Source organism: Colwellia sp. 75C3 (assembly GCF_002836255.1).
Classification (GTDB): Bacteria; Pseudomonadota; Gammaproteobacteria; order Enterobacterales; family Alteromonadaceae; genus Colwellia.
The window spans coordinates 57,672-115,342 of record NZ_PJAU01000047.1 but is presented as its reverse complement, the minus strand read 5'-3'; the positions used below and the strand labels follow the sequence as shown (position 1 = coordinate 115,342).

At 38.2% G+C, this 57,671-nt stretch carries 40 protein-coding genes and 1 pseudogene (2 of these 41 cut by a window edge); 20 read left to right on the top strand and 21 right to left on the bottom strand.

The features are described 5' to 3' along the window. The 9 genes from cobA to CXF85_RS09775 form a co-directional block, all read left to right on the top strand. On the top strand, window positions 1-492 hold the 3' portion of the coding sequence (gene cobA, locus CXF85_RS09820; protein ID WP_101228350.1) for a uroporphyrinogen-III C-methyltransferase. 396 nt of this gene lie to the left of the window's left edge; the window shows 492 of its 888 coding nt (coding positions 397-888); its start codon lies off the left edge, out of view; its stop codon occupies window positions 490-492. A gap of 366 nt (window positions 493-858) precedes the next feature. Further along, on the top strand, window positions 859-2,487 hold the full coding sequence (locus CXF85_RS09815; RefSeq protein WP_101228349.1) for a nitrite reductase: 1,629 nt from the start codon (window positions 859-861) through the stop codon (window positions 2,485-2,487). Between the two features lie 360 nt (window positions 2,488-2,847). Continuing rightward, window positions 2,848-3,330, top strand: coding sequence for a GNAT family N-acetyltransferase (locus CXF85_RS09810; RefSeq protein ID WP_101228348.1), 483 nt, complete (start codon window positions 2,848-2,850; stop codon window positions 3,328-3,330). Window positions 3,331-3,755: 425 nt separating this feature from the next. After that, window positions 3,756-4,613: a hypothetical protein gene (locus CXF85_RS09800; protein ID WP_101228347.1), complete on the top strand. Its 858-nt coding sequence runs from the start codon at window positions 3,756-3,758 to the stop codon at window positions 4,611-4,613. A 194-nt stretch (window positions 4,614-4,807) separates the two neighbouring features. After that, window positions 4,808-5,797 carry a tetratricopeptide repeat protein gene (locus tag CXF85_RS09795; protein ID WP_101228346.1) on the top strand — a complete coding sequence of 330 codons (990 nt, stop codon included), beginning with the start codon at window positions 4,808-4,810 and terminating at the stop codon, window positions 5,795-5,797. A 326-nt stretch (window positions 5,798-6,123) separates the two neighbouring features. Continuing rightward, window positions 6,124-6,579 (top strand): hypothetical protein, encoded by a 456-nt coding sequence (locus CXF85_RS09790; RefSeq protein ID WP_101228345.1) that lies wholly within the window; start codon window positions 6,124-6,126, stop codon window positions 6,577-6,579. Between the two features lie 56 nt (window positions 6,580-6,635). Further along, window positions 6,636-7,025 carry a VOC family protein gene (locus CXF85_RS09785; protein ID WP_101228344.1) on the top strand — a complete coding sequence of 130 codons (390 nt, stop codon included), beginning with the start codon at window positions 6,636-6,638 and terminating at the stop codon, window positions 7,023-7,025. 35 nt (window positions 7,026-7,060) lie between these two features. After that, on the top strand, window positions 7,061-7,612 hold the full coding sequence (locus CXF85_RS09780; RefSeq protein ID WP_157829062.1) for an NAD(P)H-dependent oxidoreductase: 552 nt from the start codon (window positions 7,061-7,063) through the stop codon (window positions 7,610-7,612). A gap of 156 nt (window positions 7,613-7,768) precedes the next feature. Next, the gene (locus tag CXF85_RS09775; RefSeq protein ID WP_157829061.1) at window positions 7,769-7,984 is read left to right on the top strand and encodes a transporter suffix domain-containing protein; all 216 of its coding nucleotides are present in this window, start codon (window positions 7,769-7,771) and stop codon (window positions 7,982-7,984) included. 75 nt (window positions 7,985-8,059) lie between these two features. Here the strand turns inward: CXF85_RS09775 and CXF85_RS09770 are convergent, their stop codons facing one another. Further along, complete coding sequence (locus CXF85_RS09770; RefSeq protein WP_101228341.1) at window positions 8,060-10,558, bottom strand: Ig-like domain-containing protein; 2,499 nt, start codon at window positions 10,556-10,558, stop codon at window positions 8,060-8,062. Window positions 10,559-10,910: 352 nt separating this feature from the next. Between CXF85_RS09770 and CXF85_RS09765 the strand changes: the two genes are divergently transcribed. After that, entirely contained in the window at window positions 10,911-11,123 is a 213-nt protein-coding gene (locus CXF85_RS09765) for a hypothetical protein (RefSeq protein WP_101228340.1), read from the top strand. A 217-nt stretch (window positions 11,124-11,340) separates the two neighbouring features. On the opposite strand, the pseudogene CXF85_RS09760 reads toward CXF85_RS09765, so the two are convergent. Both CXF85_RS09760 and CXF85_RS09755 read right to left on the bottom strand, forming a co-directional pair. Continuing rightward, window positions 11,341-13,028: pseudogene (locus CXF85_RS09760) on the bottom strand (DUF885 domain-containing protein). A gap of 155 nt (window positions 13,029-13,183) precedes the next feature. Further along, window positions 13,184-14,074, bottom strand: a complete 891-nt coding sequence (locus CXF85_RS09755) for a DMT family transporter (protein ID WP_198555577.1) — start codon at window positions 14,072-14,074, stop codon at window positions 13,184-13,186. 477 nt (window positions 14,075-14,551) lie between these two features. On the opposite strand from CXF85_RS09755, the gene CXF85_RS09750 reads away from it, so the two are divergent. The 7 genes from CXF85_RS09750 to CXF85_RS09715 all read left to right on the top strand — a co-directional run bounded on the left by CXF85_RS09750 (window position 14,552) and on the right by CXF85_RS09715 (window position 29,127). Further along, a complete protein-coding gene (locus tag CXF85_RS09750; RefSeq protein WP_101228339.1) occupies window positions 14,552-15,175 on the top strand; it encodes an HD-GYP domain-containing protein in 624 nt (207 codons plus the stop codon). 805 nt (window positions 15,176-15,980) lie between these two features. Beyond that, window positions 15,981-16,424 (top strand): bacteriohemerythrin, encoded by a 444-nt coding sequence (locus CXF85_RS09740; protein WP_232771144.1) that lies wholly within the window; start codon window positions 15,981-15,983, stop codon window positions 16,422-16,424. 686 nt (window positions 16,425-17,110) lie between these two features. Continuing rightward, window positions 17,111-20,791 carry a PKD domain-containing protein gene (locus CXF85_RS23295; protein WP_101228336.1) on the top strand — a complete coding sequence of 1,227 codons (3,681 nt, stop codon included), beginning with the start codon at window positions 17,111-17,113 and terminating at the stop codon, window positions 20,789-20,791. 128 nt (window positions 20,792-20,919) lie between these two features. After that, window positions 20,920-21,486, top strand: coding sequence for a PEP-CTERM sorting domain-containing protein (locus CXF85_RS09730; RefSeq protein WP_101228335.1), 567 nt, complete (start codon window positions 20,920-20,922; stop codon window positions 21,484-21,486). Between the two features lie 331 nt (window positions 21,487-21,817). Then, a complete protein-coding gene (locus CXF85_RS09725; RefSeq protein ID WP_101228334.1) occupies window positions 21,818-23,116 on the top strand; it encodes an EAL domain-containing response regulator in 1,299 nt (432 codons plus the stop codon). Between the two features lie 9 nt (window positions 23,117-23,125). After that, the gene (locus CXF85_RS09720; protein ID WP_101228333.1) at window positions 23,126-24,754 is read left to right on the top strand and encodes a response regulator; all 1,629 of its coding nucleotides are present in this window, start codon (window positions 23,126-23,128) and stop codon (window positions 24,752-24,754) included. Next, window positions 24,751-29,127 carry an ATP-binding protein gene (locus CXF85_RS09715; RefSeq protein ID WP_101228332.1) on the top strand — a complete coding sequence of 1,459 codons (4,377 nt, stop codon included), beginning with the start codon at window positions 24,751-24,753 and terminating at the stop codon, window positions 29,125-29,127. The genes CXF85_RS09720 and CXF85_RS09715 overlap by 4 nt, the downstream gene beginning before the upstream one ends. Before the next feature lie 82 nt (window positions 29,128-29,209). Here CXF85_RS09715 and CXF85_RS09710 read toward each other — a convergent pair whose 3' ends face one another. The 3 genes from CXF85_RS09710 to CXF85_RS09700 are packed head-to-tail and all read right to left on the bottom strand — an operon-like array spanning window position 29,210 to window position 33,478. Next, window positions 29,210-31,207 carry a RecQ family ATP-dependent DNA helicase gene (locus tag CXF85_RS09710; protein WP_101228331.1) on the bottom strand — a complete coding sequence of 666 codons (1,998 nt, stop codon included), beginning with the start codon at window positions 31,205-31,207 and terminating at the stop codon, window positions 29,210-29,212. A gap of 21 nt (window positions 31,208-31,228) precedes the next feature. Beyond that, window positions 31,229-32,758 carry a protein adenylyltransferase SelO gene (locus CXF85_RS09705; protein ID WP_101228330.1) on the bottom strand — a complete coding sequence of 510 codons (1,530 nt, stop codon included), beginning with the start codon at window positions 32,756-32,758 and terminating at the stop codon, window positions 31,229-31,231. Then, on the bottom strand, window positions 32,759-33,478 hold the full coding sequence (locus CXF85_RS09700; protein ID WP_101228329.1) for a glutathione S-transferase family protein: 720 nt from the start codon (window positions 33,476-33,478) through the stop codon (window positions 32,759-32,761). Window positions 33,479-33,861: 383 nt separating this feature from the next. Between CXF85_RS09700 and CXF85_RS09695 the strand changes: the two genes are divergently transcribed. Further along, window positions 33,862-35,970 (top strand): TonB-dependent receptor plug domain-containing protein, encoded by a 2,109-nt coding sequence (locus CXF85_RS09695; protein ID WP_101228328.1) that lies wholly within the window; start codon window positions 33,862-33,864, stop codon window positions 35,968-35,970. Between the two features lie 50 nt (window positions 35,971-36,020). On the opposite strand, the gene CXF85_RS09690 is transcribed toward CXF85_RS09695, so the two are convergent. From CXF85_RS09690 to guaB, 4 genes are all read right to left on the bottom strand, one after another. Further along, window positions 36,021-36,374, bottom strand: a complete 354-nt coding sequence (locus CXF85_RS09690) for a RidA family protein (RefSeq protein WP_101228327.1) — start codon at window positions 36,372-36,374, stop codon at window positions 36,021-36,023. A 3-nt stretch (window positions 36,375-36,377) separates the two neighbouring features. Beyond that, complete coding sequence (locus CXF85_RS09685; RefSeq protein ID WP_101228449.1) at window positions 36,378-37,043, bottom strand: DUF2959 domain-containing protein; 666 nt, start codon at window positions 37,041-37,043, stop codon at window positions 36,378-36,380. A 322-nt stretch (window positions 37,044-37,365) separates the two neighbouring features. Then, window positions 37,366-38,943 carry a glutamine-hydrolyzing GMP synthase gene (guaA, locus tag CXF85_RS09680; protein ID WP_101228326.1) on the bottom strand — a complete coding sequence of 526 codons (1,578 nt, stop codon included), beginning with the start codon at window positions 38,941-38,943 and terminating at the stop codon, window positions 37,366-37,368. 363 nt (window positions 38,944-39,306) lie between these two features. Next, window positions 39,307-40,779, bottom strand: coding sequence for an IMP dehydrogenase (gene guaB, locus CXF85_RS09675; protein ID WP_101228325.1), 1,473 nt, complete (start codon window positions 40,777-40,779; stop codon window positions 39,307-39,309). 364 nt (window positions 40,780-41,143) lie between these two features. Here guaB and xseA point away from each other — a divergent pair, with 364 nt between their 5' ends. Both xseA and CXF85_RS09665 read left to right on the top strand, forming a co-directional pair. Next, complete coding sequence (gene xseA / locus CXF85_RS09670) at window positions 41,144-42,478, top strand: exodeoxyribonuclease VII large subunit (RefSeq protein ID WP_101228324.1); 1,335 nt, start codon at window positions 41,144-41,146, stop codon at window positions 42,476-42,478. Window positions 42,479-42,586: 108 nt separating this feature from the next. Further along, window positions 42,587-44,020 carry a sensor domain-containing diguanylate cyclase gene (locus CXF85_RS09665; RefSeq protein WP_101228323.1) on the top strand — a complete coding sequence of 478 codons (1,434 nt, stop codon included), beginning with the start codon at window positions 42,587-42,589 and terminating at the stop codon, window positions 44,018-44,020. Here CXF85_RS09665 and CXF85_RS09660 read toward each other — a convergent pair. The 11 genes from CXF85_RS09660 to CXF85_RS09610 form a co-directional block, all read right to left on the bottom strand. Further along, a complete protein-coding gene (locus CXF85_RS09660; RefSeq protein WP_101228322.1) occupies window positions 44,012-44,686 on the bottom strand; it encodes a PilZ domain-containing protein in 675 nt (224 codons plus the stop codon). The genes CXF85_RS09665 and CXF85_RS09660 overlap by 9 nt on opposite strands. A 132-nt stretch (window positions 44,687-44,818) precedes the next feature. Further along, a complete protein-coding gene (gene der / locus CXF85_RS09655; RefSeq protein ID WP_101228321.1) occupies window positions 44,819-46,297 on the bottom strand; it encodes a ribosome biogenesis GTPase Der in 1,479 nt (492 codons plus the stop codon). Between the two features lie 230 nt (window positions 46,298-46,527). Beyond that, window positions 46,528-47,772 carry an outer membrane protein assembly factor BamB gene (bamB, locus tag CXF85_RS09650; RefSeq protein WP_101228320.1) on the bottom strand — a complete coding sequence of 415 codons (1,245 nt, stop codon included), beginning with the start codon at window positions 47,770-47,772 and terminating at the stop codon, window positions 46,528-46,530. Window positions 47,773-47,823: 51 nt separating this feature from the next. Continuing rightward, on the bottom strand, window positions 47,824-48,510 hold the full coding sequence (locus CXF85_RS09645) for a YfgM family protein (RefSeq protein WP_101228319.1): 687 nt from the start codon (window positions 48,508-48,510) through the stop codon (window positions 47,824-47,826). Window positions 48,511-48,533: 23 nt separating this feature from the next. Then, the gene (gene hisS, locus CXF85_RS09640; protein WP_101228318.1) at window positions 48,534-49,814 is read right to left on the bottom strand and encodes a histidine--tRNA ligase; all 1,281 of its coding nucleotides are present in this window, start codon (window positions 49,812-49,814) and stop codon (window positions 48,534-48,536) included. 169 nt (window positions 49,815-49,983) lie between these two features. Next, window positions 49,984-51,114 (bottom strand): flavodoxin-dependent (E)-4-hydroxy-3-methylbut-2-enyl-diphosphate synthase, encoded by a 1,131-nt coding sequence (gene ispG, locus CXF85_RS09635; RefSeq protein ID WP_101228317.1) that lies wholly within the window; start codon window positions 51,112-51,114, stop codon window positions 49,984-49,986. Window positions 51,115-51,184: 70 nt separating this feature from the next. Further along, window positions 51,185-52,201 (bottom strand): RodZ domain-containing protein, encoded by a 1,017-nt coding sequence (locus tag CXF85_RS09630; protein ID WP_101228316.1) that lies wholly within the window; start codon window positions 52,199-52,201, stop codon window positions 51,185-51,187. After that, window positions 52,194-54,188: a type IV pilus biogenesis/stability protein PilW gene (pilW, locus tag CXF85_RS09625; protein WP_101228315.1), complete on the bottom strand. Its 1,995-nt coding sequence runs from the start codon at window positions 54,186-54,188 to the stop codon at window positions 52,194-52,196. The genes CXF85_RS09630 and pilW overlap by 8 nt, the downstream gene beginning before the upstream one ends. 54 nt (window positions 54,189-54,242) lie before the next feature. Continuing rightward, window positions 54,243-55,403, bottom strand: a complete 1,161-nt coding sequence (locus tag CXF85_RS09620; RefSeq protein ID WP_101228314.1) for a bifunctional tRNA (adenosine(37)-C2)-methyltransferase TrmG/ribosomal RNA large subunit methyltransferase RlmN — start codon at window positions 55,401-55,403, stop codon at window positions 54,243-54,245. A 291-nt stretch (window positions 55,404-55,694) separates the two neighbouring features. Further along, window positions 55,695-56,126, bottom strand: coding sequence for a nucleoside-diphosphate kinase (gene ndk, locus CXF85_RS09615; RefSeq protein ID WP_101228313.1), 432 nt, complete (start codon window positions 56,124-56,126; stop codon window positions 55,695-55,697). Window positions 56,127-56,348: 222 nt separating this feature from the next. Further along, a protein-coding gene (locus CXF85_RS09610; RefSeq protein WP_101228312.1) for an NAD-dependent malic enzyme crosses the window boundary here: on the bottom strand, window positions 56,349-57,671 show its 3' portion. It continues 366 nt past the right edge of the window; the window shows 1,323 of its 1,689 coding nt (coding positions 367-1,689); its start codon lies beyond the right edge, outside the window; the stop codon is at window positions 56,349-56,351.

Sequence of the window (57,671 nt, the reverse complement as noted above, 5' to 3'; positions counted from 1 at the left end):
GAGTACATGCTACAAAATGGCGTAAGTTGTCATATTTGCCCAGGTATTACTGCCGCATCGGGTTGTACTACTTATGCAGGTATTCCGTTAACACATCGTGGTGTTGCGCAAGGTTGTACCTTCATTACCGGCCATATTCAAAACAATGGTCAGCTTAACTTACCATGGCAGAGTTTATGTTGCCCAACCCAAACGGTTGTGTTTTACATGGGCATTAATACCTTATCAAAAATTGCAGAAAAATTAGTAGAGCATGGCCGAGATATTAATACGCCAGCAGCCTTAATTCGCAAAGGCACACAACCTGAACAAAAAACCTATCGTGGCACTATCGGTAACTTGGCTGAGCTTGTTGAAAAACACAACATTACCCCACCAACACTTATCGTTATTGGTGATGTAGTAAACCAGCTCACTGAACAACAATTAAAAACACCCGGTTTTTTAGACGCAAATGACTATGTTCAATCAGTCTCTGAAAAAATAGCGTAAATAAAACAACAGGATCCTCGATTAAGACACGACGAGCATGACGACTGGAAGGCTTGGAACTTAGCTTAATGCTACCAGCCCAATAACCGTCATCTCCGAAATGTCTGATCGGAACGTAGAGTGGATGCTACTTATTAGACAATGCAGGACGCACATTGTCCTGATCCATTGGCTTAACAGCTGGATGTTCGATTAAAACACCACGAGCATGACGACTAGAAGGTTGGAACTTAGATTAAGCTACCAGCCCAACAACCGTCATTCCCGAGTTCACTGATCGGGAATCCATTTGTTTTAAAACTGGATGCTCTATTAAGACATCACGAGCATAACGACTAGAAAATGACAAATTCAAAAGGTTCTACCATGACTAAACTCCCTTTTCTTATCTCACTTTGTGTGGCGATTTTATCTAGTTCCTTTTACACCAATATTGCCACTGCAGCGCCAACCAAAAAGACCACGATGTCTGCCACTGAAAAAGCTGCAGCCAAGAAGCTCTATCAAGACAATTGCCAAAGCTGTCATGGCGTTGACCGATTAGGCGCTATGGGTCCGGCGTTATTACCAGAAAATCTTGCTCGTTTCCGTAAAAACAAAGCGATTAAGGTTATCAATAATGGTCGTGCTGCCACTCAAATGCCTAGTTTTAGTCAAACCCTAAGCAAAAACGAAATCGCCAGCTTAGCTAATTACATTTATACGCCATCAAAAGCCTCGCTTAGTTGGACTCTCGCCGATATTAACGCGTCAAAAGTACAACATTTTGATCAAAGAAAATTACCCAATGAAGCCCAATTTGATGCTGACTTAATGAATTTATTCATTGTTGTTGAATTGGGTGACCACAGCGCGACCTTATTAAACGGCGACACCTTTGAGCCATTAGATCGTTTTAAAACGCGCTTCGCTTTACACGGCGGGCCAAAGTATTCACCTGACGGCCGTTTTGTATTTTTTGCCTCTCGTGATGGTTGGATCAGCAAATACGATATTTATAACCGCAAAACCGTCAGTGAAGTTCGCGCGGCAATTAATACCCGTAACATCGCCATATCAAATGATGGCAACTATTTAATTGTCGGAAACTACTTACCTAACAATGTAGTAATACTCAAGACTACTGACTTATCGCCTCTTAAAGTAATTGATGCTATCGATAGCGACGGCAATAGCTCACGTGTTAGCGCTGTATATAATGCACCACCACGCTTTAGCTTTATCGTCGCGCTAAAAGACGTCAAAGAAGTATGGGAAATACCTTACAGTGATGAAGGTGGCGTTGATGTCTATAAAGGCTGGGCACATGACTATAGAGTTGAAGCCAAAGCGGAAGGTTGGAAAGCTGACTTATCTAACAAAAATGAGCAATTCCCTATTCGTCGCATTAAAACTGATGATTACTTAAATGACTTTTTCTTCGACCCAGATTACATCAACTTAATTGGTACTGCCCGTAACAGTCACAATGGCCAAGTGATAAATCTAGACACTAAGAAAAAGATAGCTTCAATTGGTTTAACCGGCATGCCACACTTAGGATCCGGTATTACCTGGAACTATCAAGGTAAGGAAGTGTTTGCTTCACCTAATATCAAGGAAGGTAAAATTACCGTTATTGATATGGAAAATTGGAACATCATTAAAGAGATTAAAACCGAAGGACCAGGCTTCTTTATGCGCAGCCACAGTAAATCACGTTATGCTTGGACCGATGTATTCTTTGGCCCGAACAACGACAAAGTACATGTTATTGATAAGAGCACGTTAGAAATAGTGAAAACCTTATCACCATCACCAGGTAAAAATGCCGCTCATGTCGAGTTTACCAAAGACGGAAAATACGTACTGTTAAGCGTGTGGGATATGGACGGTGAGTTAATTGTCTACGATGCTGACACATTAGAAATAGTAAAACGTATGCCAATGAAAAAACCGTCAGGTAAATACAATGTTTTTAACAAAATTAGTTATGAGAAAGGTACAAGTCACTAAATGCTATTGATGTTTTTTTACCAAGTATGGATAACTCAACCATACCCATAATACTTCAAGATGCTAGTTTCAGGATGCCTGTGCGATTCATGATCGAGGCGCCTCTTTTTATTAAGGGTTACTCCCTTAAAAAGAGAGGCAACGAAAAGCATTATTCGTTCAGACATCCCCGTAGGGCTGGTTTAGAATCGCTTTATACTACGTTATTGATTTTGACAAGGGAATAACCATTATCTTCAATCAATGCCTTGTCTAAAGACATTTCTAATTCCAGCTGAATCCTGCATCTTAAAGTAACATGGGTATCTGACTAACTGATATAGTAATAAAAAGACAATTACATTGGTTAGGAAAAATTTAATGAGTTATGAAATTAAGCCCATCAAAGCACATCAGGACCTACAGGTTTGCGAAATAATTAAAAAAGTTGGTGCAGAGTTTGGCGCCGTAGGTGAAGGCTTTGGCCCTTCTGATGCTGAAGTTAATGCAATGAGCGAGCATTATAAAAATGAAGATGCTAGCTGTTACTTAGTTGCGACTATCGAAGAGAAAATAGTTGGTGGCTGTGGTATTGCTGCTTTTAATGATAGTGATGAAATATGTGAGTTACGTAAGTTATTCCTACTGCCAGAAAGTCGAGGGTTAGGCCTTGGCAAAAAACTTACTGATCACTGTTTAGCTTTTGCTAAAGCTCAAGGCTACAAACAATGCTACTTAGATACATTAACTAGCATGACATCAGCAATTTCTCTCTATGAAAATCTCGGTTTCATCCATCTAGATAACCCCTTAGCAGGTACTATCCACAGCGGTTGTGATGTGTGGATGTTAAAACAGCTGTAATCTATTCACTACAGCACAGCTATTTATACCTTGTAAGTAATGTCGTTCTAATCGTTACTGTCTTGAAATAAGTTTACTCTTAGCTAGTTCTTAATTACCCTAGTTTATACCCGTTCCACTTGAAGATGCAGAATTCAGCTGGAATTATAAACGCCTTTAAGTAAGGCATTGATTGAAAATAATAGTTATTCTATTGTCGAAATCAATAACGTAACATAAAGCGTTTATAAACCAGCCCTTTGGGGAAGCCGGAGTAAACCATATTCATCGTTACATTTATTTTTAAGGGAATAACCCTTAACAAAAAATGTGCCTTGAATATGATTCGCTCAGGTTTCCTGAAACGAGCATTTTCAAGTAGAGCGGGTATATAAAATTAAAGCTCACTCATGGGCTAATTCGCAATAAATAAAGGCTATCCATTAATGTTATCAACTTTTTTTAAAACAAAACCTGTCATTGATGAATCAAGCAAAGAATGGATTTTTGATACTTTTTCTTGGTGTCTCGACCAACTTGATAGCGATTTTTTCAAAAAAAATAGTGAGTTAATATTACCTAATAATACTTTTTATCCGGGTAGCTCAAGCAGCGCCGAAGAAATGTCCGCTGCGATCTTTGCCAATACCCTCAAGTACGCGGGTATGAGCCAATGGCCGATAAAGCTTGAACCTGCTGAGAGTTTTGTGCAAAAACCTATGCCTCAGCTAACATTTGCATCATCGCTGCGTGGAGAAAGCGCAAAGGTCAGCTCAGTATCAGGTAGTCAGATAAGTTATAAAGTTGAAGGGGAAGCTATAGCTGGGAGCTTAGATGCGAGCATAGGCATTGCTTTTCATTCAAGTCAGCTTAATCAACCGCAAGATATGATTGCCTATTTAGTGCAAAGACAAGCAGGTATTTTAGTTAATCAACATGGCGCAATTTCCTCAGGTATAAGTGCACCAGGTGGCCAAGAAGTCTTTGCGCAAACTATAGATTTAGTTGCTTGCTTTATGGGCTTTGGTGTCATTTTTTCCAATACCGCTTACCAATTTAAAGGCGGTTGTGGCTCGTGTAATAACCAAAACCTTAACCGTCAAGCAGCGTTACCTGAATTAGAAACAGTTTATGCATTAGCATTATTTTGTGTCATGAAAGGCGTTGAAATTAAACAGGTAAAGAAAGAACTAAAGTCTCATTTATATAAACCCTTTCGCCAAGCGCACAAAGAGATTTCATTGTATTTACAACAATCTACTAATCCTAACCATGCACAACTAATCGCAGCTAATAGTAAATAGATATCTATTTTGTCTCGTTTTTACTTGAATCGACTTTCCACAGGTTTTTTTGTCAATAAAACCTGTTAGCCTGTATATTCACTTTTATAAACTATGCGTATTAAGCAAGTTTATAAAAGTGATGCCAAGTGGCTTATGTGCCTAATACGAATAGTCACTAGTACTAAAAAAGCATTCACCTACAGGAGTTATTTATGTCTTTAAGAGCAGTTTGTAACGGTTTAATTATTTTGGCGGGAGTTAGCTTAACACTGACTTCTTTTATCACTCATGCTGAAGTTAAGGCTGAAGTGTCTGCCCAAGACAAACTGTTAGTCTTAACAAATAATTACCAGAAAATTTGTACATCACAAGCCTGTCAGGATCAACTAATACAATTAAAGAAATATGGTCGCTGGGGCGATGCTAAATCACAACTTGTTGTAGGTAGTAGCTATTTGTATGGCGACGGTGTTGAACAAGATATCGATAAGGCAATAAGTTGGCTGAAGCGTACAGCTTATAATGAATCTTCAAATGCTGCTAAGTACTCCCTGCACGCTTTTCATATCATGGCACAGCTATATCAGAAAGGCATTGGTGTCGAACAAGACCTAAGCCTAGCAAATAAATATTTGGATAAATTAGCTGAGAAAAATTACGGACCTGTATTGTTTAATAGAGCATTCATCGAATTTGAACAAAGTAACTTAGCAAAAGGCATAACCTTACTAGAGCAAGCCAGTGAGAGTTACTTTGCAGAGGCAAGTTATTACCTCGCAAGAATGTATCAACAAGGAGACTTCATTGATAAAGATATCAAAAAGTCTGCCCTTTATTATGAAAAAGTAGTCAGGGGTGATTATAAAGATAGCCGGCAGCGACTAGAAAAAATAATTTCTGAGTTGGAAGAAAACTCAAGAAAACTCACTGCTAGTACGTTAACAGAAGAGCAAACATTGATTAACAAGCTAAATGCTACCCTTGATATTGAAGTTATTACCGTTAATTCTTACTCAATGAAGATAAAAGATCCTATGACAAATCTAATAGTCCGTTTAAAGCAAAACAGTGCTAAATTTGCACCATCAACGGGAAGTAGAATTAGAGGCCGTACTTGTGGTCAAACATCGTATCCTTGCAAAGGCATGTCTTCAGAAGATATTGACGATGCAAGAAATGAAAGCCGCACTCCTGACTATTAACTAAGGCCAGTCAACAGGCACTATTTTAAGGCCTTACATTGGTGTATATGATTGAATAAATCACTTTGATGTACACCGTTATCCTCAACAATGCTAAAGACTGAATATCCAATAATACTTAGTGAGCTGTCTAGATCAAAAAAAGATAAACCTGTCACTTACCTCACTTTCACCTCGCTTTAAGTCATTCAAAATAACAATAAAAAAAGAACTGATTTTATCGTGTGTAACTCCATAACGTTTCATGTAAATTAGCCATTCAAATAGCTAATGTAATGGCTAAAGCATCTGCTCAATAATTCTCTACACACTGACATGGAGTTAACGTGAAACCACAATTTGGCATACTATTTTTAGTTTTCGCTGCATTAATAGCGATGGGCACAGCTGCTGCGCACCTATCTTGTATTTATTTTGGTCCCCAATGTTATGCCGCACAAATGGCGCCAGCACTCATTGTAGAATCGGCTATGAATGGTACGTATTTAGCACCAATAGGTACTCTATTCGCCTCTGGTATTTTTGTTGTGCTAGGTCTTTATGCCTTAGCTGGCGCGGGATTTACCAGTAACACACTAGATAAACTGCCAATGGTAAACTATGCCATTTATACTATAGCGACCTTATGTATTATTCGCGGTGTTTTGCCGTTACAATTATGGTTTCGCCATCCCGAAAAAGTGAATGATGTTGTTTTTTACGTAGGTATTGTCTGGCTTATTGCAGGGCTGTTGTATTTATTTGGCTATCAAATATGTCTTAAACAACGTTTAACAAAATAACAGCTATTACTGATTGTTTACCTACTATCGTTACTCACAATTAGGAGTGAATATTTATGATCCATCCTTTTCATTTATCCTTTGTCGTGCCCGATAAAGAGCTAGCGCGTTCTTTTTATATAGATACTTTAGGTTGCTCGTTAGGTCGAGATAATGAAACTTGGTTTGATATACTTTTTTTTGGTCATCAACTCACTATTCATCAAGCTTCTGAAAAGTTACCTGCCTTTCAAATAAATCATTTTGGTCCTATTTTGAACAAAAATGAGTGGTCAGCTGTAGTACAGAAATGTGAAGATAATGCCATAGAGATTATTTTACCTGCGACAATAAGAAATACAGAAAAAGAAGGTGAATCGGGTAAGTTTATAGTTAAAGACCCAAGTGGCAATGTTCTTGAATTTAAATATTATGCAGATTTTACTAAAACCTTGGCTAAACAATAAGAGCTGTTAAGTCGTTATGCCTAATGGAGATGTCATTGAATATTCTAGTTGTAAGTAGTAGCCAAAGAGATGAGTCTAAAAGTTTTGATGTCGCAAAATATGTGCAAAAAAACATATTGAATGATATGCAAGGTGTTAACTCATCCGTGTTGGATTTATCACGTTACCCTTTTTTATTAGACCATTATGGTGTCGCTAGAGAGGGTTCAGGTAGAGACGACTCAACAACTTTAGCTAGCAATAAAGATGAGGTGTTAAGTCAATTATACGCCTGTGATGCGGTGGTTTTTATAGCGCCTGAATGGGGCGGTATGATCCCCCCTGCCCTTGTTAATTTATTACTATTAACCGCTAATGGCTCTGCCAACGGTTTACCGCTAGGTCACAAACCGGCTTTTGCCATCGGTGTTTCAGCCTCTAGTGGTGGTAGTAATCCTATTTCATTATTGAAAGGTTATGCCGCCAAAAACAGTCACCTTACCTGGTTACCGTTACATGCCATTATTCAAAATGTAGATGATTTTTGGCGCAAGCTTGGGATCCAACACTTGATAATAGATTCTCACAGGTACAATCACGTTTATTAGTCGGTTTAAAGAGTTTAACTATCTACGCCAAGCAATTAACGGGTGTGAGAGAAGAGTTGGTAACGTTGTCAAAAGTACATCCCTTTGGTCAGTAATTTACAATCGTACTTTAGCCAATATAAATTAGAATGAAATATGCATAATGAAGGAATTATTTTGAAAAAAATAACTGGCTATATCTGCTTAGTTCTATCTTTTGTGGCTTGGAGCGTTATTATTGCACTACCATTTATGGATATTTCCAACAGTGAAATGGTAACAACAAGCACTGGGCTGATTATTTCTGGTGAGGTTTTATTTATCGCTGCTATTGCCTTATTAGGCAAGGAAGCTTGGCTGAAAATAAAAGCTATTTTTAAAAGTAAAAAATAGCTTTTATATGAAAAATTACCGGCAAAAAAAAGGCGCTTGAATGAGCGCCTTTGTCCTCTTTAACTTACTACATTATTAATGTGCAGGTATTTCTCTTTGTTTTTTTGTTACTTTTTTTGTTACTTTAGTTGGCTGAGTTTTGGCTCCTTCAACTATCGGTGTAAAGAGGCCGACATCAATAGTGGTTTGCCACTCATCTTCCCAGCGGCTTAAATCATCAAGCATGATGGTATTAATACGAGGGCGAATATATTGTCCTATCTCGTTATCCTCAATATCACCATCTCCATCTCTATCCCAACCAGAAACTGAATGTTCAAAAACTAACGCTCGACCTTGCTCATCTACCGAGATAACTTCCCAAGTACGATGTCTATCATTCCATTCATCAACTCTATACATATTTACTTGACGGCCACTAGTATCCCAAATCCAACGGTTATCACCTAAGTAAAAATGATCAACATCAAATTCATCCCAGCTATTTTCGCCAGCCATACCGCTAATCCCTCTATTTAATGTTCCATCTGCGGCAAAGTGATAGCCCCAAACATCTAAAAAGTTAAGTTTATCACCGTCCCAAACATCGTCTATACTGCCATTTATATAAGCTAAATGTACTTGAGGTAGCTCGGTAGCTAAGTTTTTTGTAAAGGCAGCAGAGCTATCATCAAACTGTGCTATTTGTCTTGCGACAACAAATTCTAATTCGTTATCAAGCCATTTTTCTATTTTTGTAAGATGTCCCTTACCTTCTGAGCTAAATGGTGTAAATTTATAGGTTACATTTTTATTCGTTAACGCTAATACACCTTCGTTAAGTGAAGCCGTGAACTCTTGCTTAGCAAACTGAGCAACCGCTACTGTGCCTTTAATAGTCACCAAATCACTCATTACTTCAGTCATTTCTTCTAGGTTATTATAATCAGTAACCGTCGCATCGAAATTTAGCACCCAGTCACCGGCAAGATCATCAATAGTTTTACCTATAAATGCGCTGTTTGGTGTATGTACTAAAATCTGATTTCGAGAAAACGTTTCTGTTGTTCTTGGCGTTGCATCTTTCCAGTCAACACCAGCAGGTAATGTTAATTCAGTAAAAGACTCACCGCTGACATTCACTTGATAACTGGTTGGTGTACTTGCCAGTAAAACAGAACGTTCTGTGCTATTACCCGAAATCATTTCCAATTGGACAAAGTTATCCATTAAGCCAGCATCTGTAGCTGTAACTAATTCATCAACTACTGATTGTGCAATATTATGATTGGTTACTAAATCACCATATGGGTATTTACTATAAACGGTGTTTTCATAAAATCCATCTAAATAAACAACATTAAGGCCACCTCCAACAACTGCCCAAGTAAAATTACTTACTCCAGCCATACTATTACTGTTGTTTCGGAAACTATAACTTTTACCCGTACCGTCAACTGAAAAATTAAGACCGGTACCACTATATTCATTCCAACCTTCTTTGGCGCCATATAAATCGATCATGACTTTTCCAGCAATGCTGTCTGTATTAAATTGCTCAACAACATTTGGATCAGAGATAGTTTCTTCTACTGCGGCTTCCAAAGCGACTTCAAACGCTTCAGTTGGTTCACCATTTTCATCAACAAGTTCACTTTCGACTAAGTATTCTTCAATCGCGTCACTGGTTGTTGACGTTTCACCTTCCACCGCTTCAGTATCTAAAATAGATAAGACGGTTTCACCTTCAGGTATTTCAAAGTCAGTATTGTCAACGAGTAATTTAATAAAACCAGCGGTTTCAATAAGTTCTTCAGTGCTAATCTCACCGGCCAACTCGTTAAATTCTTCTTCGTTAGCAATCTCACCACTCTCACTTCGATCTTTTACCAATAAGTACGTTGCCGTAGATACGTGGGTAACATTGGTTGTATTATTTTCATCATTAGTTAACTGACGATTATCATCAACTGATGCTAGTAGCGTACTGGTTTTACCCGCTACAGCAATTAATTCTACATTTTCTTGACCGTTGGCGGGATTACCTTTGGCATTAATGAAAATAAGTGCTGACATATCATTAATAGTAATTGGTAAGGTATAGTTGCCCTGTGCATCCGCTTCAACTTCAAATACGTCGTCGCCAATGGTAATTGATACTAATGCGTTGGCAATAGGGGAGTCTGTAACCAGGCCTGATAGTGTCATGGTATGGTTTACAGTTACTTCAATGCTAGCCTCTGCGGTTAATTCACCATCAGAAACTTCATAAGTGATAGTTTCTGATGTCGCAACATCTGCTTGAGGTGTATAAACTATTTGATTATTAACAATTTCTACCGTACCACTTTGAGGCTGATTAATAATAGATGAAATAGTTAGTTGATCATCATCTTCATCTGTATCATTCGCTAATACATCAATCGTTGTTATTTCATTATTTTGCACTAAAGCCGTATCACTCATTGCTTTGGGAGCACTATTAACTACTGGTATTATAGCTGCTATATCTTCAACCACAGTGGAAGTGGAGTCACTACCACAGCCAGATAAAATCGCTGCCGCTAGTAGTGAGATTGTAATGTTTTTATTCATTTGCATTCCTTTACATAATGTTTATATACATATTTAAAATGGTATTTATATAACTCGACGTTCACTAGTTTAGGTAAAGTTTCAATATATGAAAGTTTTAATTTAATATTATTGATAATTCACTATATCCATTCACTTATGATCGGTGATAGCTATTTAGTGTAATAAATTGAGAACAGAGTAGAGAAATCAATAATGGACTAGCCATTATTGGCTTGATGATTATTGTCACTTATACCTAATGGCTAAATCGTCTGCCTTGATTGTGTTTAATTACCCCTAGCATAGGTTTTGGGCTGTTGATGGTTGTCGGTACTCATGTAGTCTTAACGTTGGAATATTTATCGCTAGTTTGCCTGGTAACGCTGATGGCAGTGTTGGCCGTAAAACCTGTCAACTAGCTGTTGGCATTGAACTCAACAATCAGGTTTACACATTATTTATGCTGACGAGCAACTCATTAATTTTGCTGTATTTGTTAATGGCTATACTGGAGACACTAAGCCTTATTGCCTTAATTCATTTACCGCTATCAATTTTTACTGGTTGGCGCTTTCAAACATAAATCAAGTATTGGTAGTTTTCCGAAAAATGTATCCGAAAACGTAGCGGCGACCATAACAACGCTATTTTTATTAGGACTATCAATACTTGTAGGTTAGGGCAATCTAAACCTCATATCTCCTCATAAACCGCCTGCCTAACTGATATTAAATCAATATAGAACAGGCATAAAAAAACGGAGCTAAACTCCGCTTTTTTTTATAAGTACTGACTGTTAATTACTTATTTTTACCTGCTATATATTGATCAACTAAACGCGTTAAGATATCTAATGGAACCGCGCCATTTTTTAGAATCACATCATGAAAGTCTCGTAAATCAAACTTATCACCCAGGCTAGATTTAGCTTTCTCTCGTAACTCTAACATTTTCATCATGCCCACTTTATACGAAGTGGCTTGTCCTGGCATAACGATGTAACGCTCAATTTCTGAAACAACATCACTTTTAACCATAGCAGTATTAGCTACCATATAGTCAATTGCTTCTTGTCGAGTCCAGCGTTTATGATGAATGCCGGTATCAACAACTAAGCGTACCGCACGAAATAACTCAGCCTATAAACGACCTACATTGTCAAAAGGGTCATCTTGAAAACCTAAATCCCACGCTAGACGTTCAGTATATAATGCCCAACCTTCAGTATAAGCCGTGAAAGGTGACATGCGACGAAACAGTGGCATACCTTCTAATTCCATTGCTATGGCAATTTGAAAATGATGACCTGGAATACCTTCGTGATATGCAAGGGTTCTCATACTGTACTTGGGTGTTGCTTTGATATCGTATAAGTTAGCAAAGAACATGCCCGGTCTACTTCCGTCAATTGAAGGCTGTTGGTAATAAGCACCAGGCGCTGTTTTTTCTTTAAACTCAGGGATTCTACGCACCTTCATACTCGCCTCAGGACGAATACGGAAAGCTGAATCTAAACCAACATTGATTTCATCAAGAATGGTTTGATAATCCACTAATATTTGTTCTCTACCCTCTTTGGTATCTGGGTAGTAGAATTCATCTTTAGCGGCTAAAGTTTCAATCGCAGCGGTGAATCCTTGACTAATATCATAATTCTCTTTTTCTAAAATAGTCAATATTTCTAGTTGAATTCGATCAACTTCGCTTAGACCAGTGTCATGAATATAATCAGCACTATAGTCTGTGGTAGTAAAAAATTTAAGTGATTGCGCATAGACTTTATCACCATCAGGTAGCTTCCATAAGCCGTCATCTGTGGTGGCTTTATCGGCGACTCTTTCAAAGTAATCTATAAACAATTGATAGGCAGGATGTACAGAGGCAATAATCTCCTCTTTGGCTAAATTTAATAGTCTGGTTTGATCTGCAGTAGAAACGCCTTCTGCTTCAGATAATTTTTTTTGTAATGATGAATACAGAATGTTTTCTTCAACAGGTTTGCTCACAAACGCTGTCATTTCTTCAAGTACACGGTCAATAACAAAACGTGGAGGAAGAATACCTTTTTCTTCACGTAGTTTTAAACCTTCAAGACTTTGAGAAAATTTAACTTTTACTTTATTAAGTCGAGCAAATACAGGGTAATTTCTTTGGATAATAACTGCGATTCATCTAAGCCACTATCATCATAGGATAGTAATGTTTGATGTACCGTTTTCATCTCAGCAAAAAGAGCATCAGTCTTTTCTGGCCGATTATCATCAAGTTTAGCATTATGCCCCGTAATACCTATGGACTCCAAAAAACCTAGAGATGTCAGCATTTCTGGGCTATCAAAGGCTTGTTTTACTACTGTTCTATCAAGAAATGCTCGTAGCATGAAGGGTTTTTCGGCATACCATTCATGCGATGCAAATGCACCGCCTAGTAATATTAGCGTTAATAGGGACAGTCCTATCCATTTAAAAAATCTATTTAACCATTTGATTTACTCTGTTATTATTTTTATACAGGGGATTTATCCTAAACGCCAATAGTAAGGGACTTCAAACACTAATGATATAAATTTACAATTTTTTAACTAAATCCGACGGAACGCTAGCTAGCAAATTTACAAAGTGTTGTCACAACGGGTGGTACTTGCTATCGCTTCCAAAATACATTTATTAATGCACCAACCATAATTAAGCCCCCGCCGATAATAGTGGTAGCCATAGGTACTTCACTAAAGTATGCCCAACCAATAAACACTGAAAACAATACTTGCACATAAGCATAAGCCGTTGCTTTATTAGCATCAGCGCTGTGCAGTGCTTTGGTTAATCCTACCTGCCCTACTTGGGTGAATATCCCCACTAAAATGAGTAAACCTGTCGCCGCTAAACTCGGCATAACAAAGTCACTACCTAGCATGATCATAGAAATGGGAAAGGCAACCAGTGGGAAATAAAAGATAATGACTGAGCTGTCATCAGTTTTAGTCAGTTTTTTGATAATAATATAAGCCACTGCACTACCAAATGCCCCCAATACGCCTGCACCTATACTAATCCACGGATACTGAACGACACTGTCTAATTGTAAATTCGGCTGAACTAAATTAGGTTGAATAATGATGAATAAACCAAGCAAACTGATAACGATACAAGCGATGGTTGAGCGTTGTATGGTTTCTTTCAAAAAATACAATGCCAGCACAGCGGTAAACACAGGATGCAAATATTGTAATACCGTAGCTTCTGCCAAAGGCAACGTTGTTACCGCATAATAAACAAACATCAGCGCAAACGATCCGACAGTACCACGTGCAATCAGTAATATTTTATTATGTCCCCATAGAGAGATTTTTTTACGCTTAATGTCAGCATAACTAATAATGCCCGAGACGATTGCCCTTGCAGCAACAATTTCAAGTACTGGAATACCTAAACCGCTAACCTCTTTTACACAGGCCGCCATTAAGGCAAAACCTAACGCCGAGATCAACATATACCAAACACTCATTGGCATTGAATTTTTTACACTAGTGAACATCGATTAGTTACTCTGATTGAAAAGCGGAAGGAGAGCCAAAGGTACAGTAACCATTCTACCCTATTAAAGATGCCTACCTATAGTAAGCCAAGCGTTATTATTCTGTCAGTATCCACTTAGCCCACACTAACGCACAGTAAAAAAATAACAAATACCGTGAATTCAATATATTTCATTGATTGAGAATATGTTTAACCGAACTAATGATTCATCAGTGTAGTATTTATTTGATGATGGCAGCAGGTTATGCCACTGTTTAATTCATCGCTTAAAAGTGATGTGCTAGTAGAAATATAAATGTGTGTTCAATTATCCCATTTAAAGGATGTTTTCTACTCAAGAGAAGAGTTTGTAAATACTGTTTGTTCTATCCACAGCGAAGCGAATACAAGAGACTTGATGTATAGTTATGTGGAATAAAGAATAAACGAATAAATACACCTACTCTATCAACATAATAAGAAAGGGAAATTCGTTATGAATAAACACGAACTATATCAATTGGTTGCTGTTATTAGTGCGGCTATTGAAGTACGCGACTATTATACCTCAAAACATCAGAGTCGAGTTTCCCACCTTGCTCGCTGTATTGCACAAGAGCTTGCCTTACCTAAAGATAAAATTGAAAATACTAGAATCGCTGCCACGCTCCATGATATTGGTAAGTTAGGAGTTCCTACCGCTATTCTTGCCAAGGTAGGAGAACTCAGAAAAGAGGAGTTCGCCTTAATAAAACAGCACTCAGTAATCGGTGAAGGTATTTTAAATAACGTTGATTTTGAAGGGCCAATAGCAACTATTGTTCGACAACATCATGAGAGGCTCGATGGCTCAGGGTATCCTGATGGCTTAACGGGTGATCAAATACTAATAGAATCAAAAATAGTTGCCGTTGCTGATGTAGTAGAGTCAATGAGTTCGTCCAGAGCTTATCGCCAAGCAAAAGGATTGTCTGCCGCTATTGATGAGATTGTTAAAAATAGAGGCCTGCTGTATGAACCCGATGTTGTCGATGCTTGTTGTAGGCTTTATCAAAAACATAAAGCTGATTTATTTGATATGGATAAACCAATCACTGACTTAAAATGCGAACTCGCTTAACGGTTTGCTTATACCAATTCCGTTAAATTATTGACCACTTGTACTGGCTAAAATTCTCCATGACGGCGTTGCTTTCAATCCCAATAGCCAGCTATTGGTCAATCAAGGGCCTTGCCTTGAAATATTTTTACTTCGTACAACAAGATCAGAAACTTATCGGAATTGGTATTACATAAAAAATCCACTGTCTGAGTATTTGTGTTTAAAGCTTTTAAGAGTGAATGATGAAACTTTGATTGTGTCATTTCTAATAGAACAATCAGCGAATAAACAGGTATCGTAGCCATCACCTCCAATAAGCCGACTTCATTTGAATAAAAAAGTCGACTAAATATGGCGATCATTACGATAGCCTAAAATGAAAATTCAACAGTAAAGGCTATTGAGACCGTTAATAAAAATCCAATGTAGTGCATTACGTTCCGCAATAATCATTGAAAACCATTACGCATATTTTCTTGGCGAGGCAGAATAAAAATATTAACTCCGGCTACATAAGGAAAGCGCGCCTGTTTAGTTATTCCGTTTAGGTAAAAATAATCCTCAAATAATAAATAACTAAAAAACAATGTGATAGATCAATAAAAGCATCAGTTAAATGCAAAGTTCCCTTGTTAAAGAGTAGAGTAGTCGCTCTATTTAATTCCATACAATAAACAAGGTTACTATAGTGATTGTTAATAATCGTACCAAGTCCGTTAGTTTTATCATTATTTCTACACTTATATTGCTGTCGGTAATTCTCAGTTTTTTGACGAATCCCGTTAGCCCAACCCCTTGGGTGTTGGTGATAGCATTGTGCCTCATGCCACTTATACGACAGAGCCATATTAAGCAAATTAAGTGGAGTAAGGAATACAACATAGGTATTGAATATATTGACCAAGACCATAAGAAATTACTGCACCTATTAAACCAATTTAGCATCGCTTACGATTATGCCCAGTGTGAAGAGTTTGAACGTGAAGCCTTAGAAGATTTAGTGAGCTGGACTAAGTATCACTTTAAGCGTGAAGAAAAACTAATGGAAGATTATCGTTATCCTGGTTTAGTTGCGCACAAAGAAGAACACCAAGCGATGATGGAGCAAGTGGAAGAGTATGTAAGTATCTATAATAGAGAAGGTCATGATTCACTTAAACAAGTGACTAACTTGCTTACTTTTTGGTTAATTAATCATATCCAAGAGTCAGATACTAAGTACCGGAATTACTTGCTAGAGCTTGGTGCTGATGAGTTTGATAGTTAATATCTTGCATTAGCTAAGCTATATTATTCATATCTTCACGTTTTTTGAAGAGTTAACACTAAAAAGCTACGCGTAAATCTTTTAGGATTTATAGCGTAGCTTTTTTATTTATACCAATTCCGATAAGTTTCTGATCTTGTTGTACGAAGTGAAAATATTTCAGGGCAAGGCGCTTGATTGACCAATAGCGGGCTATTGGGATTGAAAGCAACGCCGTCATGGAGAATTTTAGCCAGTACAAGTGGTCAATAATTTAACGGAATTGGTATTAGCACGCTTACGCGATTCAGTGAGTGTGAACTATTCATACGCTAATTGTATAACTATCCCCTCTAGTTCAGCTACTTATAACCAGCAGCAGTCCTATCCCCTCTCACTTACTGCTACCACCAAAACGTTACAATAACGTTACTTTTGTTAAAAAGATGAGAAATACAAGATATACAATATATACAATATTGTATATGATGTTTTTCGCTACAAAGTTCGCTTAATTTATCATCATTAAATTTACACTATTTCGTTTGTAGCGAGTTGATAAATAAAAACAACAAACCTTTGATATCCAGTGCTTTTATAGTGAATTTTTAACTTAGGGAAAAGACCAAATACAGAAAGCAGTCCAATTGGTATGAGTTAAGTAACTGACTATCAGATAAAAATATAATAATAAACAAGGATAGAAAATGAGTCTCATAAACAATAAAGTGATGAGTCTGTCTATGTTAATGGTGCTTTGTGCATCGTTAACTGCTGTAGCGGGAAAGCAAACGCCAAGCAATGGCCTTGCGAAAGAGTCAAAAGTTAAAACAAGCAAGCAGACAACGCCTGTTAAACATAAAACATTAGTGAAAGGAAATACCCTAGCTAAAAGTTTACTAAAAAGTCGCAATATTAATCAGTCACGTATTAGTGCTGCAAACCAAGTTTGTGCCATTGATGAAAACGGTCAAGACTGGAGTAAATTACAGAAAAAATTAAATAAAGAACTTAAACAACGTTCGTTGTTTTCGGCAAAATCAACTAAGTCAGCTAAGACATTAACAAGAAGCCGTATGGCTAGTCCCACGAGCTTTGCGACAACCGCAGTACAAAATAATGCTGTTGCTGGACGTTATTATATTCCGGTAGTTTTTCATGTTTACGGTGAAATGTTTGCCTGTGATGATGCCGAACAAAGCTGCTTAACCGACGCTAAAATTATTGATGCACTACAACGCCTTAATGAAGACTTTCAAGGCACCAATACACAAGATGGCCCGATTGCTCCGCAATTTCAAGCCATTCGTGACAATTTAAATGTTGAGTTTGTGCTTGCTAAGAAGTCACCTAGTGGCGCTGATAGTAACGGTATAGTTCGTTATGATCGTGAGCAAGCAGGTTACGGTAATGGCAGCGGTGCTGACGATTTAATTGCCGCCGATGCTTGGGATAACCTTAAGTACATGAACGTTTATATTATGAACGACTTGTATGATGATGGTTCAACCAACAACTCTGGTGTCGCTTGGTATCCTGATTTATCAATGACCCAAGCCAACACATCACGTGTGGTTTATAACGGTTGGTATGTTGGTGATAACACCGATGAAAACTTCCGTTCAGTATTAACGCACGAATTTGGTCATTGGCTGAATTTACCGCACACCTTTTCAGATAACACCTGTTCGTTAGCGAATGAAACCTTCTGTGCTTTAACCGGTGATAGAAGCTGTGATACCCCGCAAATGTCTTTATCAACAGACATGTATGAAAATTCTAAAAACTGTCTTGGTCAACCGACTAATACCGAGAACTTCATGCACTATACCAGCAACTATGCCATGTTTACTCAACATCAAGTGGCTCGTATGACCGCCGCTTTACATGGCGATGCGCGTTCAAGCCTTTGGTCAAATGACAACTTAGTGGCTACCGGTCTAACAGACTTCACCAGTAATGCCGATCATCCGTGGGATGGCATTTCAGGTGTTGATAATGGTCCAACTGGCGATGTTATCGCAAGTTTTGATAACTTATCAGCAGTAAAAGACGCGATTGATACTTATGTAGTTGATGCGCCAGCTGGCACTGAAGCGTTAGCATTTTACTTATCGGGTTACAGTCAAGATCCTGATATGTATGTCTCTGCTGGTCAAGAATCGACAGCATTAGCTGATGGTTCATGGAAAGCAGATTACATTTCATTTTTGTCTACGGCCACGCCAGAGTTCATCGGTGTTTTAGGGCCAAAAACAGATGACTCATACTATGCAACGGTACATGCCTTTAGCGCTTATGATCAAGCTAACTTACAAATATTAGCGGTTGAAGATCCTTTATTAGCTACCGGAAATAAACGCTACCACGTTATGAAGCAAGCGGGCATTTGGTCTGCCGCAGGCGTAGCGCCGAAAAACTATCAATTTACTATCCCTGATGCTGCTGAAAAAGTAGTGATCGTTTTTGCCGGTGCTTACGGCGGCGATCCAGATATGTATGTTAGTCGCAATAAAGCCGTTGATACACAAGCTGCTGACTGTGCACCATTTAGCGCATCTAAATTAGCTGAATATTGTGAGTTTGCACAAGGTGGTACCTTTAATATCTTAATCGACCCTTTTGCAGAATATTGGGATGGCGAATTACATGTTTATTATGAAACAAGTGATGACAGCAATCAGCCTCCTTTCGCAAATACCGCGCCTAGCCACCAAGCGATGCTTGATCATGAAGTGCACTTCAAAGGTGATTCTTCAACAGATGTAGATGGCAGTATTGTTAGCTACCTTTGGGATTTCGGTAATGGTGATAGCAGTACAGAAATCAATCCGGTTTATATTTATAACCAGTTAGGTCAGTACAATGCAAGCTTGACTGTTACTGATGACATGGGCGTAAGTCGTACAACAAATACCCTCGTTGATATCACTTTATATAACCCTAATGATGCGGTGTTATGTGACGGTTGTAGCCGTGTTTATTTAACCGAAGAAATTGGTTTATCTGCAGCTAAAGGTAGTGAGCCACGTACCTATAAATTCAGCGTACCTACGGCAGCATCACTGGTAGTGATTGAAATTGTTGCCGATTCAAATGGTGATCCTGACTTACACGTTAGTCAAAATAAAGCGGTATCTATTGAATCATTTACTTGTCGTCCTTGGGACGGTCCTGGCGCACTAGAAACTTGTCAGTTCAGTGAAGGTGGCATATTTAATGTAATGATTGATGCTTTTGATGCTTACAGTGACGTTACTTTTAAGGCTTATTACGACATCAGAGATGATGCTGACCATTCAATGCCTAATGAATTACCTATTGCGCAAGCAGGTTCAAGCTACCAAGCCTTTTCGGGTAGTGCCTTAGCGCTTAGTAGTGCTGGTTCTATTGATGAAGATGGCCAAATTATCAGCTACTTATGGGACCTAGGTGACGGAAATACCAGTGACTTAGAAAACCCTGAGCATAGCTACGCAGCTGTAGGTCAATATAACATTAGCTTAACGGTTACCGATAACGAAGGCGCAACGGCTACGGCAACAGCGACAGTTATCGTAAATCCGGCCGGAGATATGGATGGCGATGGTGATGTTGATAGGGATGACATGCGCGCTTTATCTTTAGCCGTTCGTCGTGGTGAACAGCTAGATCCTGCTTTTGATATTAATGGTGATGGCGTTGTTAACTCTCGCGATGTCCGTGCTATGAGAAGTATTTGTTCTTATGATCGCTGTAGTAACATTGCTCCTCCTCCAGAGCCACCAACAGCAATGGCGAGTAGCAATGATAACGTCGACCAATTTGAAACAATCACTTTTAGCAGTGTTGGCTCAAATGATAACTACGGACGTATTGTTAGCTATAGCTGGAACTTTGGTGACGGCGAAAGCAGTAGTTTAGCAAACCCAAGCCATGAATATCAGCAAGTTGGCAGCTATAACGTAATACTCACGGTTACTGATAATGACGGTATGACGGCAACAGACACAATTGCCCTTAACGTTAATTACGGTGCCTTAGTGAATAGCTGTGCAAACCAGACTGCCTTTACTGAAGGTACGATAGAAGCTGGTATTGTCACTTGTTTAGGTACAGATAGTCGTCAAAGCTTCTCTATTCCAGAGATAAATGAACATACAAGTGTCGCAATTACTCTTGCTCACGGTAGTGGTGATTTATCACTGTATTACCGTAATAGCGGCTGGGTAAATATTAATAACGGTAGTTTTGATGCTGCTTCAACCGAAGCAAATAATCAAGCCTGTATCTACCTAGAGCTAAATGCTGACCTTGATTACTGGAGTTACATTGAGCTTACCGGTGCAAGTTCTGGTTCAACTATAGTCGTTGATTTTGATACGCAAGGTTGTCGCCCGGTTCAGTAGATTAATCGTTTAATGAGATTAAACCTACCAACTTATTTATAGCTGACTGCTGATTAGTAATAACTGTTCAGCGATATCGTGCTTAATCTCTTTTTTAACACTGTAATAAAAAATAATAGAGTATAAAAATGAAAAAAATTATCACAACAATAACGACGCTAAGCACTTCAATCGTAGCGCTACTTTTTGCCGTTAACGCTAATGCTGGTTTACTTAACATCGACTTCTCAGCAGATGATATCAAAGTAGGACAAAGCGTTACCGTTACCATTAATGCCCAAGATTTTGATGCAACCGACATGTTTGATTTTGACCTAAACTTCGATAACTCAATACTGGCTTTTGATGAGACTTCACTTAACAGTGACTTATTATTACCTGATGCCGATATGGACATGTTTGATGGTTTAGAAGTAGCTAATCAAGATTGGGGATTGTCATTCGATTTTACTGACAGTGTTATGTCTGCTGATGGTAACTTTATGTTAGTAAGCTTTGACCTCATAGCTACGGCTGCAGGTATGTCTAATTTTGCTCTAGTAGATTTTTGGAATATAGAAGCGTTTACCGAATACGATATTGTTTTTTCTGGTTCAGATTCAATTAATGTTAGTGTGGTACCAGAGCCAAGTACAGTATTTATGATGATGTTAGCGGGCTTTGCCTTATTCAACATGCGCCGTCAGGCAAAATAAGTTAGCCACTTTAAAGCAGATAGATGATAATTTATCTGCTTTTGCCTAATGTCACTATTTACTCAATAAAAAACGTAATCTTCCCCTCATCCCCTCTACAAAAAACATTTTAAAAATTTATACAAAAGACCTAAATAATATCTACATAATTATAGAAACGTTATAAATCAGTGACAAGCCACAAAAAAGTATCATTACCTAGCTGTCTCGTTTAAAAATCAAATCATAAAGAAACAAAAGACTCCCATTGATTTACAAATCAGTACAGCTTTGTTCGTGGTGGTTTTTTATACTCTCGCCATAATTTTGGTAGACAGTATTTTAGCGCATTATGAAAGAACACATAGGTAAATTAGCAAGCTTAAACGTACTAGTAGTGGAAGATGATAAGTTTCAGCGCTTAGCATTAATACAGCTATTAAAGCGAATCGGCATACAGAATATTGTACCCGCCGAAGATGGTCAGCAAGCTATTGAAAAGACAAAGCAACAAGTCTTTGATGTTATTCTATGTGACTTATCCATGCCTAATATGGATGGGTTAGCGCTTATTCACCAATTGGGTGATAACAACTTCATGGGCAGTATTCTTTTATGCAGCGCTATGGATGAAAGTTTGTTGCGCAGTTCTACCAGTATGGCAAAAGAATTAAAAATTAACGTACTTGGTGCTATGTGCAAGCCAGTAGAGCCAGTCAAGCTGTTAAGAAACTTACTCAAATATTTTGACGTTAAGCAACGAAGCACTGATCGTAATTTTAGCTTTGAGTTAACGAGTGCTGATCTCGATGCTGCTTTTACCAACCAACAAATCGTACCTTACTTTCAACCACAAGTTTTCCTGAAAACAGGGGAGCTTCTCGGTTATGAAGCCTTAGTAAGATGGAAGCACCCTACCTATGGTTTAATCCCGCCTGATAGCTTTATTACCTTGGCTGAAAAATCTGAACAAATAATAGAACTCACTGAGATCGTTTTTCGCCAAAGTATTGAACAACTTAATTTATTGCCTGAAGCACTAAGTGCAGTAAAACTTGCTATCAATGTTTCGCCTAAGAACTTAGAGAATGATGTTGTTCAGGCAATGATCTTAAACCTAGATAAAAAATTGAACAGCAACAAGAAGCAAAAAATCACTATCGAAGTGACAGAGCAAAGTGCAATAAAATCCATGTCCAGCGCACTTGAAATACTATCTCGATTTAGAATGCACGGCTTTAATATCTCCATTGATGATTTTGGTACTGGTTATTCAACCATGGAACAGATTAGTCAACTGCCATATAACGAACTGAAAATAGACCGTTCCTTTGTGTCAAAGATGGATACCGATACTAACGCTCTTATTATTGTTGAGTCTTGTATACGTTTAGCAAAAAGGCTCAAGTTAAAAACTATTGCGGAAGGCGTTGAAAACTCTCGTCAATGGCATTTACTTAAGCGATTAGGATGTGATTATTGCCAAGGATATTACATAGCAAAACCAGAGCCTATTGAACGATTACCTTTAGTCATTAATTCTTGGAAAAAAACCTACCAAGAAGAAATAAATGAACGTGCTTTAGAAGATGTTCAAGCTATTGAATTGTTATCTAGCGAACCCGTTCAAGTTTTAAGTCCCCAGATATAGAGTTGTGTTATGACCAGTAAAAGCACCGTAGATTTTTTCAAACAAAAGAGTGTTTTAGTGATTGATGATTGTCAAATGATCCTCAACGCTACACGACATATGCTCATTAGAAATGGCTGTGATTATGATAATGTTTATATCGTAAAAGATGCAAGAATGGCCGTATCAGCTTGTATTGCCCGTAGCTACGACTTTATTTTATGTGACTATAATTTAGGCAAAAATTCTGATGGTTTACAGTTATTAGAAGAACTCCATAAAAAGAAGCTTATTAAAGAAAAAACAGTGGTATTCGTTGTCACCGGTGAAATGAGTAAAAGTGTATTTTTTGGTTTTTCTGAGTTTTCTCCCGACGGATACTTAATTAAACCGATTAACATTGACTCGGTGACCAATCGATTAATTAATTGTCATCGACAAAAAACCATTTTTCAAAACATTACTATTACACACAAAAATAAAGGCTTAGATGCTGCTATTGCGTTATGCAATAAATATGAAAAAACCAGTGGAATGACCTACGCCCGCGCACAACTCTATATTAATGAAGGCAAAGAAGAGATTGCTCAGAAAATTTACATTCAGCTAATTAATAACAAAAATAACGATGCCAGAATAAAATTAGCGAAAATGCTGATCTTACAAAAAAAGTACCCTTTAGCGCTTAAATTAATTGAACCGATAATTACCGATAAAAAGTTACGCTTTAGCGCACTTCAAGTACAGGCTGATTGTTTTCTACAGCAAAAACAATTAAAAAAATCGAGTGAAGCTTACCGCGAGATGTCGGCCATCTCTCCAAATAATGTTGAACGCTTACTTATTCAGTACAATTTAGCGCTACTAACCAAAGATACTGATGAGGTGATTGTCATAGCGAATAGAATTAAAAACAAAATAAAGTATTCTATTTGGAACACCGTAGATATTAGCTTGATCCATGCCCGTAGCTTACTTTACAAAGCAGAGCAAAGCCATAATACCCCAGGTACCTTAGTGCAACTCGGTCCATTAAAAGTAGAGTTAAATCAAAGTTTAAAATTAATAGAGAAACAGTTTAACTTGTCGCATTACCAATTGCATAGAGAGCTAATTATTTGTCGATTTTTATTATTATCCGGTGATATAAAAGCAGCAAAACGTATTTGGGATTGTTATCAACAAGAAGTGCCTTTAGCAGACTTCTATGCTTATTTTGATGCACTGCAGATACAGTCTGTTTTAGGGGGTAAAAAACCAACGCTACCCGAAACATTAATTGACTCTGACCAAACACTCTCACAGGATTTTTTGATAAGACAATTTTTACACCTATGTAAAAGTAAAAAAGAGAGCGTGGCACAACTTAAAAGTAGTGCAATAGCGCTATACGACAAAAATGAACACGTTAGTTCGGTAAATCAATGGCTAGAAATATGGAAAAAATCGCCATTTGAAGTCGATACCGCATTGTCGATAATAAAAGGGCTTTCCTCAGCAATTCCTATGTCAGTTCCAATAGAAAACCTGAGAGTCGTTTATCAGCAAGCCAACGAAACGATTACTTCACAAACAGAAGATTATAATTTACCTGACTGGTTTATAGCCACCAATAAAGAAGTTTCCAACAGCTTTACCGCACTAGAGCAACAATTATGATGACATTACCATTCAATAAATTACTCGTTAGCATTTTACTCATGATGAGTGTGCTATTCATGCAAAGTAACTTAGTACATGCTAATAATTTAGCTATCGAATTAACTACCGAAGAAAAGCAGTGGTTGAGTAATAAAGAAGAGCTCACTGTCGCTTTTGTTGGCTTTGATTACCCTCCTTACATTATTCACTCTCATGAAGGCAAAGTACTGGGGATTTATCACGATTATCTACAGTTAATCGCCTCAGAATTAGAGGTAGAACTTAATATTATTGTATTAGACAGTATAACTACAATGGAGCAATCTTTTGCACGTCATGAGGTTGACCTGATTGTCGGTTTTACTGCTACAGCAGCTCGAACAAAGTACATGGCCTTTAGTGATTCCTTTTTATCGGTACCACGTGCCATGCTCGTAAAGCGATCATCAATATGGCAAAAAGAGCATAATATAGCAGACTTTAGTCAGCTGATTTTTGCTATGGAAAATGGCTTTTCAAGTCGTAAAGAGTTATCAAAATATTTCGGTGGTGCAAAATTCTTCGATGTTAAAAATACCATAGATGGGCTTGCCGCAATAAAATTTGATTTAGCTGATGCCTATTACGGTGATAGCTTACTTAATCAGTTCTTGATTGAGAATACAGAATCTACGTCCATGCAAAGCGTATTAGTCGCTGATGTGCCTGTTGATCATAACCGTTTTGCCATTCAACCTGAATATACATTACTGCGTTCGGCAATTAACAAGATAATTTCCGAGATAGACAAGACAACTCATGCAGAAGTTGCCTCACGTTGGAGTAAAGCAAATCTTAAAAAAGCTAAGCATAAAATCCCTTTACGCCTGAGCAAAGCAGAAAAAGATTGGCTTAAAGACAACCCAGAAATTAAATTTGCCCACAGTGATCACTGGTTTCCCTTTACCTTTATCAGTGAGGACGGAGAATTGGATGGCTTATCTATTGATTTAATGGCGCTTATTTCAGATAAACTCGGTATTGATTTTGTTCCTGTCAATATAGAATCATGGCCAGAAGCCATTAATAAATTATCTAACAATGAGGTTAGTTTACTACCCGCCACGACTGTCAGAGTTGATGATGCCCATAAGATTAAACTTTCCGATACTTATCATTCCAGCCCTTGGGTTGCGATTGTAAGTACTCACAGCAATTTGACCCTCAACAACATTAAAACCGACAAAGTTAGACTGGTGAATTATCGCGGTAAAAAAACAGCAACGTCACTGCGTAGCTTTTCACCACAAGCAGATATTATTGTTACGAAAGATATTAACGAAGGCTTTGATTTACTGTCGAAGGGCGAAGCTGATGTAATTGTTTCGTTACTTGCTTCCGCCGCACCTTGGTTACAGGGTGAAATGTCTGGTAAATTCAAAATAATTAACAACATCCATGCTGATGAATTTATTGATATACATTTTGCCAGTAATAATAATAATGAAATATTAATTAATTTAATCAATAAGGTCTTAACTAACTTTGATGATGAGTTAGGTTTGATCAACAATAAATGGTCGCGTATTGAAGTTAAGAATCACACAACTTCACAAGAAATAATTATTGCGACCGCGCTAAGTATTATGGTTTTCCTTATTATTATTGGCGGCACTTTATTTTGGAATAGAACACTCAAAGCTGAAATAACACAACGTACTGATGCTGAAAAGCGAGCAAAGGATGCAGAATTTGAAATAAACTCATTGGCTGATGCAATTCCCGGTGCGGTAGTACAATTTTACCTTAATGAGCGCAGCCTCATTACTTTTCACTACCTTAGCCAAGGCATTGAAACGTTAGTCCCATTCACTCACGACGACATTATGACTAACCCTAGTGTATTCTTTCAACTTGTACCTGAGGAAGACTTGCAAAGAATAAGAGCTGAAAAGAAAAAGTCTGCACAACAAGAACGAGCCTTTGAAGTAGAGTTTAGAGTGGTTTTTCCTGATGATGCTGTTCATTGGTTACATTTAAGTGCATGCCCTCTGCACGTTGACGGACGTAATGTTTGGAATGGTGTACTACTCAATATTGACGAAAGAAAAGAAGCTGAGTTTGCCCTTTCAAATGCAAAAAAAGCAGCTGAACACGCAGATAAATCCAAGTCTCAGTTTTTAGCTATGATGAGCCATGAAATAAGAACACCAATTAGCGGCATAATTGGTATGTTAGAATTATTAGGTTACTCATCGTTAACGAAACCTCAGCAAGCTGATATAAAAATAATGAGTAATTCTGCTAATAACTTACTACATATACTCAATGATGTACTTGACCACTCAAAAATGGAAGTTGGCCAATTAAGTGTTGAACAAATAGATAGCAACTTATTAACCATTGTCGAATCAACCATTCAAGCACATACAAATACTGCATATTCGAATGATATAACGCTAAATTTCGATTTTGACACCAATTTGCGCCACCAAGTCATTACCGATCCGGTGCGTTTACAGCAAGTACTGTCAAATTTACTGGGTAATGCGATTAAGTTTGCTCCTAAAGGTGAAATTTTAGTAAAAATCAGCTTGATAAAAAACAGTAAAAACCAACAAGTGGTGGAATTTACTGTACAAGATAATGGCATTGGTATTTCGCCAATTAACCAAAGAAAATTATTTACTCCCTTTACCCAGGCGGAAAATTCAACATCACGAAAGTATGGTGGTACCGGCTTAGGTTTAACTATTTCTAAAATGTTGGTAGAACGTTTAGGTGGCGAAATAAAACTCGTTAGCGCTCTTGGTAGTGGTACTAGCTTTAGTTTTATGCTGACATTAACCAGTTCCGAAGAAGTATTTCAGCCAAAAATATCAACTAACAAACCGTTATTCTTAATTGATGACGGTAACTATTGTAGTCAAAAAATAAAACAATATTTACAAGCTTGGGACTATCCATTAATTGTTATCCCATGCCTGCATCAAAATATTGATAAAATTAAAGCGTCAATTCCTAATGGGGATTGTATTTTTATTTGCCATGAATCACTCATTAAAAAATTCGATTTAATTAACGACTATAACAATGCTACCTGGATAGAAATCACTGAACGCCATTTTTCCCCAGAGCCTGGGCACTTCGTTTTTTCTAGCGCACCGGTTTTATTAACAAAGTTGATTGATACCATTGAGCTGAGTCAAGCCAACCAAGATGAAGATTTATTTGCCATCATTGCCGAAGATCAGAAAAAAGGAAATAACTCGAGCAAAGACGAGGCAACTGCAAATGGCACATTGATTTTAGTGGCTGAAGATCACCCCACTAACCAATTGGTAATAAAACGCCAATTGGAGCAGCTAAATTTTCACGCTGACTTTGTTGATGATGGTGAAGAGGCACTGATGGCCATAAAACAAAAAAACTATGGTTTATTACTCACTGATTGTCATATGCCTAATATGGATGGTTATGAGCTCACTAAGGTACTCAGAGAGCAAGGTAATACGATTCCCATCATTGCACTAACAGCTAATGCGTTATCTGGTGAAGCACAACATTGTCAAAACTTAGGTATGGATGGTTATTTAACAAAACCGGTATCAATGGCTATTTTAAAACAAACTATTGAGCAACACCTACAGAGTGAGCAAGATCATTCGTTGGCAAGTATTGAGTATGAATTAACCCATGATGAGCAGTTGGTTGAACAATTACTTGATGAAGCCAATGCTGATGACACTAGCACTTATCAGTCTGATATTGAGATAGACAATTTCGATATGACTGACATTGGGATAGACGATTTCGATATCACTGCGATTGAGAGTATTAGTGATGAAGAGTTACTTGCACATATGTCTTCTGGAGTATTATTAAATGAGTCTGAGTATTCTGAAAATAATTCATTAGACGATTCATTAGACAATTTATTAGACGATAATAACAGCGCGACTCCTGCAACGATTGCCGCGGTTAACAAACATGACATCTTGTTCGATCTTGAGCGATTAATTGAGATGTTTGGCGATTTAGCCATAGTGAAAGAGTTATTGGGTGAATTCGTTAATGCAACACAGGAATCTATCGATGAATTAACCACCTATGCCTTTGCTGATATGCTCACTAATACCTTAAATAATGATGGCTTCGATGGAGACGAGAACTCGTTAGATTCTAAATTAAATTCTGAGCTAGTTAATCAGGATTTTACCAATATCGCTTTGTTAGCACATAAAATCAAAGGTTCTGCTGCCATGATTTCTGCGCCATCATTAGCTGAAGTGAGTCGTAACTTAGAACAAGCTGCAAAAAATAATCAACTTGAAGATGTGCAAACATTTACACGAGAACTTACTGATATTTTTATTGTTTTTCAACAGCAAAAAGAAAGCCTTGCTGATTAAATCAGGTAAAGCTAAGAAAAGAGAATAGAAGAGAAAGTATAATTATGCTTTCTCTTCTTTTTCACCTCAATATCACGGACTATTAATTATTCAAGCTTGCCAGCTTTTCTCGAATAGCTTGATATCGTTGCTGCTCACATAAACCAAAGCCTGATAATTGTCTTACTTTATTACGGCCAAACAAGGGGACTGTCATACCCGCAAAAAATCGACAATAACTCTCAAGAGACAAAGGTTGATTTATTTTACCGGCAAGTCGATCAGCTAACTCCGTCATGCCCTGCTTTAAGGCTTCATCACTCGGCCATGGAATTTGTGTTTGAGAATGTTCAAGTACCGCTACCTGTCCACGACAAACACTGCAATGACCGCATTGTGGTACTGCGTTATGATTGGTGTTCACATTGCCATCAAAGTAAGGGTCATCAAAGTAACGCGCTAAATTTACCGTTAGACAAGTATCTAGTTGAAAGAATCGCACTAAGGTAGCGATACGCTTTATTTCTTTTTCTTCATTGTCTTTAAAATAATTACTGAGACTTGAACATAAGCTAGGATCAGCTAACTCATTAGCATTTACTTTAAACACCTCTGTCATACCTTTAGTTTCAAGTACGATCAGTTGCTGCTCAGCTAAGTATTCAAGTGCGGCAATAACGCGGTTACGCTCAATACTTTTATCTTGCAATAACGTATCAAAATTTAAACTACCCCATATTTTTTTAAAGTCTGTCGCATTAAAAATACGTTGTAAAAAATCTTTGCGTTGATCATTAAAACTGTTAATTATTTCATCTTTCGGTTTTAACAATTTAATTTTAAAATCGGCGAAATAAGCATATTGCGGTTCAATTACGCCAGCGAGCTCTAGTTGTACAAGTAACGTTTTCAGCGGTAATTGTTTGATATTAACCGCATTAGACAGTTGAAGGATTTGTAACTCCCACTTGCTATCATAAGAGTTGGTAACCACTTCGTCTTTGATGGTATTTAACAGCATTTCTATACCCGCATATTCAGGGGTATCACCATAAACAAAGTTTTCAACGGTGTTTAAACCATCAAGGTTTGCTAGGGTAAAACACTGAGAAGGTCGTCCATCTCGCCCTGCTCGACCTATTTCTTGACTGTAATTCTCTATCGATTTTGGTAAGTCATAATGGATAACAAAACGTATGTCACTTTTATCAATGCCCATACCAAAGGCAATAGTCGCGACAATGACTTGGATTTTCCCCGCCATAAAATCTTGTTGAATTTGGCTGCGAGTATCACTGTCAAAACCGGCATGATAAGCACAAGCATTAATACCTTGTTGCGTTAAGTATTGCGCGACCTTTTCAGCGGTGTGCTGCAAAGTAACGTACACAATACCTGGGCCTTGCTGCGCTTTAATAACTTGTTCAAGTTGGCCGTTTTTATGTGACTCTGCAACAGGTAATACGCTTAAATCAAGATTTTGTCGATAAAAGCCAGTTTGCACAATATGCTCGTCTCGAATGGCAAACTTTGCTGCCATGTCTTGTTTAACTTTACGGGTAGCCGTCGCGGTGAGTAATAACACCAACGAAATTTTTAACGCTTGGCAATAACTCGGTAGCTTTAAATAGTCAGGTCTAAAGTTATGGCCCCACTCAGAAATACAATGCGCCTCATCAACCACCAGCATAGAGACTGGTACGGACTCAATAAATTGTCTGAAACGTTCATTTTTAAAACGCTCTACTGATACCATCAAGACTTTAATATCACCATCACGCACACCTGCCATTACAGTTTGTGCTTCGTTGCCTTTTAAGGTCGAATCAATACTCGCGGCCTTAATACCTTTACTCGCAAGGAATGACAGTTGATCTTTCATCAAGGCTAATAAAGGTGAGACTACTAAAGTTAAATGCGGTAAATGCAGCGCAGTTAACTGATAACACAACGACTTACCCGAGCCTGTCGGGAATATAGACAAGCTCGATTGACCATTTAATAACTGCGTTATGGTCTGCTCTTGCCCTGGACGGAAGTTATCAAAACCAAACGTCTGGAGAAGAGAGCCTTTAAGCGTGTTTTTCTGTTGATTATTCATAAATTAAACCTTAATAGCTGATCAAGTACCACAAAAGGTATGATAATTTTCATCGCCATCAGCGGGAGAATTTTGATAGTTTTTTGTATTATCGAGTACGGTATAAGGTTGTCGTAATACCGCCAAAAACTCATATAATGCGGTTAAATCACCCTTTTCTTGATAAGAAGCTTGGCTAGTTGCCAGAATAGCTTCAACATCATGATTTCTTGGAATAACAACAGGGTTATTGCTCACCATCAATTCATGTGCCGCTGCTTTAAAGCCCGCGATACGTATTTGCCAACGAGGCAGCCATTCACCGAGTAAATTTAACAATGGCCCTTCAATGGCATTGCCATTAAGAGAATCAGTTAATGCATCGGTTAATGCTGTGAAGGTTTTTGTGTAATCCAAGCTATTTTTTTGCATGATAGCAATTAACTCACTAATGAGTTTACCATCACCCTGTTCAGGTTCATCAATACCGATTTTCACCGCCATCATTTTCAAGTAGTTTTCTTCAAAGTCCTGATGAAATTGTGATAGTAGCGGTTGAAGTTGTGCCACTGCCGCATCTTCATCGCTATCAATTAAAGGTAATAACGTTTCAGCTAATCGCGTCATATTCCATTGCATAATGCTTATCTGTTTACCAAAAGCATAACGACTATTACGATCAATTGAGCTAAAAACAGTTTCCCAGTGATATGCGTTCATCATGGCGCACGGGCCATAATCGATTGTTTCCCCTGAAATAGCAGTATTGTCAGTATTCATTACCCCATGAATAAAGCCAACCCTTAACCATGACAGTACTAAAGGAATTTGCTTTGATAGAACGGCTGAGAAAAAGTTAAGCACTTGTTCGCTGCTAATTTCATTATCATCTGTAGCTTTTGATGATTCAACAGCTGACTCAGCAAGTAACTCAGGAAAGTGACGCTTAATAGAATAATTAGTCAGCTTTTTAAGTGACTCTGTATCACCACGAGCAGCAAAATATTGAAAAGTTCCAACACGTATATGACTGGTTGCAACACGAGTAACAATCGCACCAGCAAAAGGCCTATCGCGATAAACACTTTGCCCGGTAGTAACCACCGCCAAACAACGCGTAGTAGGTACACCAAGGGCAAACATCGCTTCACTCATAATGTATTCACGTAAGGCTGGTCCAAGTGCACAACGACCATCACCGCTACGTGAAAATTGACTGACACCTGAGCCTTTAAGTTGAATGTCCCAACGCTGTCCCTGTTCATCAGCAATATCACCTAACAAATGCGCGCGACCATCACCTAGTTGCGGATTAAATTGACCAAACTGGTGACCTGAATAAGCTTGGGCAATTGGTTTACTGTCTTCCATTAATCGGTTACCCGAAAAGTACTGCGCTAATAAGTCAGCATCATTTTCTTTATTGTCAGTAGAATCAAAAGTAAGACCTAAAGTTTGCGCTAACGCTTCATTCCACAATAATAAAGATGGCTGTGCAACAGGATCTGGCAAAATTTGTTGTGAAAAGCTTTCGCCAAGATCACGGTAGCTATTAGAAAGATTTATCGGCATTTATTTCTCTTGATAAAATTTGTCTTCAATACGTTGACAAAATTGTACTAGATTTTGATAAGTTTTGGCTTGTTTAGTGAATACATTTTCAAAACCATTGTCAAAACGTACTGAAATAAACTCACATAAGTGCGAATAGACTACCGCATCAAACGATGTATGCTGTTCGCCAAAGAAAAAATTTTTCTCTGCCAACAGGGTAGACAATGATTGTAAGCTTTTATCTGCTATCGCAAGAATTTCCTCTGCTGAGTGTCGTCCAACACCTTGGCCATAAAGATTTTTCTTTACCGTTTTACGAATAATATTGGGTAAAAACCAACATAATGGCGCAGGTAAAGTACCAAAAAAAGCGTCTTTGGTTAACGGCCAACTTTCATCCAGAATCCATCGAGAGTAGACCAAACACCAATAGAGACTTTCATCTAATGACTTAGTAATTAAATAGGCTTGTGCTTTTTGTTCAGGTGTTAGTTCAGCATCTAATGTGACTTGGTATTGTTCTGTCAAATAACTCAGTATTGCTTCGGAGTCAGCAACCACTTTACCGCCATCATCAATGAAAGGTAATTTACCTTTTGGTGATACTTTTAAATATTTAGCACCATACTTCACTTGGCAAGGAATATTCGCCATGCGCATAAAAAGATCGACCTTAACAACAAATGGACTTGCATCCATTACGTTAAAGCATTTGCCGAAACCATAAAGTGTAATCATTTACTTTCCTTGTATTTACATAACGATGTAAATTTATTTCAGATGGAGCTCTACCGAATTAGTGCAGATTATTTTAAATCACAGGGTAATTAACGGTTAAGGTCACTTAGAATAAATCATAAAGTACGAGACGCTAAAGTGACTTATCCATTAAGGGGTAAGTCGGTAACAATAAAAGATATAAGGCTTATATTTAACGCAAGCTTATGACTAAACCAAGATAAAAAATACTTTACCTCAAATATTCAACTCTTCAACGTAAAAAAGAACAGCCAAGTGTAAAACAATGTAATCTTAGTCATATAAACATGAACCTTCTTTTCTAAATCAATTTGTTAACAGTAAGTTATTGATTTAACCCTAGAGTATCGTTGTAAATAAATATGAAATTCACCAAAAATCCGAGTATACCAAAAATAAAATTTTTCAGATTGTTGGGCTATACATTTGCCTCCATACTTTCATTCAATTCAATACTTGCCATTGCCAATGATTCGGTAAGTGCATCATCGGAAATGTCTTTAGTTCCAGACTCTTCTGAATATCCCGCTGCTTTTTTTGAGCAATATACACCGCAAAATGCAATGGATATGATTAATCGACTACCCGGTTTCTCCTTTGATAGGGGCTCTAATGCCCGTGGCTTTGGTGGCAATGCGGGTAACGTATTAATCGACGGTGCAAGACCAACGTCTAAGTCAGGCGGACTGACCGGTGCTCTTACTCGAATTTCAGCAGCTCAAGTTGAAAGCATTGTTATTTTACGTGGTGGCGTTGCAGCCGGTGATGCAGCAGGACAATCTGTAGTGGCTAATATTATTCGAGTTAAAGGCCTTCAACAAGGCACTTGGGCAGCCAAACTAAGACGAGCACCAGACAATACTTATCTTCCAAATTTGGAAGCCGCTATGTCGACAACCATTGCTGACTGGGAAACCTCATTTGATATAGATATTGGTGGCAGCCCCGGTTATCGAACGGCTTTAATCGAAAATTTCGATGCTAATAATTCGCTAACCTCAAGCGCAGATGAAGAGTTTAGCGATTCAGGGCGCTGGATTTTTATAAATGGCGAAGGGGCAAGCCAATTTTCCAGTGGTCAGCTTGTAATCAATAGCCGCATAGGCGGTGATAAATGGCGTGGAGATACACAGCGCGATGTTTTCAACAACCGTTTACCCGATACGTCTACACCTGATGAATTTTGGCAGCTTAATGAAAACAATAAATTCAAAATGGCTGAACTAGGAATAGATTGGACCCAAAAAATAGAAAGCTGGAAGTGGCATATCATTGGCTTAGGTTTAGTTAATGACCGAAATTACCACTATAATTTTCATGAAGAGATACGTTCTCCTCTTGAAGTCAGCGATAATTACTTTAGCCAAAACCGTCTTAAAACTGAAGTGATAGCACGTACAACATTAGGGAAAATTTCTAACGCGGCATTTAAACCCGAATTTGGTTTTGAGATTGCCAATAATAGACTTAATACCAACGCAAATGAAACTGAAAATGGCGTATTGGTTCCAGTTGAAGGTGCTAATGTTGTTGTTGAAGAATGGCGAGGCGAGTTTTTTGCTACATTTAGCTATGAAGTCGATGCCAAATTCACTTTAGAAGGTGGCCTCACGGCAGAGTTCTCACAAATTTCTGTTAGTGGTGACACTGACCAGACACAAAAATTTGATTTTATTAAACCTCGTTTATCCGCTACCTACAAAGTTAACAGCAATAATACCTTAACGTTGGAAGGTGAACACAGCGTGGGTCAATTAAATTTTAACGATTTTGCAAGTAGCACAGAAGCTTCTGATGACAGCTCAACATTAGGTAACCCTGATCTTCAGCCTGATCAACAAACTGAAATAGCTGCAACTTATGATTGGAGTTTTAGTGAACGGGGTAGTTTAAAGGTCAAAGCTTTTTATCAATGGCGAAGTGACATATTAGAGCAAATAATACTTGAAACAAATGGAGATGAAATTAGCCAAGGACTTGGGAATGCTGGAGATGCACGTTTTTGGGGGTTCATCACTGAGTTAAACTTACCGCTCGATTATATATTGCCAAATGCCTTGTTAGAGGTTTCATATAAATATAATGATTCTCAGTTTTATGATTCCATTATTTCAGCAGATCGAATAATTAATGATTACACGCCTAATTGGACAACGTTCAAATTTCGTCAAGATTTTATTATTGAAAAATTCGCCTGGGGAGCTGAATACTGGGGAGACTTTATCGATACTAATTATCGCGTGGACGAAATTCAAACCTTTGGCGGAAATAAGCGTGTACGTTTGTTTATTGAAACCACACGATTTTTTGATTTAAAAACCCAATTAGAAGTGACTCACTTGAATACAGGCCGTTATACTAGATCGCGATATTTCTATCAAAAGGATCGAAGTGGTGAATTTGATGGTAGTGAAATTTCTCACCGACAACGTGGCCCCGAATTAAAATTTTCCATTTGGGGGACTTTCTAGATACTGATATCTAGAAAGAATTATATCTAATGGGCTAGAGTCAGAGCCCTTTAGCTTATTTCAGCAGCAACTACTGATATTTCAACAAGCAATGCTTCTCTCGCCATTTTAGCGGCAACACATGCGCGTGCTGGTGCATGTCCTTCTGGTACCCAAGCATCCCATACAGCGTTCATATCAGCGAAGTAGCTCATATCTTTAACGTAGATAGTCGCTGATAAGATGTGCTCTCTATCACTGCCTGCTTGCGTTAATAAGGCATCAACTTTATCAAGCATGGTTTGCGTTTGCTCGGTGATATCTTTCGTGGCATCAGCCGCAACTTGACCACATAAGTAAATAGTACCGTTATGCTTAACAATACGGCTCATTCTTGGTTTAGTTTCGAGTCTTTCAATAGACATTAATTATTTCTCCAACATATCAATAAATTTTTGTGATTGTTCAATAGCTGTATTCATATCTTTAATTAGCGAACTGACATCTTTTTCTATAGCAATCATTTCGCCTTGCAAAGCGCCAACAGCTTGCGCATTTAAATTATGTTTCAAAAATAGGCTATTGTCTTTTAGAGCTGTTAATACAGGCGCCATTTTACTCTCAGCTTTATGCATAGATTTAATCAAGGTTTTATAACGACGCTGTGTTTCTTTAAACTTTAATGAGCTTTGACGTTTTAGGTTTACACTAGATATCTGCCCTATTTCGTCTTGCCATTCGTCAAATAACGCATCAGAAACATCTTCAACTTTTTCAATACGAGAGCTAACTAACTCCGCTGCTTCTTTTGAATTTTCATACTGCTCTTGAATGACATTATATTGATCTTCAAGTTCGCCACCATCAAAGTTAATTAGCGCAGTCATTTCTTCTAACGCCGATTTAAACTGCTCTTGTGCTTCTTCTTGCGATTCCTTCGCCGCTTCAACACGATCGACCATAATATCACGTTTATGAATACCTACTTTTTCCATCGCAGAATAATAAGCACTTGAGCATGAAGTTAACGCGAGAAGGCTAACGACTATAGCTAAGTTAACGCATAAATTTTGACTAAACTTGGATATGTTCATAAACATAAAACTCCCTAATATGTTATTTAATTTATTACTCGTAGCAAGTCACAGATAATTAACCTGATGTACTAATTATTGAACGAGCTAGCATTTAGCGCTAATGGTATATGGATTAATCGAGTCGAGCAAAATAATTATTCTAATTTCTTCCAACCAATAAAAAACCCCAAGACTTTACAATCTTAGGGTTTTCATTGGTTGAGCTTTAATTGAAAGCGTAGTTAGAACATTCAAATTCAAGGCGGAAGCACGGAGCCTATGGCTATAGGTGAGTACTTCCAACGCCGAAGTTGGTTGTTCTAACAAGCTTACAAAAAAGCTACTCCCATTCGATTGTAGCAGGTGGCTTACCTGAGATATCGTAAACTACGCGTGAAATACCTTCAATTTCGTTGATTATACGGTTAGAAACTAACCCTAAGAAATCGTATGGTAAGTGTGACCAACGCGCTGTCATAAAGTCGATAGTTTCAACACAACGTAATGATACAACCCAGTCATACTTACGTGCATCGCCCATAACGCCTACTGATTTTACAGGTAAGAACACGGTAAATGCTTGGCTTACTTTGGTATATAAATCATGCTTGTGTAATTCTTCAATGAAGATAGCATCAGCACGACGTAATAAGTCAGCATATTCTTTTTTCACTTCACCTAAAATACGTACACCTAGACCAGGTCCAGGGAACGGGTGACGATAAAGCATGTCGTATGGTAAACCAAGCTCTAAGCCGATTTTACGTACTTCATCTTTAAATAATTCACGTAATGGTTCAACTAAACCTAATTTCATGTAATCAGGTAAACCGCCAACATTATGATGCGATTTAATCACATGTGCTTTGCCCGTTGCAGAAGCAGCTGATTCGATTACATCAGGGTAAATAGTACCTTGTGCTAACCATTTTGCATTATCAAGCTTATTCGATTCTTCTTCGAACACGTCAATAAATACGTTACCGATAATTTTACGTTTTGCTTCTGGCTCACTTTCGCCCGCTAAACGATTTAAAAATCTATCTTCCGCTTCAATCTTAATGATGTTTAAACCGAAGTGATCACCAAACATGTCCATTACTTGCTGGCCTTCGTCTAAACGAAGTAAACCGTTATCAACAAATACACAGGTAAGTTTATCGCCAATAGCACGATGTAATAACATAGCAACAACAGATGAATCTACACCACCAGAAAGGCCAAGGATAACTTCGTCATCACCAACTTGCGCTTTCATTTTAGCAATCGCATCATCAATGATTGATGCTGAAGTCCATAATTTTTCACATTTACAGATATCGACAACAAAGTTTTCTAAAATACGAGCACCTTGTTTGGTGTGCGTTACTTCTGGGTGAAATTGTACGCCGTAGAATTGTTTTTCTTCGTTTGCCATTGCGCCATAAGCACAACTTGCTGTTTGTGCAACGGTAACAAAACCTTCAGGAATAGCAGATACTTTATCGCCGTGGCTCATCCAAACGTCAAGTAAAGCATTACCGTTATCGCCAATGCTGTCTTCAACTTTATGGAATAACGCAGATTGAGCAATTAACTCAACAGCAGCATAACCAAACTCTTTATGGTCAGAGCTTTCTACGCCGCCGCCAAGTTGCTCGGCCATAGTTTGCATACCGTAACAGATACCTAATACAGGTACGCCAGCAGTGTAAACATATTCAGGAGCGCGAGGAGAGTTAGCTTCTGTTACTGACTCTGGACCACCAGCAAGAATAATACCCGTTGGGTTAAAGCCTTTAATTTGCTCTTCTGTTACGTCCCAAGACCAAAGCTCACAGTAAACACCTATTTCACGTACGCGACGTGCAATAAGTTGAGTGTATTGTGAACCGAAATCTAGAATTAGTATGCGGTGATCATGAATGTCTTTACTCATGTTGTTTTCCTACCTTTGGCGGCTCGTCATGAACAAACTTTATACTGCATTGTTTTCGTAATTAAACAAAATCATTTATAAACATAAACTCATTTATTTAATCACTCAAACGCTTTGCCTAAAGCTCGTTCATTTAGAGCAATATTTAAATATAAACAGGCCGAGCTTTTATCTCATGAGATATCAGCTCGGCCTACTTGAATTTGTTTTGATGATGAACTTTAGCCATCATCATAAATTATGTTTTTCTTGCAACACCAAGTTGAGAATATTTTAGTTCTAGTTCAAGGCGCTAGCGCGGAGTTGACGATAGTCAATGAGCACTTGCAACGCCGAAATCGAACTTAAATAACTCAACCGAGTTTATCCCATTCTATAATTAGGGGCTTCTTTGGTGATGGTTACATCGTGTACATGTGACTCACCCATACCTGCTGACGTTATTTTCATAAACTCAGGCTTAGTACGCATTGTTTCAATATCTTTAGAACCCGTTAAGCCCATTGATGAACGTAAACCGCCCATTTGCTGATGAATAATTGCCGCTACAGGGCCTTTATAAGCAACGCGACCTTCAATACCTTCTGGTACTAATTTGTCTGCTTCGCCTTCAGATTTTTGGAAATAACGGTCACTTGAACCATCTTTTTGCGCCATAGCGCCTAAAGAGCCCATACCACGATAAGATTTGTAGTAACGACCTTGGTAAAGTTCAACTTCGCCAGGTGCTTCTTCAGTACCAGCTAACATGCTGCCAACCATAACGCAGTGTGCACCGGCAACAAGTGCTTTAGCAATATCGCCAGAGAAGCGGATACCGCCATCAGCGATAACTGGAATACCAGTACCTTTCAAGCCTTCAACGGCATTTGAAATAGCGGTTAGTTGTGGAACACCTACACCAGTAACAATACGTGTAGTACAGATTGAGCCAGGGCCTATGCCTACTTTAACAGCATCAACGCCAGCATCAGCCATTGCTTTTGCGCCAGCAGCTGTTGCTACGTTACCAGCAATAATTTGTAAGTCTTGATATTTATCACGTGTTTCTTTAACTCTGTCAAGAACACCTTGAGAGTGACCATGTGAAGTATCAATTAATAAAACATCAACACCCGCAGCAACTAATGCGTCAATACGCTCATCAGTTCCAGCACCAACACCAACAGCAGCACCAACACGTAAACGACCTAATTCGTCTTTACATGCATCAGGCTTATTTTCAGCTTTTTGATAATCTTTCGCAGTAATAAGACCCACTAATTTAAAAGCATCATCAACCACTAAGATTTTCTCAATACGGTTGCTGTGCATTAAACCTAAAATCTCTTCGCGTGCAGCACCTTCTTTAACAGTGACTAAATCGTCTTTAACTGTCATAAGTGAAGAAACAGATTTAGTTAAATCCGTTTCAAAACGCAAATCACGACCGGTAATGATACCAACTAAGTTGTTGTTATCATCTACAACAGGGAAACCTGAAAAACCTAAGTCATCAGCTTTATGCATGACTTGTTCAATAGTAAAATCAGTACTTACTGTTACAGGGTCTGAAACGATGCCACTTTCATATTTCTTCACTTGAGAAACATGTTTAGCTTGTTCAGCAATGGTCATATTTTTATGAATAAAACCTAAACCACCTTCTTGCGCTAACGTAATTGCTAGGCGAGACTCAGTTACTGTGTCCATAGACGCAGAAATCATCGGTACATTTAAATTAATTTTACGGGTTAATTTAGTTTTTAAATCAGCCGTGTGTGGGAGTACTGTTGAATGAGCAGGTACAAGTAGTACGTCATCAAAAGTTAAAGCTTCTTGGGCAATTCTTAGCATCGCAACATCTCTCTAAAAGGGTTGGTTAGGGAGTGAATATTGCGGCAGAATTTTAACCGTTTTCTTGTTTTAGGTAAACCTATTTCTATAAACTTTTATCAACTCTATACAAATCAACGCAAAAACAGTGCCGAAAATATGTTTTTAGCTGACAACCTATTGAATTAAAGCGATAGCAAATAATTTCTGACAGAAATGTCAAGTAATTAACCGTATTACAAACAGCCTAGGAAAGTAAGTGATAAGTATTATAAACGATAATAATATACCTTTGCTATTATCGTTTATCAGTTCGGTATTATGACAATAGACTTGATATACTACTTCGCTATCTGCCAAACAAAGTCACGATTATCTGCCCATTATGAGCCAACAGCATATATTACAAATTAGCGAATTAACGAGAAAAGTCCGCTTCATTTTAGAAAGCGAACTTAACACCGTTTGGTTAACCGGTGAAATATCTAATTTTATCGCCGCAGGCTCTGGCCACTGGTATTTATCACTTAAAGATGCAAAATCTCAAGTTAAGTGTGCCATGTTTAAAGGCAGTAATAGACGAGTTCGTTTGAGTACTGGTGGCTCTCCTAGTAACGGTCAACAAGTACTGGTACGCGCCAAAGTCTCCTTATATGAACCACGGGGTGACTTTCAATTAATTATCGAGCATATGGAAGATGCCGGCACCGGTTTATTACGCCAACAATATGAGCAGTTAAAAAATAAACTGAATGCCCAAGGGATTTTTGATTTATCCCATAAAAAGCAATTACCAAAGCATATTAACTGTGTCGGTATTGTTACTTCACCGACGGGTGCCGCCGTGAAAGATATTTTAACGGTACTTAAACGTCGTAATCCAAATATCAAAGCTATTATCTACCCTTCCCTTGTACAAGGTGAATATGCTCAAGGCGATATTTGCCATGCGATTGAAAATGCCAACAGCCGTAACGAATGTGATGTACTCATTGTTGGCCGAGGTGGTGGCTCTTTAGAAGATTTATGGCCATTTAATGAAGAAACTGTAGTGCAGGCCATTTATAAAAGTGTTTTGCCTGTCATTAGCGCCGTAGGTCATGAAATTGACACAACGCTGAGTGATTATGTAGCCGATGTACGTGCACCTACTCCTTCGGCTGCCGCTGAGTTAGTATCAAGCGATAGCAGTGAATTACTTAACCATGTGTTAATGCTCAAACAACGTTTGATTAAAGCTCAGCAAGCAAAGCTTTCGTATTCGAGCAATGAAAAAAATCATTTACAGCACCGTTTATCGCAAGTACATCCAGAGCAACAACTGCAATTACAACAGCAAAAATCTGACGAACTCGGCCTACGTTTAAAACAAGCAATGAAACGTAATATGCTACAAATTAAAAGTAAGCCAGCTCAACTTGACCAGCGACTTTTACAGCAATCACCCGCAAAAAACATTCAATTACAACAAGAACATACTCGTCAAAACATGCATAGAATCACGCAAGCAATTCAAAATGCGTTGCAGCATAAAAGTGAAAGTTTTGTGCATTTGATTGAGCAATTACAATTGGTTAGCCCACTTGCCACCATAGCGCGCGGTTATAGTGTCACGCGTAATAAAAATAATGAAGTGATTACCAAGGTAGAACAGATCTCTACTGGCGAACAGATTAGTGTACAGCTGACTGATGGACATATTAACGCTACCGTAATATGACACATATCACTCTAGATTCAGTTGTTAATGTGCCACAGTAAAGCTTACTGTACTATTCATAAACAACTGATATGATAATGATATATATCTACTAAAATATCTTCTGTCATGCGCTTTAATTACCGAATTGTTTTCATTATTACCACCTTAGTTTTCACCTTGTCTACCACCTTAACGGTTATTAACTATTTAACCTCGATGGAATCGACTCGTGAGCAGCTAAAAACAAGTGCCCTCCCATTAACGATAGATAATATATACACAGAGATTCAGAAGAATATTATTGAGCCTAACCTTATTGCATCTATGATGGCTCATGATACTTTTTTGATTGATTGGCTTTCGAATGAAGAAGATGACGTACAGCAAATTGTGCGCTATTTAGAAACAATTCAAAATAAATACCAAATGTTCACCGCCTTTTTAGTTTCTGACCAAAGTCTAAACTATTATTCTGCCAATGGCATGTTAGATAAAGTCGAGACAAACAACCCTAATAGCCTGTGGTACTTCGACTTTCAAAAGTCGTCTGAGTTAAGCGAAATAAATATAGATTATAATGCCAATATGGGTACCGAGCTTATTATGTTCATCAACCATAAAATTCTCGATAGTGAGTACCATATAATCGGCGCAACGGGCATAGGGCTAAAAACCTCTTATATCAATGATATGCTTAAAGTATTTAGGCAACGTTATCAATTTTCAGTTTATTTTGTCGATGTAAATGGCAAGGTAGTGATTGCTGAACAAAACGTGCAACAGTTGCAGCAACTTAGTGATATACCTGAGTTAGCGAGTCAACTGTCCGACATTATCGGTAAAGGAAGTCAGGTATTTGAATACACACTAGCGGGAGAAGCTTACTTACTCAATAGAAAATATATCGCTGAATTAGACTTATACCTTATCGTTGAAGCCAAGGTAAATAATTTCACCCAAACAGCTAAAGAAACCTTTTATTTTAATATAATTGTCTCAGCCATTATCACCCTACTTATCAGCTTTATTATTGTATTGTATGTAAGAAGAATCCATTTAAAGCTAGATAAATTGGCCAGTAATGATGAACTTACCGGCTTGCCAAACAGACGCTGTTTTCATGAGAAACTAACAGAGTTTTTATTGCTTAAAGAACGTAATAACAACAATCTGTCCCTGTTGTTTATTGATATTGATAACTTTAAATACGTTAACGATACTAAGGGCCATGATGTTGGTGATAAAGTACTCATGGCTTTAGCTGTAATATTAAATAATAATGTCAGGAAAAGTGATTTTGTCGCGCGATGGGGAGGCGAGGAATTTATTATACTTTTAATCGACTCTGATATTAATCAAACACAAATCATTGCGGAAAAATTACGTTCACAAGTTGCCAACAGTAATCATTTAGCCCAATTTACCCAACAGGCGATTACGATTAGTTTAGGAGCAACATCGGTCACTGATACAGATAATATCGATACTATTTTGAAGCGTGCTGATGATGCTTTATACAAAGCCAAATCACAGGGTAAAAACTGTATTGTATTAGACTAGTGCTTGATAGAGTAACTCTATTACTTGTTGTTTGCTTACTTGATTAAATTTAACGCCGAAAGATAGACCATCTACTTGCTGCTTAATATTGCAAACGATCGCGTTAAGTTTAAGGTTGTTTTCTCCTTCACTGGTTTCTACCACAATATCAACTACCTTATCTTCAGCCAGTACTAACTTCTCACCATTAATAATATCTAGCTGACCACCATCCACAGATATATTTGTCATGGTAGTTTGCCAATAAACATCATCAATTCTTACTTTAGCTGAGATGCGAGTCTCAATACGCACTGAAGAGCGTAATTGCTGTAATTTAACGCTAGTAGGAATATCTAATACCATAATACGAGAAGGTATTTGTAAGGTTTGTCTGACTGTACTAATAAAAGCAACGGCTGCACCATCACGACCTTCAATAAGACCACGAACAGTAATAACTGTACCTTGACCAATATATTGAGAGAAGTTGCCTAATTTTGTTGCTTCAGGAAATTCAATAAGGACATATTTCTTAGGTAGATAGCCAATAAAAAAGGTATTAAATTTTCTTTTTTGTCCGGCTGGCGTAGAAATATCAATAGTGATCGGCGCACCTGCTTTCAAAAAAGCGAGGTTACGTGCAGAGGATTTAGATGGATCGATTAAAATTGCTTGTTCAGCCATATTTCTCAACTATCTGTCATAGGAAGATAAAATGTGGAGCCTAGTTATACTTTATTAAAATAAGGTCAAGATTGCAACTTGCTAGCTATTAGCTAGCAAGTTGCAGCTCTTAACTAACAAGTTGAAAAGATTTTAATCTTTTTTATAACCTTGTGTTGAACGAGCAATTTTCTTTTTCTCGGTAAAGTTAAGCTTCTTCTTACCGGCAAATGGGTTCAAGGTATCTTTAAACTGTATACGGATAGGAGTACCCATCATTTTTAATGACTTACGGTAATAATTCATTAAATAGCGTTTATAAGACATTGGTAATTTCTTAGCTAAGTTACCATGAATGATAATAATTGGTGGGTTATAACCACCCGCATGAGCGTATTTCAACTTAATGCGTCGACCGTTATGCATAGGCGGTTGATGATCAAAGATAGCCATATCTAATACTTTAGTAACCATAGCTGTAGAGATACGCTTCGTTGCTGAAACAAAGGCTTCTTCTACTGACTCAAATAAATGGCCAACACCGGTACCATGTAGTGCCGATATAAAATGAATACGGGCAAAACCAATAAAACCTAAACGTCTATCAAGTTCAGTTCTAATACGGTCTTTTTCATGATCTTCTAAGCCATCCCATTTATTCACCGCTAACACCAATGAACGCCCTGCTTCAAGGATAAATCCAAGTAAGCTAAGATCTTGATCACTAATACCTTCTTGAGCATCGATAATAAGAAGACAAACATTAGAGTCTTCAATCGCACGTAAGGTTTTAATCACTGAGTATTTTTCGACAACATCAGTCACATTTTTACGACGACGAATACCCGCGGTATCAATTAGGGTGTACTCACGGCCATTACGTTCCATTGGAATATAAACACTATCGCGCGTTGTACCCGGCATATCAAAAACAACAACACGTTCTTCACCCAATATACGGTTAGTAAGTGTTGATTTTCCAACATTAGGACGACCGATGATTGCTAACTTTATCTTGTCGTTTTCTTGTGGCTCACCTTCAAGCTTTTTAGCAAGTTCTTCCTCTGTCAGCTCAACTTCAAAATCTTCAGAGAATTCGTCATTATCAGCGTCCCCTACTTTTGGTTTGCCAAGCTCTTCAATATGAGGCGTTAATGCAATAGTTAAAAGTTGCGTAACACCACGGCCGTGGGCAGCAGCAATTTGATGAACGTGCTCGCCTAAACCTAACGAGTAAAATTCAGCTGCAGCCGAATCGCCATGGATACCATCTATCTTATTGGCAACCACGAATATTTTTTTATTTTGCTTACGTAAATGATCAGCAATACCATGATCAGCCGCGGTCAAACCATCACGAGCATCAACTAAAAAAAGTACCGCATCGGCTTCTTCTATAGCCATCAATGACTGTTCAGCCATTTTCACGTCAATGCCTTTTTCATCGCCATTAATACCACCGGTATCAATAACAATAAAAGGATGTTCTTCTACTTCGGCTTGACCGTATTGACGATCGCGAGTTAGACCTGGGTAATCGGCTACAAGCGCATCACGACTACGGGTTAAACGGTTAAATAATGTTGATTTTCCGACATTAGGACGGCCAACTAGAGCAACTACAGGAAGCATGAGTACCTCAAAGGAATCACCATGCAAGCGAGTTACGCATGGTTTTTCAAACAAATAAAAACTAAATATCAAAGCGTATAAACAAAAAACTCAGCTTAATTAGCTAAGGTAATGTCACAAAAAATGATATTGCTAAAAACAAACAACGGCTCCAGATGCATCAAGCATAGGAGCCGTTATTAATTCTAGCTACTTTTCTTAAAAAAAGAAGCAGCTAAAAACAGTGCAAACTATTGTTCTGCACTGACAATTTCTGGTGTAATAATAACTTGCAAGTCACCATCACGAGACTGACTATACATTTTATCATCAACAACGGTTGGTGTTGAATGTATGCCACTACTATCGACTTTATGACGAGAAACGATCTGGCCGGTATCTTGGTCTAACCAATGTAAGTAACCTTCAAAATCACCTACTACAATATATTTATCCACGACTGCTGGACCCGTTACACTACGATTTGTTAACTCTACATTGCTCCAGCGTTCGATACCGTTAATACGATTAAGAGCATAAACATGACCACTAGTATTGGTTATAAAAATATCGTTACGGTAAACAGCAATTTGTCTATATGAAGAGTATTGACGTTTCCATAAAATACGTCCTGATTTCAAATCAATAGCCACTAAGTTTCCACGAGCAGATATAGTGTAGACTTTATCGCCAAAAACAACCGGTGCTGAGTCAACATCGATAACGCGTTGCAATTCTGTTGAACCAGTTGCTTCACCTACCTCTGTAGTCCAGCCAGCTTGGCCCTTTTCAAGAATATATACATTTAATGCACCCTTACCTGAACCAACTAGTACACCACCTGATGCAACAACCGGTGTGCTAATACCACGTAATGTCAATGCAGGAACATCTTGTTCAACTTCCCACAGTTCATCACCGGTTTGAGCATCAAAGGCTTTAAGAATACCAGAAGCTGAATTCACTACCAAAATACCAGAATCAATGGCGGGTGGAGTAATGATTTCACCTTTTACTTTGGCTTGCCATATCAGCTCTCCAGTCTCTGAATCAAGCGCAAAGACATCGCCATTTTCAGTACCAATAAATATTTTATTAAGTCCTGCAATCGGCCCGCCAGCAACGAGTGCTGAAATGCGGCTATCCCAAAAGCTTCGCTCGTTATTGATGTCACTTAAATCGGCTTGCCAGACTTTCATGCCACTTTCTTTTTCAAAAGCAATAACATCACCCATGCGACTGGCGCTATAGACTTTATCGTACGCAACAATTGGCTTTATCCGTGAAAAGTAATCACTCACACCGCTACCGACACTACGGTCCCACAAAATCTCCACATCAAAAGCATTATCAAGATCTGTGAGCTCTGCAACTTTGGTGCTAGGGTCTTCATCATCATTTGATGAACAGGCGAATAAGCTTGAAGACAACAAGAGAATCGCTAGTACTTTTTTAGTATTCAGACCTTTAAAAATTTTTTTATCAAAACAACGCATAGTTTGCCTTATTAACAAAAGTAAATGATTTTACTAAATAACCGCTTTAAGTTACTTGGCAGCAGATTCAGTTACTACTGCTTCAGCTTTTAATTTACCCGTACTAGGTAATATAGTTACTTGTGCTAAATCATCTAATTTAATTTGTAAACTTGGGCTTGTAGCAATACCATCTGCGGCAATAGCTGCTTGGTAAGCGTTACGAGCAAGGTCTTTTTTGCCTTGTTGTAAATACACATCACCTTTAATTTCTTCAATAGCGGCGGTAAATGATTCAGGCAAGTTGTTATTTAACGTCGTTAGCGCATCTGAATATTGTTCAAGCTGAGCTTGTACTCGTGCTAAACGTAAGCTTGCAATAGCTTTAATGCCATCAGTTGGCGCAGACTCAATCGCAGTAGTTAACTGTTTTTGAACTTGTGGCCAATCTTTATGTGTCGCTGATTCTTTAGCAAGCGCTAGCGCAGTTAAAGCGACATAACTATTCGTGCCATTTTCACTTATAAATTTTTCGCCATTAGCAGTAAATGTTTTATCGTCTTTTCCGCTTTGCTCAATCAGTGTTTGATAGCTATCTGATACGGCTAGTTCTTGCTCAAGCTTACTATCTTGATAAAAATTAAAACCGATAAAACCGGCAAATCCTAAGGCGATACCCGCGATAATAGTATTACCGTTTTGTTGCCAATAACTTTTAATCGCTTCTACTTGTTGTTCTTCTGTTTGATAAACTTCCACTACATCACCTTGGCTTAAAGCCTTTAAATTAATTCAGATAACAAGCTTGAAATTTTAGTAAATTCCACGCTTTCCTGTTCTTTTTGTCCGCGTAAGTACTTAACCATGACTTTCTCTTCGGCAATTTCATTATCACCTAAGATTAACGCGATTTTTGCACCTGATTTATCGGCACGTTTTAATTGTTTCTTCATATTGCCGCCACCGCAGTGACATTGCAATCTTAACTCAGGTAATTGATCACGCCACAGTTCAGCTAACTTGTTCGCTTCAACTTGTGCATCATCACCCAAAATAACCACATAGGCATCGACCTGAGGACGAACATCAGTGATTGTTTCTAATTCAGTTAACATCAAGACTAAACGTTCAATACCTAAAGCAAAACCAAAAGCTGGCGTTGCTTTACCACCAAGTTGTTCAACCAAACCATCATAACGACCACCAGCACAAATAGTACCCTGAGCGCCAAGTGTTGTTGTAACCCATTCAAATACAGTACGGTTATAGTAATCTAAACCACGCACTAAACGCTCGTTCAATACATACTTGATACCAGCGGCATCTAATCGAGCACATAAGGTATCAAAGTGCGCTTGTGTTTCTTCACCGAAATGATCTGATAACTTAGGCGCGTTCACCAATGCTTCTTGCACTTGTGGGTTTTTACTATCCAATACTCTTAACGGATTAGTGTGCATACGACGCTTAGAATCTTCATCGAGTAACGCTTCATGCTCAAGCAAATAAGCAATCAAAGCTTCACGGTAATTAGCACGTTCATCGTTAGATCCTAATGAATTCAACTCTAGTGTGACAAATTCATTGATGCCAAGTTCCCGCCATAAGCGCGAAGTAAGTAAAATAATTTCAGCATCTATATCAGGGGTCGCAATACCAAAGGCTTCTAAGCCAAATTGGTGGAACTGACGATAACGACCTTTTTGTGGTCTTTCATGGCGAAACATAGGTCCCATATACCAAAGACGTTGCTCTTGGTTATACAGTAAGCCATGTTGATTACCCGCACGAACGCAACTTGCTGTCCCTTCTGGACGTAACGTTAAGCTATCGCCATTTAAATCATCAAAGGTGTACATTTCTTTTTCGACAATATCGGTTACTTCACCAATACCACGTTTAAATAGTGCTGTTGACTCAACAATGGGCATACGAATTTCAGCGAAACCGTAATTACTGGCAACACGGCGCAGTACTGCTTCAACCATTTGCCAAATATTTGTTTCACTTGGGAGGCAATCATTCATGCCACGAATTGCTTGTAGAGCCTTTTGTTTAGCCACTGAGGGGTCTCTCTTTCTTAATGTCTTTATAAAACCCCGGTAGACCTGTCATGTTCAAACAGATTTCCAGCATTTAATACGGTTTAAATTTGCGCAGCGCGCAGTATACCTAATAAACGGGTGCTAATAAACCATCGCGATTATTAGCACCCGTTTATTAGGATAATAATTAGTCGACAGGTTTAAAGTCTATTTTGTTCTTTACATCTTGGCGTTCAGTTATCGCATGTGCTTTTGCACGAATACGTTGCTCAAGTTGATCTACAAGATTGTTATTATCAAAACGTTCTTTTTGACGTATACCATCTAGATAAAAGCCACTCTTTTTACTGCTGCCAGTCAAACCAAGGTCTGACACCATAGCTTCGCCTGGACCATTAACAATACAGCCAATAATTGAAACATCCATTGGTGTCATAATGTCTTCAATGCGTTGTTCTAATGCGTTTACTGTCGATACAACATCAAACTCTTGTCGTGAACAACTTGGGCAAGCAATCAAATTAATTCCGCGACTACGTAATTTAAGTGATTTTAAAATATCAAAACCCACTTTAATTTCTTCAATTGGATCAGCAGCAAGTGATATACGGATTGTGTCGCCAATACCTTGAGCTAATAATATGCCCAGACCAACTGAGGATTTTACCGAACCAGAACGTAAACCACCGGCTTCGGTAATGCCTAAATGTAATGGGTTATCAATTTGTTTTGCTAATAATTTATATGATTCAACCGCTAAAAAAACGTCAGATGCTTTGACACTCACTTTAAATTCATGAAAATTTAAACGATCTAAAATATCAACATGACGCATAGCAGACTCTAACAATGCCTCTGCCGTTGGCTCAGTATATTTTTCTTGAATATCTTTTTCTAATGAACCGCCATTAACACCGATACGAATAGGGATATTATTATCTCGAGCAGACTCCACCACACTGCGAATTCTATTTTCGTTGCCAATATTACCTGGATTAATACGTAAACAGTCTGCGCCATACTCAGCAACTTTTAATGCTATGCGATAATCAAAGTGAATATCGGTAACTAGAGGCACATCAACTTGCTTTTTTATTTCGCGAAAAGCTTCTGCGGCGTCCATGGTAGGCACACTGACTCGAACAATATCAGCACCAACAGCTTCCAGTGCTTTTATTTGCGCAACGGTTGCAGCTACATCTGTGGTCAATGTATTTGTCATTGATTGCACTGTGATTGGCGCATTGCCACCAACAGGCACATTACCGACCATGATTTGGCGAGAGATTCTGCGTATAATTGGAGATTCTTTAAACATAATTTTTCTTTCTATTTTTTATTTATAATAGGGTAGTAGCTAAATTGAGGGGAACCCTCTAAGTGCAAAACTACTCAACAATAGGTAAGTTAAATTTAGCAATATTGCCAACATTAAACGTCGATAAATCTACTGGCTGTCCATTAAAAACAATACTGGTTAATTCAGGTTTTCCCACTGTAATACGAAGAGGTGCTTTGCCTTGAATAGTCATCACATAACCTGACTTTTTGACACCCCAAGCTATTCTTTCACCAGTAGCATCGAAAATATTCACCCAACAATCGCCATTAAAAGTAAACACTGCGGTGCTTATCGTTGGTACGTCAGGTTTAGAAGTTTCATTAACTGAGGTATTAGCTGCTACACCAACATTACTATCATCAGCACTAACATTGTTACTAATATCAGTACTAGCATTGCTGGTAGGTTGTGCAGTATCAGTGCCTAACGTTAATTCTGCTGCACTTTCACTCTCGTTGGTTTGAGCACCATTATCTGTGAGCGTTTTCTTATCACTTAAAGAAACTGATTCAAGACTTTCCACAACAACGGCATCGCTAACGTCTTTAGCTGTTATAGTATTGGGAGTAATATTTGATGAGTCAGTTTCTTGTTGTCTGCTCTCTTGCAGCCACCATAAAACGGTCAAACCAATAAGTACGGCGACAATAAAATAACTTAACCACATTACCCGGCTATGCTCTGCTTGTTTAGCTGTTTCTCTAGAAAAACTTAACATTTCAGTACGTTGAATAGTTGCTGCATCAAGTGCATCATAACTTGCCAATACATCTTCGACTTCTACGCCAACTAATTTAGCATAGTTCACTAAATAGCCACGATTAAAAGTAACTGGCATTAGGGGATCGAAGGTATCGTCTTCAATATTTTTAACAATACCCACTTTGAAGTTTAATTTACTGGCAATATGTTCCTGTGACAATGATAGCGCTTTGCGCGCCTCTCTCAGCATAGCCCCAGGGCTGACCATTTCCATGTCTTCACTTAGTTCTGTGATTTGTTCGGTGATAGTACTTTGTTCTTCTTTACCTGCTTGATTTACAGGATATACTTCATTATTCATTAATATTTTTCACTGTTTGAGGATCGACCACATAGAGTTTATCGCCTATGCGGATTCTATTTTTTTCGGCTATATCATTCCATTGACGTAATGTTTTTAACTTAACGTTATATTTCACAGAAATACTGTAAAGGTTTTCACCTGGTGTCACTTTATGGAAAGCGTCTTGAACTTCAACCATTTCAACTTCATCGATAATTTCTTCAGTACCACTTTCAGCAATGATAGTAGGAGTTACTGCCGTAACGTCATTCGCTTTATCTATAGTAATATCTTTATCAACTAAGGTGTCTTCAATCATAACTTCTGCTTCGACTGATACAGGCAGCGCTTCCGGTAAAGGTACATCACGTTTCGCAGGTACCGGCTGCGTTGATGTTGGTTCTATTATATTTGAAGCTGGCTGAGCGATAACTGCTGCTTCTATAGCTACCGAGGTAAGATTTTCCGCTTCTACCGTTATTGGAGTAACTATTTCTGCGTTGTTGACTAAGCTATCATTTGATACCGCTACCGTGTCTATTGAGGCAACTACCGCTCCTGCTGTTGCAGTAGAAGCTAAGGTTGCTTCTGAAGCAATTGCAGAGGCTGTTGTGGCTGTAACCACTGGCGGTGCTGTAATCGGTGTTGCTAATGCAACAGGTATTGATGCTGTCACTACTGCCGGTGCGATAACTTCCGCACTTGCTGCTACAACAGGTGCTGAACCAGTAGTTATTACTGAAGGCGCTGCGATTTCTGTAGGTGCGATAACTTCCTCACTTGCTGCTACAACAGGTGTTGAACCAGTAGTTATTACTGAAGGCGCAGTGATTTCTGTGGGCGCGTTGACTTCCGTATTTGCTGTCGCAACAGGTAATGAGCTAGCAGCTATTATCGAAGGTGCAGCAATTGCTGTTGATACAAGGGCAACAGGCATTGCGGCTAAAGTTGTTACCGATGGTGTATTAACAGCTATCGATTCTGCTGCAACAGCGGCTAAGACGGGTGCTGTTGAAGCCACTACAGTATCTTTAGCTTTAACTGTCGGAGTTATTGTTGTAACACTGCTGGTATAAGGCGTATTAGCCGATTTTCTTGGAGAAAGCTTTACTACGCGTTTATTTTTAGATGGCGATAATCGACGGTTTATTTCTTTTTGGGTAAGCTGATATTTTTTTGCTAATTCATCCGATGCAATAAATTCAAGTTCATTGAGAAGATATTGCTTACCTTCCCATGACTGAGGATACATTTTCACTAACATATTAGCGTAATTACCGGCGGTACGACGCTGACCTAACTTCCAATAGAGTTTATAGGCTAGCGCTAAATAGTCTGCAGTAAATCGCTGGGTATTACGCTCAAATTTTTGTAAAAAACGTTTACTTTCTTTGAGGTTACCCATGGCATACTGTAAATGTACCATTTTTAATAAGGTGTTTGTTCTGTTTGGGCTATGAAATATAGCCTTATTCAAATACATTTCTGCTTTGTCAAAGTCATTGATTTGCAAATAACATGACGAAAGGTTTTCATAACTTTGTGATACTAATAAATAACTCGGTACGGCAATCGCTTTTAAAAACTGAACCTCCGCAGCCTCGACATTGTCTTGACGACATAAAAACACCCCATAATTATTTAAGGTGTCTGCACTATCAGCTTTTATCATTAAGGCTTGTTCAAATGACTCAATAGCGAGTTTACCTTCGCCTACTGTTTCATAGTAATGAGCAAATGCGGTATGCACTTGCACTAAACCTGGCGAGAATTGTTTCGCTTTCTCAAGGTTAAGCTTTGCTTGGGACATATCACCCATGTTCAAATAGCCTAAGCCTAAAGAAACACGGGTTGCCGCCATTTCATCACGATTTGCTTGGTTTTTTACAATAGGCTCATTATTTTCAAAGCTTTGGGTAATACAACCACTTAACAGTGATATTGAAATCGTTGTTAACAGTGTTAGCTTAATATATTTAGCCATAGCTTTATCGATAATATGCAATGCGTTAACCGCCTCTTATTGTTATTTTTTCGCTAAAAATCAGTATGCTAATGGTTAGACTATTTTTATAGAGATAGTGTCAGCTTTAGCCTCATTTTTCAATGAACTTATTTCAGCGTTCTTAGCTGCATTTATAACACTACGCTTAGTTCTATCAAAAACATCACCCGCTAACTGACCACAAGCGGCATCAATATCTCCGCCACGTGTACGTCTCGTAATAACAGTTAAGCCATAACTTTGTAATACTTTATCAAAACGATCGATACGCGAGTTACTTGAACGTTTATAAGGCGAACCAGGGTAAGGGTTAAAAGGAATTAAATTAATCTTACTCGGTAATCCTTTTAACGCATGTGCAAGCTCATGTGCTTGTTCGGTGCTGTCATTAACATGATCAAGCATAACGTATTCAATAGTGGCTTGTTTATTTGCTTTTGAACCATCGATATAACGACCTGCTGCAGCAATGAAGTCTTCCAGTGGATACTTTTTATTAATCGGTACTAATTCATCACGCAACTTATTGTTTGGTGCATGAATTGAAATAGCTAAAGCACAATCGATTTTTTCTTTAAGCATATCTAATGCGGGTACTACACCTGACGTACTCACAGTTACGCGACGCTTAGATAGGCCATAACCTAAATCGTTTAACATGGTATCCAGGGCTGGAATTAAATTTTTCATATTTAATAATGGTTCACCCATGCCCATCATTACAATATTTGTAATGGGACGAGTACCAGCAATGCGGGTTGCGCCAATATCATTAGCGACACGCCATACTTGACCAATAATTTCGGCCATAGATAAATTGCGATTGAAGCCTTGCTGCGCTGTAGCACAGAAGGTGCACTCTAATGCACAGCCAACCTGAGATGAGACACATAACGTAGCGCGATCATTTTCAGGGATCCAAACAGTCTCTACTTCTTGACCGCCTTCAAGTTTTAAAGCGTACTTAATAGTACCGTCTTCTGATACTTGCTTTTCAGAGATTACCGGCGCAGTTATTACGCAATTGCGTTGTAACTTCTCACGTAATTTCTTATTAACATTGGTCATTTGCTCAAAATCACTGTAACCAAAGTGATAAATCCACTTCATTATTTGATCCGCTCTAAAAGGTTTTTCACCAATAGATTCGAAGTATTCGCGCATACCTTTATGATCAAAATTTAGTAGGTTTATTTTTCCGCTTACATCACTCATAGAACAAACTCTCAATAACTAATATTAAACTACTTACATGACGTGTTAATAACGTATTAATAAAGTAGCCTAAAAAAACAAGGCGCAGATTGTACGCTTTTTAAGCGACAATCGCAATTTTACTAGGTTATATTTAGGCAAATTACTCTCTGCTTAAAATAACAAAAAGGATTTTACTAATTGCTCAGTAAAATCCTTCTAATGCTTAATAAACTATTAAGCAATTAAACATTAACCTTTTAATTACTTACAAAAGTAAGCGAATACAAAGGGCTAACATTTAAAGTCTAATTAACGAGTGCGTGAACAAAGCTCGTCATCAGAGAAGAAATATGCAATTTCACGTGCTGCTGATTCTAAAGCATCAGAACCGTGAGCAGCATTTTCGTCAATGCTATCAGCAAGATCAGCACGGATAGTACCAGCAAGAGCTTCAGCTGGGTTAGTAGCACCCATGATTTCACGGTTTTTAAGAACAGCGTTTTCGCCTTCTAAAACTTGAACCATTACAGGACCAGAAGTCATGAATGAAACTAAAGCGCCAAAGAAAGGACGTTCGCTATGTTCAGCGTAGAAACCTTCAGCTTTTTCTTGGCTTAAGTGAATCATTTTTGATGCAACGATTTTTAAACCAGCAGTTTCAAAACGGCTGTAGATTTGACCGATAAAGTTTTTAGCAACTGCGTCTGGTTTTACGATAGAAAAAGTACGTTCGATAGCCATGATAAGCCCTTTTAAATTGATTAAAGTTAAGTTAAAAATAGTAATTTATAATAAATTTTTCTATAAATTAGATATATATTAGGTATAGCCACTTAGTAAAATGACTATAATTTTGGGCGCATTATAGACGAAAGCACTACAAAAAACTAATAATATTGCGTTTGAGCAAGATCATTAGTTTAAGTAGCGGCTCTCAATTGATAATGGTTTTGTCAGAGGTGCCTAAACGCTTGTTCTGCGATATTGACGGTAAACAGGCTTCCAGAAATTTCTTTCTATTTTAGCCAATAACTCTTCATCACTCATAGGCAATGCTAAGTTTTCTCTAAAAGCAACTTGAGCAATAGCAAAAGCAATGTCTTTACTTAACTGCGCAATAGCGGTTAATGGTGGCAATAGTTCATCTGATTCTTTATTGGCTAAAGGTGACGCCGCCGCTAACGTTTCACTCGCCACTTGTAACATATCATCAGTAATGCGACTGATATTCGCCGCAACTACGCCTAAGCCAATACCAGGGAAGATATAACTATTATTACACTGTGCAATGGGATAGATTTTTCCTTCGTATTCAATTGGCTCAAACGGGCTTCCCGTTGCAATAATTACTTGTCCTTTGGTCCAATTGATAACTTGGCTAGGTGTTGCTTCTACTTGACGAGAAGGATTGCTTAACGGGAAGATGATTGGCATTTCACAATGAGACTTCATCGCCGTAATAACTTGTTCAGTAAATAAGCCTGCTTGACCTGAAACACCAATAAGAATATCAGGTTTCGCGCCGTGCATTACTTCAACAAGGGAAGCAAACTCACCAGCAATATCCCAAGCAGCAATAGATTCAGTGCTTTGCACTAATTTTTGCTGGAAATCACGAAGACCTTCCATACCTTGTGTTAATAAGCCAAATCTATCGACCATAAATACTTGGCCGCGCGCTTGCTCTGCAGAAAGCCCTTCGCTCATCATCTGACTGATAATTTGCTCCGCAATACCACAACCAGCAGAGCCAGCACCAACAAAAGCAACGCTCTGCTCTGATAATTTAGAACCTTTACTACGACAAGCGGCAAGTAAAGTACCGACAGTAACCGACGCTGTTCCTTGGATATCATCGTTAAAACAACAAATTCTATCTTTATAACGTTGTAATAAAGGCATTGCATTAGGTTGAGCAAAATCTTCAAACTGTAATAAAACATGCGGCCAGCGTCTTTTAACTGCGCTGACGAATAACTCTAAGAATTCATCATAAGAATCTTGATCAATACGCTTATGTCGCGCGCCCATATACATAGGATCATCTAACAATTTCTGGTTATTAGTACCTACATCAAGCATCACTGGCAAAGTATGCGCTGGACTAATACCACCACAAGCAGTGTAAAGAGACAGTTTTCCAATTGGGATACCCATGCCACCAATGCCCTGATCGCCTAGCCCTAAAATTCGTTCACCATCAGTAACCACAATGACTTTTACTTTATTTTTTGTCGCGTTACGTAACATGTCATCGATATTAAATCGATCTTCATAAGAGATGAA

Bases quoted from the DNA above. Each gene is read 5' to 3' on its own strand.
- xseA (WP_101228324.1), top strand. From the start codon at position 41,144: ATGAGCCAACAGCATATATTACAAATTAGCGAATTAACGAGAAAAGTC.
- CXF85_RS09720 (WP_101228333.1), top strand. From the start codon at position 23,126: ATGACCAGTAAAAGCACCGTAGATTTTTTCAAACAAAAGAGTGTTTTA.
- CXF85_RS09795 (WP_101228346.1), top strand. From the start codon at position 4,808: ATGTCTTTAAGAGCAGTTTGTAACGGTTTAATTATTTTGGCGGGAGTT.
- der (WP_101228321.1), bottom strand. From the start codon at position 46,297: ATGCTTCCTGTAGTTGCTCTAGTTGGCCGTCCTAATGTCGGAAAATCA.
- CXF85_RS09710 (WP_101228331.1), bottom strand. From the start codon at position 31,207: ATGAATAATCAACAGAAAAACACGCTTAAAGGCTCTCTTCTCCAGACG.
- CXF85_RS09755 (WP_198555577.1), bottom strand. From the start codon at position 14,074: ATGTTCACTAGTGTAAAAAATTCAATGCCAATGAGTGTTTGGTATATG.
- CXF85_RS09785 (WP_101228344.1), top strand. From the start codon at position 6,636: ATGATCCATCCTTTTCATTTATCCTTTGTCGTGCCCGATAAAGAGCTA.
- CXF85_RS09690 (WP_101228327.1), bottom strand. From the start codon at position 36,374: ATGTCTATTGAAAGACTCGAAACTAAACCAAGAATGAGCCGTATTGTT.
- CXF85_RS09705 (WP_101228330.1), bottom strand. From the start codon at position 32,758: ATGCCGATAAATCTTTCTAATAGCTACCGTGATCTTGGCGAAAGCTTT.
- CXF85_RS09810 (WP_101228348.1), top strand. From the start codon at position 2,848: ATGAGTTATGAAATTAAGCCCATCAAAGCACATCAGGACCTACAGGTT.
- CXF85_RS09620 (WP_101228314.1), bottom strand. From the start codon at position 55,403: ATGAGTGATGTAAGCGGAAAAATAAACCTACTAAATTTTGATCATAAA.
- CXF85_RS09660 (WP_101228322.1), bottom strand. From the start codon at position 44,686: ATGGCTGAACAAGCAATTTTAATCGATCCATCTAAATCCTCTGCACGT.
- guaB (WP_101228325.1), bottom strand. From the start codon at position 40,779: ATGCTAAGAATTGCCCAAGAAGCTTTAACTTTTGATGACGTACTACTT.
- guaA (WP_101228326.1), bottom strand. From the start codon at position 38,943: ATGAGTAAAGACATTCATGATCACCGCATACTAATTCTAGATTTCGGT.
- CXF85_RS09715 (WP_101228332.1), top strand. From the start codon at position 24,751: ATGATGACATTACCATTCAATAAATTACTCGTTAGCATTTTACTCATG.
- CXF85_RS09725 (WP_101228334.1), top strand. From the start codon at position 21,818: ATGAAAGAACACATAGGTAAATTAGCAAGCTTAAACGTACTAGTAGTG.
- ndk (WP_101228313.1), bottom strand. From the start codon at position 56,126: ATGGCTATCGAACGTACTTTTTCTATCGTAAAACCAGACGCAGTTGCT.
- CXF85_RS09700 (WP_101228329.1), bottom strand. From the start codon at position 33,478: ATGATTACACTTTATGGTTTCGGCAAATGCTTTAACGTAATGGATGCA.
- CXF85_RS09815 (WP_101228349.1), top strand. From the start codon at position 859: ATGACTAAACTCCCTTTTCTTATCTCACTTTGTGTGGCGATTTTATCT.
- bamB (WP_101228320.1), bottom strand. From the start codon at position 47,772: ATGCGTTGTTTTGATAAAAAAATTTTTAAAGGTCTGAATACTAAAAAA.
- CXF85_RS09695 (WP_101228328.1), top strand. From the start codon at position 33,862: ATGAAATTCACCAAAAATCCGAGTATACCAAAAATAAAATTTTTCAGA.
- CXF85_RS09750 (WP_101228339.1), top strand. From the start codon at position 14,552: ATGAATAAACACGAACTATATCAATTGGTTGCTGTTATTAGTGCGGCT.
- CXF85_RS09770 (WP_101228341.1), bottom strand. From the start codon at position 10,558: ATGAATAAAAACATTACAATCTCACTACTAGCGGCAGCGATTTTATCT.
- CXF85_RS09685 (WP_101228449.1), bottom strand. From the start codon at position 37,043: ATGAACATATCCAAGTTTAGTCAAAATTTATGCGTTAACTTAGCTATA.
- CXF85_RS23295 (WP_101228336.1), top strand. From the start codon at position 17,111: ATGAGTCTCATAAACAATAAAGTGATGAGTCTGTCTATGTTAATGGTG.
- CXF85_RS09800 (WP_101228347.1), top strand. From the start codon at position 3,756: ATGTTATCAACTTTTTTTAAAACAAAACCTGTCATTGATGAATCAAGC.
- CXF85_RS09740 (WP_232771144.1), top strand. From the start codon at position 15,981: ATGCCACTTATACGACAGAGCCATATTAAGCAAATTAAGTGGAGTAAG.
- CXF85_RS09630 (WP_101228316.1), bottom strand. From the start codon at position 52,201: ATGAATAATGAAGTATATCCTGTAAATCAAGCAGGTAAAGAAGAACAA.
- CXF85_RS09730 (WP_101228335.1), top strand. From the start codon at position 20,920: ATGAAAAAAATTATCACAACAATAACGACGCTAAGCACTTCAATCGTA.
- CXF85_RS09665 (WP_101228323.1), top strand. From the start codon at position 42,587: ATGCGCTTTAATTACCGAATTGTTTTCATTATTACCACCTTAGTTTTC.
- ispG (WP_101228317.1), bottom strand. From the start codon at position 51,114: ATGTTTAAAGAATCTCCAATTATACGCAGAATCTCTCGCCAAATCATG.